This is a genomic window from Auritidibacter sp. NML120636, from assembly GCF_003185945.1.
GTDB classification, from domain to species: Bacteria; Actinomycetota; Actinomycetes; order Actinomycetales; family Micrococcaceae; genus Auritidibacter; species Auritidibacter ignavus.
Window position 1 is genome coordinate 1 of sequence record NZ_QHLO01000007.1, and the last position, 57671, is coordinate 57671.

45 protein-coding genes, 5 tRNA genes and 1 pseudogene are annotated in these 57671 nt (G+C 60.5%); 17 read left to right on the plus strand and 34 right to left on the minus strand.

Translation table 11 applies throughout. From position 1 onward, the window contains the following. Positions 1-180 (plus strand): hypothetical protein (locus DCC25_RS11610; protein ID WP_221040951.1); only part of this gene is annotated, 180 nt, incomplete at its 5' end. A gap of 241 nt (positions 181-421) precedes the next feature. On the opposite strand, the gene glgB is transcribed toward DCC25_RS11610, so the two are convergent. The 8 genes from glgB to cysS all read right to left on the minus strand — a co-directional run bounded on the left by glgB (position 422) and on the right by cysS (position 12294). Further along, complete coding sequence (gene glgB, locus DCC25_RS07255; RefSeq protein ID WP_110101184.1) at positions 422-2668, minus strand: 1,4-alpha-glucan branching protein GlgB; 2247 nt, start codon at positions 2666-2668, stop codon at positions 422-424. After that, complete coding sequence (locus DCC25_RS07260) at positions 2665-4773, minus strand: alpha-1,4-glucan--maltose-1-phosphate maltosyltransferase (protein ID WP_110099903.1); 2109 nt, start codon at positions 4771-4773, stop codon at positions 2665-2667. Before DCC25_RS07260 ends, glgB begins: the two co-directional genes overlap by 4 nt. Positions 4774-4852: 79 nt before the next feature. Beyond that, positions 4853-5644, minus strand: a complete 792-nt coding sequence (locus DCC25_RS07265; RefSeq protein WP_110099902.1) for an ABC transporter ATP-binding protein — start codon at positions 5642-5644, stop codon at positions 4853-4855. Then, positions 5637-6614, minus strand: a complete 978-nt coding sequence (locus tag DCC25_RS07270) for an ABC transporter permease (RefSeq protein WP_110099901.1) — start codon at positions 6612-6614, stop codon at positions 5637-5639. Before DCC25_RS07270 ends, DCC25_RS07265 begins: the two co-directional genes overlap by 8 nt. 99 nt (positions 6615-6713) lie before the next feature. Beyond that, on the minus strand, positions 6714-7715 hold the full coding sequence (locus tag DCC25_RS07275; RefSeq protein WP_110099900.1) for an ABC transporter substrate-binding protein: 1002 nt from the start codon (positions 7713-7715) through the stop codon (positions 6714-6716). Positions 7716-7796: 81 nt separating this feature from the next. Next, on the minus strand, positions 7797-9917 hold the full coding sequence (gene glgX, locus DCC25_RS07280) for a glycogen debranching protein GlgX (protein ID WP_233242881.1): 2121 nt from the start codon (positions 9915-9917) through the stop codon (positions 7797-7799). A gap of 8 nt (positions 9918-9925) precedes the next feature. After that, positions 9926-10849: a 23S rRNA (guanosine(2251)-2'-O)-methyltransferase RlmB gene (gene rlmB / locus DCC25_RS07285; RefSeq protein WP_110099898.1), complete on the minus strand. Its 924-nt coding sequence runs from the start codon at positions 10847-10849 to the stop codon at positions 9926-9928. Continuing rightward, positions 10846-12294 carry a cysteine--tRNA ligase gene (gene cysS, locus DCC25_RS07290; protein WP_110099897.1) on the minus strand — a complete coding sequence of 483 codons (1449 nt, stop codon included), beginning with the start codon at positions 12292-12294 and terminating at the stop codon, positions 10846-10848. The genes rlmB and cysS overlap by 4 nt, the downstream gene beginning before the upstream one ends. Before the next feature lie 183 nt (positions 12295-12477). On the opposite strand from cysS, the gene DCC25_RS07295 reads away from it, so the two are divergent. Continuing rightward, positions 12478-13020 carry a hypothetical protein gene (locus tag DCC25_RS07295; RefSeq protein ID WP_110099896.1) on the plus strand — a complete coding sequence of 181 codons (543 nt, stop codon included), beginning with the start codon at positions 12478-12480 and terminating at the stop codon, positions 13018-13020. A gap of 126 nt (positions 13021-13146) precedes the next feature. On the opposite strand, the gene DCC25_RS07300 is transcribed toward DCC25_RS07295, so the two are convergent. After that, on the minus strand, positions 13147-13827 hold the full coding sequence (locus DCC25_RS07300; RefSeq protein ID WP_110099895.1) for a response regulator transcription factor: 681 nt from the start codon (positions 13825-13827) through the stop codon (positions 13147-13149). After that, positions 13824-14957: a cell wall metabolism sensor histidine kinase WalK gene (locus DCC25_RS07305; protein ID WP_110099909.1), complete on the minus strand. Its 1134-nt coding sequence runs from the start codon at positions 14955-14957 to the stop codon at positions 13824-13826. Before DCC25_RS07305 ends, DCC25_RS07300 begins: the two co-directional genes overlap by 4 nt. A gap of 321 nt (positions 14958-15278) precedes the next feature. Between DCC25_RS07305 and phoU the strand changes: the two genes are divergently transcribed. Both phoU and DCC25_RS07315 read left to right on the plus strand, forming a co-directional pair. Further along, the gene (gene phoU, locus DCC25_RS07310) at positions 15279-15941 is read left to right on the plus strand and encodes a phosphate signaling complex protein PhoU (RefSeq protein ID WP_110099894.1); all 663 of its coding nucleotides are present in this window, start codon (positions 15279-15281) and stop codon (positions 15939-15941) included. Between the two features lie 165 nt (positions 15942-16106). After that, positions 16107-17318, plus strand: coding sequence for a DUF4921 family protein (locus tag DCC25_RS07315; protein WP_233487957.1), 1212 nt, complete (start codon positions 16107-16109; stop codon positions 17316-17318). A 41-nt stretch (positions 17319-17359) separates the two neighbouring features. On the opposite strand, the gene DCC25_RS07320 is transcribed toward DCC25_RS07315, so the two are convergent. From DCC25_RS07320 to DCC25_RS07335, 4 genes are read right to left on the minus strand one after another with little or no spacing between them, the layout of a single operon-like run. Then, positions 17360-18361, minus strand: a complete 1002-nt coding sequence (locus DCC25_RS07320; protein ID WP_110101185.1) for a hypothetical protein — start codon at positions 18359-18361, stop codon at positions 17360-17362. Continuing rightward, positions 18358-20664, minus strand: coding sequence for a chorismate-binding protein (locus tag DCC25_RS07325; RefSeq protein WP_110099892.1), 2307 nt, complete (start codon positions 20662-20664; stop codon positions 18358-18360). Before DCC25_RS07325 ends, DCC25_RS07320 begins: the two co-directional genes overlap by 4 nt. 21 nt (positions 20665-20685) lie before the next feature. Then, entirely contained in the window at positions 20686-21432 is a 747-nt protein-coding gene (locus DCC25_RS07330) for a phosphoglyceromutase (protein ID WP_110101186.1), read from the minus strand. Between the two features lie 42 nt (positions 21433-21474). Beyond that, on the minus strand, positions 21475-21819 hold the full coding sequence (locus tag DCC25_RS07335) for a DUF2516 family protein (protein ID WP_110099890.1): 345 nt from the start codon (positions 21817-21819) through the stop codon (positions 21475-21477). 84 nt (positions 21820-21903) lie between these two features. Between DCC25_RS07335 and tmk the strand changes: the two genes are divergently transcribed. From tmk to DCC25_RS07355, 4 genes are all read left to right on the plus strand, one after another. Further along, on the plus strand, positions 21904-22668 hold the full coding sequence (gene tmk, locus DCC25_RS07340; RefSeq protein WP_110101187.1) for a dTMP kinase: 765 nt from the start codon (positions 21904-21906) through the stop codon (positions 22666-22668). Beyond that, positions 22665-23897, plus strand: a complete 1233-nt coding sequence (locus DCC25_RS07345) for a DNA polymerase III subunit delta' (protein ID WP_110101188.1) — start codon at positions 22665-22667, stop codon at positions 23895-23897. Before tmk ends, DCC25_RS07345 begins: the two co-directional genes overlap by 4 nt. A 17-nt stretch (positions 23898-23914) precedes the next feature. Continuing rightward, the gene (locus tag DCC25_RS07350) at positions 23915-25558 is read left to right on the plus strand and encodes an alpha/beta hydrolase (protein WP_110101189.1); all 1644 of its coding nucleotides are present in this window, start codon (positions 23915-23917) and stop codon (positions 25556-25558) included. 114 nt (positions 25559-25672) lie between these two features. Beyond that, positions 25673-25749, plus strand: a tRNA-Thr gene (locus DCC25_RS07355). A gap of 57 nt (positions 25750-25806) precedes the next feature. Here the strand turns inward: DCC25_RS07355 and DCC25_RS07360 are convergent. The 3 genes and pseudogenes from DCC25_RS07360 to DCC25_RS11920 all read right to left on the minus strand — a co-directional run. After that, positions 25807-26871: a tartrate dehydrogenase gene (locus DCC25_RS07360; protein WP_110099886.1), complete on the minus strand. Its 1065-nt coding sequence runs from the start codon at positions 26869-26871 to the stop codon at positions 25807-25809. Between the two features lie 99 nt (positions 26872-26970). After that, on the minus strand, positions 26971-30276 hold the full coding sequence (locus tag DCC25_RS07365) for a carboxyl transferase domain-containing protein (RefSeq protein ID WP_110101190.1): 3306 nt from the start codon (positions 30274-30276) through the stop codon (positions 26971-26973). A gap of 99 nt (positions 30277-30375) precedes the next feature. After that, positions 30376-30977: pseudogene (locus DCC25_RS11920) on the minus strand (gamma-glutamyltransferase); the annotation flags it as partial. A 62-nt stretch (positions 30978-31039) separates the two neighbouring features. Between DCC25_RS11920 and DCC25_RS07380 the strand changes: the two are divergent. Next, positions 31040-31486, plus strand: a complete 447-nt coding sequence (locus DCC25_RS07380) for a DUF418 domain-containing protein (protein ID WP_110101191.1) — start codon at positions 31040-31042, stop codon at positions 31484-31486. A 16-nt stretch (positions 31487-31502) separates the two neighbouring features. On the opposite strand, the gene DCC25_RS07385 is transcribed toward DCC25_RS07380, so the two are convergent. Further along, on the minus strand, positions 31503-31979 hold the full coding sequence (locus DCC25_RS07385) for a hypothetical protein (protein WP_183145620.1): 477 nt from the start codon (positions 31977-31979) through the stop codon (positions 31503-31505). Between the two features lie 58 nt (positions 31980-32037). Next, positions 32038-33045, minus strand: coding sequence for an NAD(P)H-quinone oxidoreductase (locus DCC25_RS07390; RefSeq protein ID WP_110101192.1), 1008 nt, complete (start codon positions 33043-33045; stop codon positions 32038-32040). Between the two features lie 148 nt (positions 33046-33193). Here DCC25_RS07390 and DCC25_RS07395 point away from each other — a divergent pair. Beyond that, positions 33194-33281: transfer RNA gene (locus tag DCC25_RS07395), tRNA-Ser, on the plus strand. Positions 33282-33415: 134 nt separating this feature from the next. Here DCC25_RS07395 and DCC25_RS07400 read toward each other — a convergent pair. Next, positions 33416-35329, minus strand: a complete 1914-nt coding sequence (locus DCC25_RS07400; RefSeq protein ID WP_110101193.1) for an AMP-binding protein — start codon at positions 35327-35329, stop codon at positions 33416-33418. A 191-nt stretch (positions 35330-35520) separates the two neighbouring features. On the opposite strand from DCC25_RS07400, the gene DCC25_RS07405 reads away from it, so the two are divergent. Further along, positions 35521-35609: transfer RNA gene (locus DCC25_RS07405), tRNA-Ser, on the plus strand. Positions 35610-35827: 218 nt separating this feature from the next. Further along, complete coding sequence (locus DCC25_RS07410) at positions 35828-36142, plus strand: XRE family transcriptional regulator (RefSeq protein WP_110101194.1); 315 nt, start codon at positions 35828-35830, stop codon at positions 36140-36142. A gap of 4 nt (positions 36143-36146) precedes the next feature. On the opposite strand, the gene DCC25_RS07415 is transcribed toward DCC25_RS07410, so the two are convergent. Continuing rightward, positions 36147-37010: a hypothetical protein gene (locus tag DCC25_RS07415; RefSeq protein ID WP_110101195.1), complete on the minus strand. Its 864-nt coding sequence runs from the start codon at positions 37008-37010 to the stop codon at positions 36147-36149. A 56-nt stretch (positions 37011-37066) separates the two neighbouring features. After that, on the minus strand, positions 37067-38296 hold the full coding sequence (locus tag DCC25_RS07420; RefSeq protein WP_233242777.1) for an MFS transporter: 1230 nt from the start codon (positions 38294-38296) through the stop codon (positions 37067-37069). Between the two features lie 198 nt (positions 38297-38494). On the opposite strand from DCC25_RS07420, the gene DCC25_RS07425 reads away from it, so the two are divergent. Next, positions 38495-39928, plus strand: coding sequence for a phosphomannomutase/phosphoglucomutase (locus DCC25_RS07425; RefSeq protein ID WP_110099877.1), 1434 nt, complete (start codon positions 38495-38497; stop codon positions 39926-39928). Positions 39929-39942: 14 nt separating this feature from the next. Here the strand turns inward: DCC25_RS07425 and DCC25_RS07430 are convergent, their stop codons facing one another. The 3 genes from DCC25_RS07430 to DCC25_RS07440 form a co-directional block, all read right to left on the minus strand. Further along, on the minus strand, positions 39943-40125 hold the full coding sequence (locus DCC25_RS07430) for a hypothetical protein (RefSeq protein ID WP_110099876.1): 183 nt from the start codon (positions 40123-40125) through the stop codon (positions 39943-39945). Between the two features lie 63 nt (positions 40126-40188). Further along, complete coding sequence (locus tag DCC25_RS07435) at positions 40189-40464, minus strand: hypothetical protein (RefSeq protein WP_110101196.1); 276 nt, start codon at positions 40462-40464, stop codon at positions 40189-40191. 178 nt (positions 40465-40642) lie between these two features. After that, entirely contained in the window at positions 40643-42484 is a 1842-nt protein-coding gene (locus DCC25_RS07440; RefSeq protein WP_110101197.1) for a phosphoenolpyruvate carboxykinase (GTP), read from the minus strand. Positions 42485-42813: 329 nt separating this feature from the next. Between DCC25_RS07440 and DCC25_RS07445 the strand changes: the two genes are divergently transcribed. After that, a tRNA-Arg gene (locus DCC25_RS07445) sits at positions 42814-42887 on the plus strand. Between the two features lie 120 nt (positions 42888-43007). Here DCC25_RS07445 and DCC25_RS07450 read toward each other — a convergent pair. The 3 genes from DCC25_RS07450 to upp all read right to left on the minus strand — a co-directional run bounded on the left by DCC25_RS07450 (position 43008) and on the right by upp (position 45291). Further along, positions 43008-43541 (minus strand): histidine phosphatase family protein, encoded by a 534-nt coding sequence (locus DCC25_RS07450; RefSeq protein WP_110101198.1) that lies wholly within the window; start codon positions 43539-43541, stop codon positions 43008-43010. A 36-nt stretch (positions 43542-43577) separates the two neighbouring features. After that, entirely contained in the window at positions 43578-44396 is an 819-nt protein-coding gene (locus tag DCC25_RS07455) for a winged helix-turn-helix domain-containing protein (RefSeq protein ID WP_110099872.1), read from the minus strand. 259 nt (positions 44397-44655) lie between these two features. Further along, the gene (gene upp, locus DCC25_RS07460; protein WP_110101199.1) at positions 44656-45291 is read right to left on the minus strand and encodes a uracil phosphoribosyltransferase; all 636 of its coding nucleotides are present in this window, start codon (positions 45289-45291) and stop codon (positions 44656-44658) included. A gap of 109 nt (positions 45292-45400) precedes the next feature. On the opposite strand from upp, the gene tadA reads away from it, so the two are divergent. The 3 genes from tadA to DCC25_RS07475 all read left to right on the plus strand — a co-directional run bounded on the left by tadA (position 45401) and on the right by DCC25_RS07475 (position 47752). Next, positions 45401-45856, plus strand: a complete 456-nt coding sequence (tadA, locus tag DCC25_RS07465; RefSeq protein ID WP_255410768.1) for a tRNA adenosine(34) deaminase TadA — start codon at positions 45401-45403, stop codon at positions 45854-45856. Between the two features lie 75 nt (positions 45857-45931). Continuing rightward, a tRNA-Ser gene (locus tag DCC25_RS07470) sits at positions 45932-46019 on the plus strand. A gap of 236 nt (positions 46020-46255) precedes the next feature. Next, entirely contained in the window at positions 46256-47752 is a 1497-nt protein-coding gene (locus DCC25_RS07475; protein WP_110101200.1) for a cytosine permease, read from the plus strand. A 60-nt stretch (positions 47753-47812) separates the two neighbouring features. On the opposite strand, the gene DCC25_RS07480 is transcribed toward DCC25_RS07475, so the two are convergent. The 6 genes from DCC25_RS07480 to DCC25_RS11330 form a co-directional block, all read right to left on the minus strand. Beyond that, positions 47813-50440, minus strand: coding sequence for a putative Ig domain-containing protein (locus DCC25_RS07480; protein ID WP_110101201.1), 2628 nt, complete (start codon positions 50438-50440; stop codon positions 47813-47815). Between the two features lie 259 nt (positions 50441-50699). Beyond that, positions 50700-51842 (minus strand): bifunctional 2-methylcitrate synthase/citrate synthase, encoded by a 1143-nt coding sequence (locus DCC25_RS07485; RefSeq protein WP_110101202.1) that lies wholly within the window; start codon positions 51840-51842, stop codon positions 50700-50702. A gap of 47 nt (positions 51843-51889) precedes the next feature. Further along, entirely contained in the window at positions 51890-52819 is a 930-nt protein-coding gene (prpB, locus tag DCC25_RS07490) for a methylisocitrate lyase (RefSeq protein ID WP_110101203.1), read from the minus strand. Between the two features lie 49 nt (positions 52820-52868). Further along, on the minus strand, positions 52869-54386 hold the full coding sequence (locus DCC25_RS07495) for an MmgE/PrpD family protein (protein ID WP_110101204.1): 1518 nt from the start codon (positions 54384-54386) through the stop codon (positions 52869-52871). Further along, positions 54383-55075 carry a GntR family transcriptional regulator gene (locus tag DCC25_RS07500; RefSeq protein WP_110101205.1) on the minus strand — a complete coding sequence of 231 codons (693 nt, stop codon included), beginning with the start codon at positions 55073-55075 and terminating at the stop codon, positions 54383-54385. Before DCC25_RS07500 ends, DCC25_RS07495 begins: the two co-directional genes overlap by 4 nt. Positions 55076-55312: 237 nt before the next feature. Continuing rightward, the gene (locus tag DCC25_RS11330; protein ID WP_158524756.1) at positions 55313-55450 is read right to left on the minus strand and encodes a hypothetical protein; all 138 of its coding nucleotides are present in this window, start codon (positions 55448-55450) and stop codon (positions 55313-55315) included. Positions 55451-57671 lie beyond the last annotated feature (2221 nt).

The window sequence follows — 57671 nt, forward strand, 5'->3', positions numbered from 1 at the left end:
AAAAACCCACCACTGGCCAAACCACAACCCCAAAACCAACGAGGCAAAAAAGAGGCCATGGCAACCAAACAAAAAAAATTTGGCATCAACAAACTTGGCACACTATCGAGTTATCAAACAACCGTTCACTTTCGAACTTTAGCGAATTTTTATCGTTTCCGTCCGAAGCAACTTTACTAATATATGCTCATCACTCTCAGCTTGTCAACTTGATACGTCGTGATCTACATCACAAGCGCTCTGGTGCGAGCTAATATTAGGTTTTTTGTGGATGATGATCCGGTTCGTATCCCGTTCTCATCTGTGCCGACCGATCTTCGTTTCCGAACATCTCCCGGGCACGAGTGACAACATTACACGCTTTTTGCGTGAGTGCAAAATCGGGGTGAACTCCTTGTACTTCCCCGCGATGTCAAGGGTTTTAGCGCGGTGAGAGGTACAGGGTCGTCAATGTGGGAATAGTGATCTGCGCTTCATTCTTAGAGGGGTTTTCTGCGTTTGGGTGCGTGGTGACCTGTCCCAGGTTCCCTCCTCCGTATCCACCGTATTCAACGGCGTTGGAGTTGAAGATTTCGTGCCAGACTCCGGGTACCGGCAACTCGACGGTGTGGTCTCGGTGCTCAATGCCGGAGAAGTTGGTCAAGCACAATACCGGTTGCTGGTTACGGTCCCAGCGCAGGAACGCCACCAGGTTTTTCTCTGCGGCGTGCGCGTCGATCCACCAGAACCCTTCCGGATCATCGTCGAGTTCCCACAGTGCCGGGGTCTTACGGTAGAGCTGATTGAGGTCGGCGATTTCGTTCATGACGCCACGGTGGCTGAGATTTTCGATCAGCCTCCAGTTCAACCCGGCATGTTCGGACCATTCACGGTCGGTGGCAAATTCTCCACCCATGAACAATAGCTTCTTGCCGGGGTGGGCCCACATGAAGCCGTAGTAGGCGCGCAGTGTGGCCAGTTGTTGTTGTCGGGTTCCAGGGAACTTGTTGACCAGGGCGCCTTTGCCATGCACGACTTCGTCATGGGAAAGTGGCAAGATGTATTTCTCCGAGTAGGCATAAACCATCGAGAAGGTGATCTCGTTGTGGTGCCAGCTACGGTTAACCGGGTCTTCGGCAAGGTAGTTGAGGGTATCGTGCATCCACCCCATATTCCATTTCTTACCGAAACCGAGTCCGTCCCAGGAGGTCGGGGCTGTCACTCCGGTGAAGGCGGTCGACTCTTCGGCGACCATGACAATGCCGGGATTGCGCTGGTAAGCCAACTCGTTGGCCCGCTGTAGTAACGAAATCGCTTCGAGGTTGTAGTTACCACCGTAAACATTGGGGACCCATTCACCATCATTGCGCGAATAGTCGCGGTAGAGCATGGAGGCAACGGCGTCGACGCGCAGACCGTCAACGTGGAATTCTTCGAGCCAGTACAAGGCGTTAGAAATCAGGAAGTTGCGGACTTCTTGACGTCCGAAATCAAAAACCTTGGTCCCCCAATCGGGGTGCTCACCTAACCGCGGGTCCTCGTATTCGTACAGTGGTGCCCCGTCAAATTGGGCCAGTGCCCACTGATCTTTGGGGAAATGGGCTGGTACCCAGTCGACCAGGACTCCGATTCCGGCTCCGTGGAGTCGATCGACCAGGTATTTGAAGTCATCGGGAGTGCCGTAGCGTGACGTGGGGGCATAGTATCCGGAGACCTGATATCCCCAGGACCCACCGAAGGGGTGCTCGGCCAGGGGCATGAATTCCACATGGGTGAAGCCGTGGATGGTCACGTAGTCAACGAGTTGATCCGCCAGGGTGCGGTAGCTGACTTTGGTCTGCTCGTGCATGACTTCTGGGGACCAGGACCCGGCGTGAACCTCGTAGATCGAGATGGGACCGTTGTGGACATTATGGGTTGCCCGGTGAGTTATCCAGTCCTGGTCGGTAAAGGTGTAGGCCTTCGGGTGATTCGGATCGAACACCCGCGATGCGGTGGCCGGGGGGACTTCCGTCCAGCGGGCCATCGGGTCGGCTTTGTCGACCCACTGACCATGAGCGCCCAGGATCTGGAACTTGTAGTGGGCGCCGTGACCGACTTCGGGCATCAGTAATTCCCAGATCCCGGATTCTCCGAGGCTGCGCATGGCGTGGAGTCGGCCGTCCCAGTGGTTGAAGTCGCCGATCAACCGCACCGCGCGGGCGTTGGGGGCCCACACGGTGAAGGAGGTGCCACCGGTTTCGGGGTGAATCCTGGCTCCGAGAATCCGCCAGAGATCTTCCACCCCGTGCTCGGAGTGGAAAGCTGCGAGATCCTCGTTCGACACGGTCGGCCAGTGGCGGTAGGGATCGTCGATCTCGAACTGGTCATGTTCGTCATCGGTGTAGCTAATCACCAGACGATAGCCGGGAATATCTTTGGGGTCCTCATGAGCGATGGCTCCGACCCAAATCCCGTCGAACTCATGCACCAGATCAATGCGGTCCCCCTCCTCGGTGACCGCGGTGACCGAGCGAGCAAAGGGGCGCAACACGCGGATGGTGAGTACCCCGGGTACCGCGTGGGCGCCCAGCACTTGGTGTGGCTGGTGGTAGCGGGCTTCCGAGACCAGTTGCAGGATCTCAGCCGGCACCTCGAGTGGGGCCGGGCCGGTACGACGTTCGGAGGGGTTGAGTGGTTGGTGGGTCACGACTGTTCTTCCTCAGGGGGCAACACGGTGAGAATGTGCGCCACGTGAATTCCGGGGTCCAGCCGGATGTAGTTCTGATCGGACCAGGTCCAGACCGCGTCGGTGATCAGGTCCTTGACCTGAAACTCCCCGGTTGCGGGCAACTGCAGGGCCGCACGGTCCAGAGTGATGGTGGCTTCTTGAACATGTTCCGGGTCGGTGGTCAGCACGACAATCACCCGGTCGATGCTGTCGCTGTGTTCCGGCCCGAGACTGTCGGTGACCAGGTCTCGATCGCGGTGGATGCCTGCCGGGGTAGCGTTGCGCACCTTGGAGTAGACCAAAATGTTCGGGGTATCAGCGGAGTGCAACTGCAGGTTCTGCAGCTGCCCTAGTGCTGGGTGGGTGGCGCGAATGGCGTTAAGGTGTCGCAGATAGGGTGCCAGCGAGTTTCCGGCGGCTTCGGCACCGCGAAAATCCCGGGGACGGTACTGATATTTTTCGTTGTCGATGTATTCTTCCGCGCCCGGACGCGGGACGTGTTCGAAGAGTTCAAACCCGGAGTACACGCCCCACAACGGACTGGCAGTAGCGGCCAGGGTGGCCCGGATAGCAAAGGCCGAGCGTAGCCCGGACTGCAAGAACTCGGTCAGGATATCCGGGGTGTTGACGAAGAAGTTGGGGCGGTAGAACGCCGGGGTGTCGTGGGAGATTTCGTGCAGGTACCCGGCAATCTCGTCGCGGGAATTACGCCAGGTGAAGTACCCATAGGACTGCTGGAATCCGATCTTTCCTAGCGCGTGCATCATGGCCGGACGGGTGAAGGCTTCGGCCAGGAAAACCGTCTCGGGGTGGTCCTCCCGGACCGTGGCGATCAGCCACTCCCAGAACCACAACGGCTTGGTGTGGGGGTTATCGACGCGGAAAATCTTCACCCCGAGCTTGATCCAGTGCAACACCACCCGGTGGATCTCTTCAGCAAGGCCCTGCGGGTCGTGATCGAAGTTCAGCGGGTAGATGTCCTGATATTTTTTCGGCGGATTCTCCGCGTAGGCGATCGTGCCATCCAGCCGGGTGGTAAACCATTCGGGGTGTTCTTCCACCCACGGGTGGTCAGGAGAACATTGCAGGGCCAGATCCAACGCGATTTCCAGCTGGTGTTTACGGGCGGTTTTGACGAACCGTTTGAAGTCTTTCTTCTTCCCCAAATCAGGGTGGATTGCATCGTGGCCGCCCTGCGGGCTTCCGATGGCCCACGGGGAACCGGGGTCATGTTCACCGGCGGTGAGGGTATTATTGGGACCTTTGCGATGGGTGGTGCCAATCGGGTGAATCGGTGGCAAATACACCACTGTGAACCCCATCTCGGCTACCTCGGCCAACCGCTTTTCGGCGGTGGCGAAACTTCCGGATACCCAATGTCCAGTGTCTTCGTCGATATAGGCCCCCTCCGAGCGGGGGAAGAATTCGTACCAGCTCCCCTGACCGGCGGCCAGGCGTTGCACCTCTAGCGGATACCCGCCGGTGGTTCCCACGAACGAACGCAGCGGCTGATCTTCCAACACCTGCTGAAGTTCGGCCGTGTTGATCTGTTCCAGTCGTTGTTGTGGGCTCAGCGAAGAATCCCGCAACACGGTGACAGCGTCGGCGAACAGCTCGCAAGCCTGCGGAGTAAACTTCTGGCGTTCGGGGCGGGACCGTTGGACGCGTTCAAACAGGTGCACGCCCTCGTCCAACATCAGTTGCACGTCAACCCCGGCATCAACCTTGATCACCGCGGCCCGGTACCAGGTCAAAAAGTCATCGGCGTAGGACTCGATCGCGAAGGTGTGCCGTCCGAGTGCGGAGGGCCGGATCCTGGCGTGCCACCGGTCAGTTCCCGGGGCGCCGGGATGCATTCTGACCCGCTGGACTTCGTTCCCCTCCGGATCCAGCAACACCACGGTGACGCCCAAGGAGTCGTGGCCTTCCCGGAAAACGGTGGCGCTGACTGGGATATCTTCTCCCAGCACGGCAGTTGCCGGGTAACGCCCCTGATCGACCACCGGGCTGACATCGATGACGGGGATCCGGGTTACGCTCGGGATCACGCTCTCGGCGGTGGGATTGACCTGGTGGGGAATCATCACGGTCTCTACGCTACCGTGGGTCTGCACCACGGGGCCAGAGTTGCCGGATGAATCGTTGCCAATCAGGCCTGGATGCCTAATCCAGCAGGGTTTTATCGTCCAGGACGGCACCTTTGATGCTGGCGAATTTCTCCAGTAAGTCAGCAACGCTCAACTGGGATTTCTCCTCACCAGAAACATCAAAGATGATCTCTCCGTCATGCATCATGATGAGCCGGTTGCCGACCTGTAGCGCCTGGGACATATTGTGGGTGACCATCAACGTGGTGAGTTGCTGTTCTTCGACGACCTTGGCGGTCAGCTCGGTGATCAGCTGGGCCCGTTGCGGGTCCAAGGCTGCGGTGTGCTCATCGAGGAGCATCACCTGCGGATGTGAGAAGGTCGCCATCAACAGGCTCAAGGCCTGACGTTGGCCTCCTGACAACAACCCGACCTTAGTTTTCAACCGGTGTTCTAGTCCCAGTTCCAGCACCGTCAGCTCACGGGCGAATAACTCGCGCTGCTCGCGACGGACCGCCATTGCCAACCCGCGGGTGCGCCCGCGCTTGGCTGCTACGGCCATATTTTGTTCAATGGTCAGATCCGGCGCGGTTCCGGCCAGCGGGTCCTGGAACACCCGCCCGACCAGGGCAGCACGCCGGTGATCTTTAGTACGGGTCAAGTCCTGACCGTCGATCAACACCGAACCGGTGTCGGGCATCAGCTTGCCGGCGATCACGTTTAACAGGGTGGATTTACCGGCACCGTTCGACCCGATCACGGTGGCAAAATCGCCGTCGTTCAGGGTCAGGTTAATGCTCTTCAGCGCCCGGCGCTCGTTAAGCGTGCCGGGGAAGAAGGTTTTGGAGATATTGGTGAGCTCAAGCACGATGACCCTCCTGGGATGTGGCCCGCGGTGCGGTCCCCGCAGTATGTTCGCTGGGCAGGTATTCAGGCATGGGTTGGACCGGACCCAAGGGATCTGCGTTAATCTCGCGCTTGCGTCGTAGTCTCCGCACGATCTTGAGCTTGGGCAACAGCAGCGCTGCGATGACGATCAGTGCCGAAATCAGGCGCATGTCGTTGGGGTTCAGCCCCAGCTCGAGAGCCCCTTGGATCGCCAGGCGATAAAGGATCGACCCGACGACCACCGCGGTGGTGGCGATGAACACGTTGCGTTGACCAAACAGCGCCTGTCCGAGGATCACCGAGGCCAGCCCCACCAGGATCAGCCCGATACCCATCGAGATATCAGCCGATCCCTGTGACTGGGCGACCACGGCGCCACACAGGCCCACCAGGCCGTTGGAGACAGCCAGACCGATGATCTTCATGGTGTCGGTAGAGACCCCGAAACTACGCACCATCGATTCATTATTACCAGTGGCTTGCAACGCCAGACCGAGGTCCGTGGACAAGAACCAGTCCAGAATCAGCTTGATCGCCAACACCACGACCAGCAGGATCAATATCGACACCCAAGTACGGGCGTAGGGGCCCATCCAGGTGAAGATCGTCTCGGTACCCAACAGTGGCACGTTGGCCTGGTTACCCATGATGCGCAGGTTGATTGAATACAACCCGAGCATGGTTAAAATTCCCGCCAAGAGCGGGTTGATGCCACCTTTGGTGTGCAACAGACCGGTGATGATCCCGGCCAGCGCCCCCACCACGAAGGCCGCCAACATGGCCAGCAACGGGTTGCTGCCCCCATGGACCATCATCATCGCTGCCGTGGCGGCACCGGTGGTAAAGGATTGGTCCACCGTCAGATCTGGGAAATCCAGGATCCTAAAGGTCAGATACACACCCAACGCGAGCAGCGCGTAGATCAGCCCGAGTTCAATACCCACCAGCATCTCGGTATCGGTTCCTTTTCGACTTGTCTTTGTCTTGTCCGTTATGTTGTTCTGTGTTTCGTTGATTCTCGAGCGGGCCTGTTGTCTGGCCGCGTTACCTTATTCGGTGTCGTCGCCGACGGTGACGGCCTCGTCGAGGGTCTCTTGCGGGAATTCCAGGCCCATCCGCTCGGCCGCGCCGGGGTTGACAGTCATTTCCATGGTGTCCGGCTCGGCACGGATGACGGCCATCTCTGCCGGGTCGGCACCGTTTTCCAGAATCTCGACGGCCATCTCACCGAGCTGTTGCCCCTGCGCATGGTAGTCGATACCAAAGGTGCCCACCGCACCGCGCTCGACCGAATCAGGTTCGCCGGCAAAGACTGGGATCTGGTGGTCTTCTCCGTAACCGATCACGGTTTCTAGGGTGGAGACAATCACGTTATCGGTCGGGACCCAGATGGCGTCCACATCCGAGAAGGTGTTCACCGCTTGCTGGACCTCGGAGGAGTTCGTCACGGTGGACTCTTCGATCTCGAAGTCGAGTTCTTCGGCGGCCTGACGAGCCAAGCGCACCTGGACCTCGGAGTTACTCTCCGCTGAGGAGTAGGGGATACCGATGGTGGTGGCATCGGGCATTACGTCACGGATCATCTGGAACTGGTCTTCGACCGGGTTCAGATCGGAGACTCCGGTGACGTTTCCACCGGGGGCTTCCCAGTCTTCCACCAGGTTGGCATCCACCGGGTCGGTGACAGCACCGAAGAGGATCGGACGATCGGTGATCGCCGACGCTACACCAATAGCCGAGGGGGTTGCCACGGCCACGATCAGATCCAGGTCGCTATTATTGGCGAAGTTCCCGGAGATGGAGTTCACCGTGGACTGGTCTCCGGCGGCATTTTGCTCATCGTAGTCAACCTCGAGTCCGGCTTCCTCCAGGGCCTCTTTGAAGCCTTCCCTGGTAGCATCCAGAGAAGGGTGAGCCACGTACTGGGAGATCCCGACCTGGTAGGACCCGCCGTCGCCTCCCCCGGAACCGTTATCGCCGCATCCAGATAGTGCCAGGCTGGCCATCACCGCGGTCGCGGATACTGCCAGTAGGTCTCGAGTGTGTTTCATGAGCTCTCCAGTGATCGGTGAGTTGAGTGATACAGTCACCGCTGCACGTGCAGTGACCCAGATTACTTTACACCTCAGAAGCTAGGACTCGTGCCGTTGGACGGAATACATCGACACAGAAAACGGGGCGATGGTGTCGGTCTCACCGGGATAGATTAGTCCACCTTGCCGCGGACGGTCCGGCACGTTGGTGGTCAGCTCACGGACAAAAGGCAGACCCGAGGCGACCGGGATAACGTGTTCCTCGTCTCCGTCGGCAACCTCTGTAGCCAACTCGGCCAGATCGGGGATTCGGAACTGTTCGGATTCCAGCCCCCCATTGAAGACCACGAGACCGTCGACACTACCTTCGGGGGCGGAGAGCAACATTTGCAAGAAACGCTCTTGCGGGGATTCCCACTCGACCGCGCTCATTGGCCGGCCTTCGCCGTTGAACCACAGCATGTTCGACTGCGAGGGGTAAGTGTAGGGCTGGCCGGCCATGAAGTTGCGCCGAATGGTCAGCAACAGGCGCACCGTATCGTGAAGATCTTTACCTTCGGGTGTGTCCAACAGCGACCAGTCGGTCCAGGAGATCTCATTATCTTGACAGTAGGCGTTGTTATTTCCGCCTTGGCTACGTCCGATTTCGTCCCCAGCAGTAATCATCGGGACCCCCAGCGACAAGGCCAGGGTCGCCAACACGTTGCGCTGGGTTTGCATCCGGGCTTGGGAAACCGACGGCAAATCGCTGGGACCTTCCACCCCGTGGTTATAGGACCGGTTGTTATCGGTTCCATCTCGGTTATCTTCGCCGTTGGCCTCATTGTGTTTGTGGTCGTAGCTGACCACATCGGCCAGCGTGAATCCATCGTGGGCGGTGACGAAATTGACCGAGGCCAGCGGCGAGCGCCCGGATTCGGCAAAGATGTTCTGCGAGCCGGCCAGTACATCGGCGAACCGTCCCAGGGTACTGGGTTGTTCCCCGCGCACCAGTGCGCGCCGGCCGAGCACCCAGAATTCACGGACGATATCGCGATAGTGGTCATTCCAGTCGCAAAATCCGGGCGGGAATTGCCCGGTCCGCCATCCTCCCATGCCGACATCCCACGGCTCGGTGATCATCTTGACTTTGGACAGCACCGGATCCTGGGTGATGGCCACCAACAGCGGGTGGGTTGGCGAGAAGGTGTTTTCCTCGTCACGAGCCAGGGTGGTCGCCAGATCAAAACGGAAGCCGTCGACCCCGAAATCACTAGCCCAGGTGCGTAGCGAGTCCAGCGTCATCCGCACCACGGCGGGATTGGAAAAGTCCAGCGCATTACCACAACCGGTGGTGTCGTCGTAGTGCTCACCGGTGGGGTCCCACCGGTAGTACGCACGATCGCCCAACCCGCGCCAGCACAGCACCGGGCCACCTTGGCCTTCTTCAGCGGTGTGGTTATAGACCACGTCCAGGATGACCTCCAGCCCGGCCTGGTGCAACAGCTTGACCATGCCCTTGAACTCGGTGGCCACCGCCGCTGGGCCTTGAGCCTGGGATTCTGCTGTGGCGTAGCGGGGGTGCGGGGAGAAGTAGTTGATGGTGTTGTAGCCCCAGTAGTTATCCAGCCCCTTATCGACCAGGTGATTCTCGGAGACACAGTGGTGGACGGGCAACAGCTCGATCGTGGTGATGCCCAGATCTTTTAGGTAGTCAATCATCACCGGGTGAGCCATGCCGGCATAGGTGCCACGCAGGTGCTCGGGGATGTGCGGGTGTAGCTTGGTCTGACCCGCCACATGGGCCTCATAGATGACGGTGTCACGCATTGGTACCTGGGGGCGGGTCACTCCGTCCCAGTCAAAGGAACTGTGCATGGCCACCGACCACCAATAGCCTTCCCGCTCGGTCACCGCAGCAGCGTAGGGGTCAAGCAGGATGGCCTCGAGGATGTCTTCATCGGCGGTGGCGCGATCGATGATGGCATACATCGCCCCGTCATGCAGATCCGGGATCACCCCGTGGTGCACGCCACCGCTCAATCCCGGCAACTGGACGCGAGTGAGATCCTCCAGGCCGGGAGTGTGGTCCAGCGGTAGCCCGGCGGAGGTGAAGACCACATCAGCGGCCTGCAACCCGGGCGCGTAGACGGCAAAGTTCTGCAACCAGCGGTCGGGAACTTGTTCTAAGGACTCGGACAGCCCCCACGGGTTGGGCCGTGAGGGATAGGTGGATGTCATCGTTTCAGTCATGCACGACCGTTTCGTTGGCGGGAAATTTCATACAGGCTCACGCCCACAGCCACCGAGGCATTAAGTGACTCGGTGGACTCAACAATCGGAATCGAGACAATTTGATCACAAGTATCTGCAACCAGTCGAGACAGTCCTTTTCCTTCGGAACCGACGACCACGCACAGAGGTTCCGTGGCGAGAGGAAGCCCCGGCAGGGTTTGGTTACCGTGGCCATCCAGCCCGATCACAAACATGCCGGCCTTCTGATATTCAACGAGCATGGTCGGCAAATTCACGACCTGGGAGACCGGGAGCCGAGCAGCGGCACCGGCAGACGTCTTCCAGGCGGTGGCGGTCATGCCCACCGAGCGACGGGCGGGCACCACCACGGTGTCGACCCCAAATGCAGCAGCAGAGCGGACCATCGCACCCAGGTTGCGGGGGTCGGTGATGGAGTCCAGAGCCACGATCAATGGCGGCTCGTGCCGGTAGCCACGGTTCCAATCCGCCATCAGCTGCAGGCCCAATTCCGTGGCGTCCTGGTACTTATAGGGCGGAATGTGCAGAGCAATCCCTTGGTGTTTGGCGTCCCGGGTCATCCGGTCCAGCTCGGGCATGGTGGCTTCTAGCACCGGAAGACCTCGATCGGCGGCGAGTTTCAAGGCCTCACGGATCCGTTCGTCCATGGTCACGCCGGTGGCCACATACAATCCAGTGGCTGGAATCTCGGTGCGCAGGGCTTCCACGACCGGGTTGCGTCCGGCCACCGCATCGTGTTTGGTTTTCGGCGCCTTCGTGGGTCGTTTTTTCTTGGGTTTATAGTTTTTGTGCCAGGTGCGATCCTCGGCTTTGGGAGTGGGACCTTTCCCTTCTAGACGGCGCCGTCCTTGACCACCACTACCCTTCGTGGGGCCTTTTTTCTTGCGGGGGTTGCTCATGGTCTCGATGTCCTTTCTGCCAGGTGCCACTCGGCGCCCGAAGGCGTGTCCTCGATGGTAATCCCGGCAGCGGCTAGCGTGTCGCGAATGGTATCGGCGGTAGCCCAATCTTTATCCGCGCGCGCCTGGGCCCGAGCGTCAAGCTGCGCCTGAATTACCGCATCCAGCACCTGGTTGTTTCCGGCCACGTCATCGTTTTCTGGGACATCATCCAGCCCGAGGACGCTAACCATCGTATTGACCTGATCCAGCGCTTGGGCCGCAGCGACAGAATCTCCGGTATCCAGAGCAATATTACCGGCACGCACGGTGGCGTGCAGAGCAGCCAACGCCTGCGGGACATTCAAGTCATCTTCCATAGCCGCCCGGAATTCCGGGGCCACCTGGCGCTCGCCGGTGGCCTCCACGGTACGGGTTGCCCGTGCTTGGAAGGACTCAATGCGTTCCACGGCTGCCTGGGCCTCTTGTAATGAGGAGTCTTGATAATCCAGTTGCGACCGATAGTGGGCCTGACCCAAGAAGTAGCGCACCGCGGTTGGGCGGGCCGAGGCCAACATTTGTTCGGGGGTGACAATATTGCCGATCGATTTCGACATTTTCTCCCCGTTGATCGTCACCAGCCCGTTGTGCAACCAGTATCGAGCGAACCCATCTCCGGCAGCCGTTGATTGGGCCAGTTCGTTTTCATGGTGGGGGAACCGCAGATCGAGGCCACCACCGTGAATATCGAACTGGGCGCCCAGATACTTGGTCGACATCGCCGAGCATTCCAGATGCCACCCTGGCCGGCCCCGACCCCAGGGTGAGTTCCAACCGGCGGTCTCGGGGTCTTTCGGGTCGGCGGCTTTCCATAGCGCAAAATCGCGGGGGTCCTTTTTCCCGCGCGGATCGGCATCGGCTGCATCCTGCATTTGATCGATGGACTGGCGAGTCAACGATCCGTACTCGGCCCATGAGGCCACCTCGAAGTACACGTCAGCTGAGCCGTCCAGGGCCGGATAAGCGTGTCCAGCCTCAATCAGCCGCTCAATGAGCACGATCATTTCCGGAATATGACCGGTCGCGCGTGGTTCATAGCTGACCGGACGCACCCCAACGCTCGTGTAGGCCTCGTGGAAGGCCCGTTCGAAACGGTAGGCCAGCACATACCATGGATCTTCGGACGGATACAGCGAATCGGGCTGAAAGTCTTCCCCATAGGAAGCCGCTGAGCGGTCGAGAATCTTGTCATCGATGTCGGTCACGTTACGCACCGAGATGACGTCGAAACCGCTGTACTCCATCCAGCGAATCAGGATGTCGAAAACAATAGCGGAGCGGATATGACCGACGTGTGGTTTGCCCTGCACGGTGGCACCACAGTAGTACAGCGAGACTTTACCGGGAACCAGAGGTTCAAAGTCGCGGATCTGTGCGGTCTTGGAGTCATAAAATCGTTGTGCCACGCGTACAGAGTCTACCGGGTCGACTTGCTGAACCCTAAGCTGGCATCGGCTGAATGTCGTCGGGTGCTCGGCTAGGCCCCGATGAGGGGATGCCATACAGAAGCATTCGCTAGCTTTTTACGGTAACCTCGGGGTTGAGTTATTTTGACTTTTTCATCGCACCTTTATTGAGGAGAAACCACCGTGAAGGGTTCTATTATCCGTCGCGCGACCGGAGTGGGATTGGTTGTCGCGGCCGCTTTCGGTACCAGCGGTTGTATGTTTATCAACGACCAGGCCACCACCATGGATTATGCGCCGTCCGACGGCGTCCAAGTCGAAGTCTCCGATATGGCGATCCGCAACCTGGCTCTGGTTTCTGATGAGCCCAATGGGGCCGGTCGCTTCATTGGTAGCCTGGATAACCGGTCGGATGCAGAGGCCACGGTCACTATTAAGGTCGGGTCTGACTCGGCCACGTGGACTGTTCCCGCCGGCGAACGGATTGCTCTGGAAGACGATGAGAACGCTGTGGTCATCGACAACACCACGGGTGCGCCCGGCGAGATGGTGGACTCTGAGGTCGAGAGCATGGGCGATTCAGCAGACCTTCAGGTCAGCGTGCTGGATGGCACTCTGCAAGAGTACCGGCAGTTCGTGCCGCAAGAAGACTTTGATCCGGAAGAAAACGTGGAACACCTGCAGGATTACGAAGGCCCCTACTCCGAGGACTACGAAGGGCACTAGCCCGCCTACCCCAGCGCGATCCGGGCCGTCCTACCGGCACACCACAACGGCGGTGGAACTGATCTTCACGATGCAGTCCCACCGCCGTTGTGGTGAGGAAAAGAAAACGCGACGAGAAGACGAGAACTAGAGCTCGAATTTATAGCCCAGACCACGCACCGTGACTAGATAGCGCGGTTCGGCAGGATCTGGTTCGATCTTGGTACGCAACCGCTTGACATGCACATCCAAGGTCTTGGAGTCACCGGCATAATCGGGGCCCCATACCCTATCGATCAGTTGCCCGCGAGTCAGCACGCGCCCGGAGTTGCGCAACAGCATCTCGAGGAGTTCGAATTCCTTCAGCGGCATCGCAATATTTTCACCGTCGACCGATACCACGTGCCGTTCAACGTCCATGCGCACATTGCCCGCTTCGATAATCGAGGCTTCGGTGTCTTCTGGTTCAGACTGGCGACGCAGTACCGCACGTACCCGGGCGACAAGCTCACGCGATGAATACGGCTTGGTGACGTAATCATCGGCGCCAAGTTCCAGGCCCACGACCTTGTCAATCTCGGAGTCCTTCGCAGTGAGCATGATGACAGGAACCGTCGAGTTCTGCCGAATCTGACGGATGACTTCGGTACCTGACTGTCCCGGCAACATCAGATCCAGCAATACCAGGTCAGCACCGTGGCGTTCGAACTCCTCAACCGCCTCATTCCCATCCTCAACGACGGTGGTTTCAAACCCTTCTCGTTCTAAAAGGTAGGACAGTGGATCGCTAATGGAAGGTTCGTCTTCCACCACGAGAATACGGCTCATGGCCGCTCTCCTTTCCCACCGTGATCGGTGGTGGTTTTCGTGTCATCTTTGTCAATAATATCCACAGTGTCAGGGTCGACAAGCGGAAGTCGGATCGTAAATGTCGATCCATGCCCCACGCGCGACCATACCGAAACTTCACCACCGTGGTTAGCAATCACGTGTTTTACAATACTCAGGCCCAGACCCGTTCCGCCGGTTCCTCGAGAACGGGCGCTATCGACGCGATAAAAACGCTCAAAGATGCGTTCTTGTTCGTCGACATCGATGCCCGGTCCCTGGTCCGTCACCGAGATTTGGACCAGGCCCTTAGCGATCTTGACGCCGATGCCCACCGTAGTGTCATCGGGTGAGTAGCTCACCGCGTTATCGATCAGGTTACGGATCGCTGTCATGAGCTGGTCAGCATCGCCGAAGACCATCGCATCGGCCATCTGCGCTGTCTTGAGCGTAATATTTTTCCGTTCAGCTTCCGTACGCACCCGATCCATCGCTTCACGGACCAGTCCAGGAATACGCACAGGTTCGGCCGTATCGACGTGGTCTTTACCCTGCAGGCGCGAGAGTTCGATAATGTCTTGCACCAAGGCACCCAAGCGCATTGATTCCACCGACAAACGATCGGCAAACCGTCGCACCGCCAGCGGGTCATCGGCTGCGTCATCGATCGCTTCGGCCAGCAACCGGATCGCGCCCACCGGGGTTTTCAATTCGTGGGAGACGTTGGCAACGAAATCATGACGGATCGCTTCGGTCCGAGAAACCTGTGAACGATCTTCGGCCAAGAGCAAAATGTATTCGTCACTCAATGGCGCCACCCGCAACTGGACCATCCAGGCGCCTTCTCCCAGCGGTCCACGCGGCAGTTCAAAGCGCTGGTCGATAATTGCACCATCAGCACGGACACGTCTGGTCAATTCGATCAGCTTGTGTTGGGCCAGCCGGTGGCCCCGAACCAGACCGAATGCATAGGCCGATGGATTAGCTCGCACTACACCGTCAACAGCGTCCACGACCGCATAAGCGCGCCCCACCACAGCCAAAACTTCAGCTGCGCCGGTGGGGATCGAGGGCTCGTCGACCTCGTAGTGGATCGCGTGGCGCTGTTCGGATGCTCTCAACGCCCACATGGCCAAAACACCCAGCACAACACCAGCTAATCCGCAGATGATGCCAATAACTACCGGGTCGTTCACACCTCAACACAGTACCGAATTTTTGGGCTTGCGTACGGAGAAAAACGCCTCTGGTCCACCGGAAGTTTTAAAGCCACCTATCGTGCACACCAAGCTAGTTTGTGTTTAAATGACGTTAACTTCAGTACGAGATGGTGGGACGTGGCCGCGCGCCTGCGGCCGGCTACTGTGCTGTTCTCCGTGCTCTGACTGCTCGTTAAACGGCGCGCTGACTAGACTGACAGCAAAGACACCCTAGAAAAGAGGACAATTCACATGCGTGAACTATTCCAGGCCGATATGAAGGCATTGGGAGACCAGCTGGAAGAAATTGCCGGTTTGGTGCGCCGTGCCGTTGAGCAGGCTCGCACCGCGTTCGAAACCGCCGATGTCGAGCTGGCTGAGACCGTTATTTCCGAAGATGCTCGGATCGACTATCTGCAGAACACCCTGGACGAGAAAGCCATCGAGCTGTTGTTGCTACAGTCGCCGGTAGCCACTGACCTGCGCACCCTGGTCGCAGCCCTGCGTATGTCGTCGTCGCTGGAGCGCACCGGCGACCTGGCTCGCCACATCGCTCAGCTGACCCGCTTGCGTTACCCCGAGCACGTCGTTCCGGAATCCCGCCGTGAAGCCTTCAAGGCTCTGGCAGACAACACCGTCGAGGTCGCCGTCAAGCTTGATGAACTGTTGAAGACTCACGACCTGGATCTCACCCGTGAGATCGTCAAGCTCAACACCGAAATCGACGAGATTCACGAAGCGAACTTCGCTGCCATTGCCGACCCTAGCTGGGAAGGTACCCCGTACCAGACCGCTGACGTCACCCTGGCTTCTCGCTACTTCGAGCGGATCGCCGATCACAGCGTTTCCATCGCTCGCAAGGTGGCCTACCTGGTCACCGGTGAGTGGGAGCCGAACGTGGCCTCCGCCGAGTAAGACTGTCACCTCTACCCCGCGCACGGCCCCGGTTCTCCACCGGGGCCGTTTCGCATACTGTAGGACTTATGGTTCCCACCTGGTCTGACACGCTGTACCCACCCCCGCTCACCAAGATGACCGACGGCACCGTCAAACAGACCAACCCATTTTTCTGGCACCCAGGTGTGGACCGTCCCCGGCAGAGCCCATCGGCCCCTCAACGTAGCGAGCCCAGCAGTTAAGCCCCTCGACCCCGCCGGGGTCGACCACTTCTGTGCGTTTTGTCCCGGCAGACTGATGGACACGCCCCCGGAAAAATCCCGAATCACCGTGGGCTCAGCCATTCGGACCGGGCTAACTGCCAGCCAGGTGACCGAGGACCCGTGGAACTTCCGGCGGGTGCCCAACCTGTTCGAGATCCTCAGCTACGACTATTGGGCGAAAAACTACGGCTATCAGCTTTCTCATTCCGACCGTGATCGGATGCAACGGTATCTGGCAGATCCGGCAGGTCGGCAACACGTCGACGACATTGTCACCACCAAGCTCCAGGCCTCCGGTATCGAGTCGACCGCCACAGCCCGGGAAAACGCGACACTATCCTTCTTCGGTGGCGGCCACGAGCTGATCATCGGCCGCCACCATTTCCAGCCGGGAGCCACCCGGAGTGACCAGCTAGCCTCAGCCGGTACGTTGACACCCGATGAACATGCGGCGTTCTTTGAACTCAGCGCCGACGCGATGCACAGTATCTATGCCCACAACCGTTACGTGCGTTATGTCCAGGTCTTCCAGAACTGGCTCAAACCCGCCGGGGCAAGTTTCGATCACCTGCATAAACAACTGGTCGGCATTGACCAACCTCCCGTGTGGGCAGCACGTGAAGAAACTTTGCTACGCCAGAATCCCAACCTGTATAACGAAGCCGCCGTTGACTACGCTGGCTATCACAACCTCGTGCTGGCCGAAAACGAGCATGCGGTCATGCTCGCCGGGGTGGGGCACCGCTACCCCTGCTTGGAAGTGTGGTCCCGTTCCGAACACGCCCAGCCCTTCGACCACACCACCGACGAGCTACGGGGCGTCTCCGATCTCGTCCAGGCAATGCACGCCGCCACCGGTCCTCTCGTGCCGGCCAATGAAGAGTGGTACGCCCAGCCGATCGGTTCGGTTGTGAATATGCCGTGGCGGGTGCTGATGAAATGGCGGGTCTCCACGCTCGCTGGTTTTGAAGGTGGCACCAAGATCTATGTCAACACCATCGATCCCTGGACGCTACGCGATCGGGTCCTCCCGGAGCTCTTTCGACTCAGGGATGAGGGTCTCATTGCGGAAACGGTGGCAATCGGCGAGGAGTGCTCCTATCGGCTGAATTCACTCCGGTATCTAGATTGAGCAGTAGCGCACCGGGCAACCCAATACACTAGCCCCGCCAGCTAACCCGGCGCCACCTCGGTTAGCCCCTGTCGCCACTGTTGCTCCACGGGCCTGAAGCTGTCCAGCCACCGGAGGCGCAGGCGCTCGACCCATTCCAACAGATCCTGACTCACCGACGTCCGGCCTACGTTCGGAACAGTGTTCTCTGCCCCGGCCAAGATCACGGCGCTGGGGCCACGGTGCGCATTGAAATAGATGGCTCCCCCCGCTTGAGGATCGGTGACCCGGCGGAGGAAGTCATCGAGCAAGACCGTGCCTGCGGTGATGCGCATCGCCCCGAAGGTACCCCCGGTTTCTGCACACGCCTGTTGGAGCCAGGCCAGACTGGTGGACGGCAGTCTGGCCTCCCCGGAGAAGAACACCAGCTGATCGTCGTCAACCATCGCCAAGGCAGCGCTACCGGCTTCGCACACGGCTCGTCCGTCGTGGAGCACCACATCGTCGATGTCCACGTCCGCCTCTCGGATCGCCGTGGCCCGAGAGTCTTGGGTAAAGGTAGCCAATCTCGCCAGATCGGGGCCTTTGACCATCGGATACCGTCGTGGATCAGGGGTTGCCGGAATCCACAGGCGGGTTATCTGCCGGAACGGGGCCGCAACTCGTAACGACAAGGTCACCTTCGGCGTCGGAGCATCCCGGGCAGACCGATCCGGGATTTCGACCGCAATCCGGGGGAACAGATCCGGGCGCTCGGTGGTCGGGTTTGGCCGGTCGGTGACGTGTTCTGACAACGTTTGAATGCCTCGCCACCAAATGTGTTCGATCGGTGCAGTGCCACCGCTGAGGCAGGGCACAAGGCCAGCGGTCTCCGGTTGCGCACTCAATCGATACCACCCGTCCAGGAAGCGGTCTCGGTGGCGCCGGAGATCCGGTGCGGCACCGTGCCGAACCCGAAAAGACTCGGCCAACACCACCTGGTCCGCGTTCACTCGCCCCTCGGCGCTGGCCTCCGCCGGAACCGGGTCGAACCGGTCGCGGTTCAGGTCATAGACCAGCATCATGGTCGTTCCCCTTTCGGCCTTGTTCGGGTACTGTCGCCGGTCGTCTCCTGGACGGCGCGGTTGAGCGCGGTGATCAGCACCTGGGCTTTGAGATTGCGTTCGGCCAGTTCCGCCTGAGGGTTCGAGTCGGCGACAATGGCCCCACCGGCGCCGATCGAGACCCGTGATCCATGCCGGACCAGCGTGCGAATCACGATATTTAGGTCGGCTTCCCCTTGAGTTCCCAGCCAACCGATGGTGCCCGAGTACACACCCCGGGCGCCAGCCTCCAGCGCATCGATGATCTCCAGGGACCGGACTTTCGGTGCACCGGTCATCGACCCGCCGGGAAAGCTGGCTTCCAGTACCTCGGCCACGCTGGTCTGGGGCGCAAGCCGACCGGTAATAGTCGACACCATTTGGTGCACAGTTGCGTAGGTTTCGATATTCATCAGTTGTGGCACGTGTACGGTGCCGGGTTCGGCCACTCGGCTGAGGTCGTGGCGTAGCAGGTCCACGATCATGAGATTTTCGGCCCGAGTTTTCTCGTCGGTGGCCAGCTCGGCGATGATCTGCCGGTCGCGCTCGGGATCCGCGCTACGCGCCACGGTGCCTTTGATGGGCTTGGATTCGACAATTCGTTCCCCCACAGCGTTTTTCGAAATCGTCAGGAATCGTTCGGGCGAGCTACACAGGATCTCCAAACGATGATCGGTCCGACCGAAGCGGTCGAGCTCGAGCCCTGCAAAACAGTCAAAACACAAGTAACCCGAGTATGGCGCCGGGTTGGCCTGACGTAGCCGGCAATACAGCGCGAAGGTGTCGAGCTGTTCGGGCACGGTTTGGGTGTAAGTATCGGTCAGACATACCTCGTAGGCATCCCCGGCCGCCAGGTGTTCCTGGATCCGGTCGATTGCCTGTAGGTACTGCTCGTCACCCAGTTGCCAAGACCCGGTGTCACCGGGTGGGGTCAGCGAGCTGTCTTTGCTGAGGAGTCGCTCGTCGATTGCCGGTGGCGGGTCAGTCTGGGGACCCAGTGGCACCAGATCCTGGTGGAGATCATCCAGCAGCCGCGGGTCACCGATAGCGTAGAGGTGGACGGTATCGGGCTCGATCACAGTGAAACACTGTGGGCGCAACCAGTACCCGTCGGGTACCTGGGACCGATGACGTGGTGCCGTGAGGAGACCGGGGGTGATGTGCTGCCAAGCTTCATATCCGAAATACCCCAACCACCCACCACGGAATCCAACCGGCCCCGGGGCGGTGTGGCTGAGGTCAGTGGCGTCGGTTAGCAGGTGGTGGTCCTGCAAATATTCCAATACGTTCCCGCGGAGTTGCTGGAAGTTCCCGGCATCCGCAGCCGAGCCGGTGAGCACCCACAACTGCTCATCGGTGGCCCGGTAGCTGACCACTTGGGACAGCGGGCCGATATGTGCAGCCAGGATGCTGCGGATCGGTCCGGTGGCACCGGCTGAGCTGGGCGCGGAGGTATCCAGCCAGATCGCCACATCGGTCTCGGGCGTGCGCGCACGTGCGCGCAGGCGCGCGAAGGTCGCTGCGGTATCGGCCCGATACCCGTTGAGCTGGCGGTGATAGATCCGGTATTCGGCCCGGGCCTGGGGTTCCGGCTGGGATTGGGCGTGCTGGATGCTGGCCGACCGACTGTCCACAGGACTCTGGCAGGTGCTCCCGGATCCAGTAGGCGCGGTGTCTCCGAGAGCCAGAAAGTTCCGGATCAGATCTGGACCGTGCCCGGTCAGCACCGATTCGGGGTGATATTGCACTGCCCAGTGGTTGGTGGGCCCGCCCTGCTCATCGAGAACATTCAGCGCCATGACCACGTCATCCTCGGTGCGGGCATGCACCCGCATCCGGCCCTGAGGCAGATCGGTAACCTGCAACGAATGGTAGCGCACCGCGGTGGTGGGTTGGCGGATCCCGCAAAAGATCCCTTCCCCAGAGTGCTGGATCGCACAGACCTGGCCGTGGGCGGGGTGAGGTAGGCGGTCGATGGTGGCTCCGTGTAGCATCGCCAAGCCTTGCAGACCCAGGCAGACCCCAAGTACCGGAATATCACCGGCTGCTCGGATGATGTCGGCGGTGGCTCCAAAGTTTTGGGTTCGGGTGGGGGTCCCCGGACCGGGTGAGACCACCACATGTGTGTAGGCTCCGGCGCGCACTGCGGCCACCAGCTCAGCAGTGATCTCACGGTGTTCGACCACCGTGGGGGTGGTTGCCGAGATGGTAGCCAGTAGGTCGACCAAGTTATAGGTGTAGGAGTCCTGGTGATCGATCACCAGCAGACGGTGAGCCGACACCATCGTGGCGGATGGCCGGGCCGACTACTTGCCCTGGGAGGCCACCGCGGCAGCACCAGCTTCAGCGGCCTCAGGGTCCAGGTAGCGTCCCGGGGCGATCGGGGCAAAGTCCGTATCCAGCTCGTAGACCAGCGGAATTCCGGTGGGGATGTTCAGCCCGGCAATATCGTCGTCGGAGATGTTCTCCAGGTGCTTAACCAGAGCGCGCAACGAATTACCGTGGGCGGCGATGAGCACGGTCTTGCCCTCGGCCAGATCCGGAATAATCGCGTCGTTCCAGTAGGGCAACAGACGCTCGAGCACGTTCTTCAAGCACTCGGTGCGCGGGGCGTTATCTCCCAGGTCCGCATAGCGGGGGTCACCGATCTGGGACCAGGTGGAGGAGTCTGCCAACTCCGGCGGAGGCGTATCGTAGGATCGACGCCAGATCATAAACTGTTCTTCGCCGTACTCATCGCGTACTTCGGTCTTATTCTTGCCTTGCAAGGCACCGTAGTGGCGCTCATTCAATCGCCAGGAACGCTTGACCGGAATCCACTGCCGATCAGCGGTGTCCAGAGCCAGATTCGCGGTGGTAATGGCCCGGCGCAACAGCGAGGTGTGCACCACATCGGGCAAAAAGCCACCCTCAGCCAGCAGGTCGCCGGCGCGGGTCGCTTCGGCGCGACCATTCTCGGTCAGCGGGACATCCACCCACCCGGTGAACAGGTTCTTTTCGTTCCAAACACTTTGGCCGTGACGCAAGAGCACGAGACGATAATTTTGAGTCATGGCTCCAGCATATCGGGTCTTGTCGGTCACCTCACCCGCGGACTAAAAGGCGTATCCGCCGGTATCTCCTTTGATCTCTCGGCGCGGACCGGCCAAGTACACCGCAGCCACACACAGCGCTACCAGAGTCAGCAGGCCGGTGGTTCCAACCTGGTAGAACAACAACGGCAGGGCGGTCATGATGGTACCGACGGCCGCCGAGATCCCGGTCAGCAACAGCCAGAAGTTTTTCGACTGACGTCCCACAGCCAGGAAGTCACGACTTTTGCGCCCCAGGCAATCGATGAACGCCCAGAGTTGGATGACCAGTGACACCACGGCAAAAATGATGCTGAGCCAGTGCTCAATGGTCAGCACAATCGCCCCGGGGGTAGATAATGTCAGCATGGTGCTATTCTACGCGCAGATCCTGGTTTCGATCTCGATCACACCCTGAGTGTTGCTCGTCGGGTTTTGGGTAGACTGATCCGCGTGAGTCACCCCGCACTTGATCCTGCTTCTGCCCGTCGCCCGGACGCGCTCGACGACCGCACCGGGTATTTTGTGGTGTTTGAGGGTGGCGACGGTACCGGCAAATCCACCCAAAAATCCCGGTTGCACAAGTTGTTGGCCGGTTTGCCGTGGGTGCATCCCGATCAGCGGATTATCCACACCCGGGAACCCGGCGGGACCCCGCTGGCCGAAAACGTCCGGACTTTACTGTTGGAGTCCCCACAGGAGCACATCACGCCGTTGACCGAGGCCTATCTGTTCGCCGCGGCACGCGCCTCCCACTGTGCTGAGGTGATTGACCCGGCACTACGGTCCGGACACGTGGTGGTCAGCGATCGTTTTCTGGCATCGTCAGTGGCCTACCAGGGGGCCGGCCGTCAGCTGGGCGAAGATCTGGTCTCACGGCTCAATGCCCCAGCGGTGGCGGGACTACGTCCTGATCTGACCATCGTGTTGGATCTCGACCCCGAGCTGGGCGCGCACCGACGCCGGGCACGACAACACAGTGTCGGTGAGGATCGGATCGAATCGGCCGGGTACGCCTTTCACACGCGGTTGCGGAACTCTTTCCTCGCCCAAGCGGCCGCCGATCCCGTACACCACCTCGTGTTGGATGCCACCGGTGAGGTCAGCGACATCGCCCGCACCATTGCCCAGCGCGTGCAGCAGGATCTGCTGACCCGGGCATTGATCAAGCCGACGGCGTCGACCGGACCCGCGGGGCCCCCGGAGTCGCGCCGATGAACCACACCGTCAACTCCAGTTTCGCCACTGACTCGCATCTCTCGCGCCAGTTTCCGCCGGTCTGGCACCATCTGGCCGGCCAGCGCCACGTGATTGCCCAACTAACTCGTCCCGAGACACTGCGCGCCCCAGCCCACGCCTGGCTGTTTACCGGGCCTCCGGGGTCGGGTCGCTCCACCGCTGCCCGAGCTTTCGCCCAGTCGCTAGTCTGTCAGCGCGAGGAGCTCGCCGAACGTGGTTGCGGGCAATGTCCGGCTTGTACCACGGTGGCGGCCGGCTCTCACCCGGATGTGAAGATCCTGGCCACCGAGAAGGTCAACTACACGATCGAGGAAGTCCGCTCCCTGGTCGCCGAGGCCCAGGACCGCCCGGCCACCGCGCGCTGGCGGATCTTCATCATGGAAGATGCCGACCGGATGACCGAACGGGCCACCAACGTGTTGCTGAAATCCATTGAGGAACCCCCCGAGCGCACGCTGTGGATCTTGTGTGCCCCCTCCCCGGCCGATGTGCTGATCACTATTCGATCCCGCACCCGATCGCTCAACTTGGCGATCCCCTCGCTGGAGGATGTCACGGATCTGCTGGTCTCCCGCGACGGCCTCGATCCGCAACGAGCGCGATGTGCTGCCCAGCTGGCTCAACACCATGTGGGAATGGCCCGCTGGTTAGCCAGTCACGACGAGGCGATGCGCCGCCGGGATGAGGTGGTGCGCCTGCCGCTGACCATTCGCACCGCCTCGGCAGCGGTGGCAGCCGCCGAAGAACTCGTCGCACTCACCAAGCAAGAAGCCGATGACTCGGCCACCGAACGCAATGCCGACGAACGCGCCAGCCTGTTGCGGTCCTTAGGGTTGAACGCGGATGAAACGATTCCGCCGAAACTGCGCCACCACGTCAAACGTCTCGAGGAGGAACAGACCGCCCGAACGAAACGTAGCGTGCACGATGCATTAGATCGGGCGATGATTGATCTGAGTGGATTGTACCGGGATGTGTTGATGATTCAGCACGTTCCGGATGCCACGACCCGTCACGATATCGAGCTGATCAATCCGCATTTGACCGATCAGCTACTCGACTACGCCCGTACCGTGACCCCGGCCCACCCTCTCAACGCGCTACAGGCCATCAACGAGGCCCGGCTACGCCTGCGGAGCAATGTCCCGCCCCAGCTGGCCCTGGAAGCCATGTTTCTGGCCTTGATCCCACGCCGACCCCGCCCCTGAGTGAGGAAGGATCACCGATGCCCCCATCCCCCACCGCCCCACGCTGGCTGTCTGACCGCACTACTACGACCGCTCTGGCGGTCATCACCGCGCTGAGTCTCGGGCTGTCTGCCTGCTCGTCTGAGCAAGACCAGAACAGCACCAACACCGGTCGCGATTCGCAACCTGTCACTGACGGCCAGGGCTCTGAGGAACCCACCGAGAACGGACAGCCCGAGGATGAGAACCCCGGTATCTCTCAGGAGGCTGGCAACCTGGAGTCCTACTACGATCAAGACCTGGCATGGTCCGAGTGCGAGCAGACGACGGACTTCGAGTGCTCGATGGTGCAAGTCCCCTTAGACTATGACCACCCCGAGGAGGCCTCGATCCAGATTGCGGTGACCCGTCCGGCCGGGACCGCCGCGGATCAGCCCAGCCTCCTCGTCAACCCCGGCGGACCGGGTGCCTCCGGTGTTGATTTCGTTCAGCAAGACCCCGAGACCCTGTTTTCCCAGGATCTGCTCGAGGCCTTCAGCATTACCGGTTTTGATCCCCGCGGGGTGGGTGATTCCTCTGCGGTGGAGTGTTTCGATGATGCCGGTACCGATGAGTTGCGCGCCGTTGATGAGGGCGATCTCTCCGGCGATGAGGGTTTAGCGCAGGTGCGCGAGCAGGCCGAAGAGTATGCCAGCGTCTGTGATGAGAATTCCGGTGAGCTACTCGATCATATCGATACCGACAGTGCTGCCCAGGATATGGACATTCTGCGGGCCGTGCTCGCAGATGAGAAGCTGAGTTACCTGGGTTATTCCTACGGCACCGCGTTGGGTGCCAGCTACGCGGAGCAGTTCCCGGATCGGGTTGGGGCCATGGTGCTTGACGGCGCGCTCGATCCGGCGGTGGGCACCGACGAGATCACCTTGGCTCAGGCCGAAGGATTTGAACAAGCCCTCCACGCCTGGGCCACCTGGTGCACCGAGACCCCGGATCAATGTCAGCTAGAGGGCTCCACCACGCAGATCGTGGAGACCGTCCGCGACCTGCTAGCCGATGTCGCCGAGACGACGCCCACCGCCGCCGATGGGCGGGATGTGCCGATCGGGACCTTCGTGTCAGGGCTGATCGTGCCCCTGTATTCCGAAGCGTCGTGGCCGTTGCTAGGGCAGGGCGTGACCGAGGCCATCGATGGTGACCCGTCGCTGGTGCAGTCCTGGGCTGATATCACGGCCGACCGGGCCCCGGATGGCACCTATACCACCAACAGTTTTGACGCCTTTAATGCCATCAACTGCGCCGACCACCCGGTCGATGCCGATCAACAGCACATGGATGCTCACGCCGAGCAACTCGCGCAGGTCTCCCCGACGTTTGGACCGCATATGTCTCATGGAGCGATCGCCTGTGACGTCTGGCCGATTGAGACCCCCGAGCCAGGCCGTGAAGTCTCTGCCACCGGGGCAGACCCCATTGTCGTGGTGGGCACCACCGGGGATCCGGCTACCCCCTACCAGTGGTCTGAGGCCCTGGCCAGTCAACTCGATTCCGGCGTGTTGGTCACCCATCAGGGTGAAGGCCACGGCGCCTACGTTCCCGGTAACGATTGCATCATCGAGGTGGTGGATGACTACTTGATCCACGGCACCGTACCGGAGGACGGCACCACCTGCCCGAACGCCTAGTCCTCGCCCTGGCGTGCCCCGAACGTCTGTGGTCAGCTGTCATGCTTGAGCACAACGTTTTGCTCAACGGCCACCGCAACCGCTATGATTTCTAGTCGTGGCTTGTTCAGCCTCGCCTCCTTAGCTCAGCTGGCCAGAGCAGCTCCCTCGTAAAGAGCAGGTCACCGGTTCGAATCCGGTAGGAGGCTCCAGACGTGCCCGGTCCGGGCGCCCGGGTGTTCAACGCCCCGACCCGCAACGCTGATTTCTCAGCGAGTGACCCGTTCAGCAATGGCGGTTCCCAGCTCTGCGCACCCCGCGGTCCCGCCGAGATCCGGGGTGAGCACCGCGCCGTCAGCCAGCACCTGCTCGAAGGCGGTGACGATCGCCTGCCCCGCCTCGCGGTACCCCAAGAAGTCCATCATCATCGCACCGGCCCAGATTTGGCCAATCGGATTGGCGATCCCCTGGCCGGCGATATCCGGGGCGGAGCCGTGCACCGGTTCGAACAGCGAGGGAAACCTACCGGTCGGATTGATGTTCCCGCTCGGGGCTATCCCGATGGTTCCGGTGCACGCCGGACCGAGATCGGAGAGAATATCACCGAACAGGTTTGAGGCCACCACCACGTCAAACCGGTCCGGGTGCAAGACGAAGTGGGCTGCCAAAATATCAATGTGGAATTTTTCAACCTCCACTTGGGGGAAGTGTCTGGCGTGCTCAGCCACCCGCTGATCCCAGTAAGGCATGGTGATCGAGATGCCATTGGATTTAGTTGCCGAGGTCAGTTTCCGCTGACGCTGTTCGGCCAGCTCGAAGGCGAATTTCACGATCCGGTCCACCCCGGTCCGGGTCATCAAGGTCTCTTGGACCACGATTTCTCGTTCAGTGCCCTCGAACATGGTGCCACCAATGCGGGAATACTCCCCCTCGGTGTTCTCCCGGACCACCACGAAGTCAATCTCTCCGGGCTGACGGTGGGCCAACGGTGAGGGAACCCCGGGCAGAAGTTTCACTGGACGGAGATTGACGTACTGGTCGAACTCCCGGCGGAATGTCAGTAGCGAGTCCCACAACGAGATATGGTCGGGCACCGTCTGTGGCCACCCCACCGCACCAAAATAGATCGCATCAAACCCGCTGAGAATCGCTTTCCAGTTCTCCGGTAGCATGTGCCCGGTTTGCGACCAATACTGTGCCGAAGCAAACTCAAAGTGCTCAAATTCTAGGGGCACCTGATACGCTTCGGCAACGGCCTGTAAGACCTTGAGGCCTTCGGGCACGACTTCGTGGCCGATACCGTCTCCGGCAATCACTGCAATCCGATGAACCATGGTTCCTGTTCCGCCTCTCTGTGTGGATCGGTTGTGCCGTGAGCTGTCTGAAACCACTCTACGGTGCACGCTGGTATGACTCTGAGCTACCAGCCGTACTTAGGGGCGCACACCGAAGCAGGGCGCCCCGAGAAGACGCGGTAGCACCCGGTAGGCGTCATGGATCCACTCGCACAGTCGCCGGCGGGTGGTTCGGGGATCAATGATGTCTTGGACGCTGAACGTTTCGGCGGTTCGAAACCGTGAGGAGTACCGTTGCAGTTGTTCGGTGATCTCTGCCAAGCGCTGTCCCGGATGGGGATGAGTCGCCAACTCAGAACGGAACGCCGCCTCGATTCCGCCTTGGGATGGTAGCGACCCCCAATCTCCCGAGGGCCAAGCCCAGCTACGCACCGCCCGGTGCCGGTTGACAATCCCAGCACCACCGACCCCGTACACCCGCCGCAGAATGATCTCGGCCTGCGGAATCGTGGCCTGATAGATCGCACTGATTGCCCGAGCACCGAGCCGGATCGTGGCATCTCGTTCCGCGCGGGAGCCGATCGTCATCCCGGCCTGATCGGTCAAACTCACCAACGGCACGTGGAAGGCCTCACACAGGTTCACCAGGCGCTCGACCGCCATCGCACCCTCGCGGGATAACGTCGCACCGTGGGCCGGATTAGCGGTGATGACGCCAACCGGGTGTCCGTCTAGTCGCGCCAGCGCCGTGTAGGTGCCGGCCCCGTATTCGGCAAAGCGGAACACCGAGCCCCGGTCAAAAATACCCTCCACGATCGGCTCGATGGCATAGATCTGTCGTTCGTTGCGAGGAATCGCCGAGACGAGGGCCTCATCGGCTCGATCCACCGGGTCATCGGTGGCAATGGCCTCGGGGATCTCATCGACCGAGGACGGAAGGTAGGACAGAAACTCCCGGACCAGCCGATAGGCGGCCTGTTCATCGGCCACGATTCGTTCCACGGTGCCGTTGCCTCGGTGCACGGTGGCCCCGCCGAGTTCTTCTTTACTCAAGTCTTCACCGGTGGCGGCTTTGACCACCGGTGGTCCGGCCGTGAACAGTTGCCCGATCCCCTCGATCATCACCCCGAAATGAGACATAACAAACCGAGCCGCGCCGAGCCCGACCGTAGGGCCAGCACACACCGAGACCACCGGAACCCGGGAAAGATTGTCGACCACGTGATTCCACGCCGGGTTGACCGGCAGATACATTGCCTGGGCATCCAGCACTTTGGTGACCGACCCGCCCCCACTGGCCCCGTCGAGCACCCGCACCATTGGGACCCGCATTTCCCCGGCCAGTTGCTCGGTGAAGATTTGTTTGTCATAGATCGCGGCATCTCCGGATCCACCACGGATCGTGAAATCATCAACCCCTAACAGCACCCGTCGCCCTGCGATCGAGGCGGTGCCGGACAGATAATTGGTGGGTTTGACCCGGATCAGACGACCCTGGTCATCGTACTCACCGAATCCGGTCAGCGCTCCGATCTCGGCAAAGGAACCTTCGTCAGCCAACTGTGCGATCCGTTCCCGTGCGGTAAGCTTACCCGCGGCGTGCTGGCGTTCGACTTTGGCTGTACCCCCGTGCTGGTGAGCGAACTCGCCTCGCCGGGCTAGCTCGTCCAACTCCGGTTGCCATTCCTCGAGGTTGGTCGAGCTGGTCCGGTCCGAACCCGCCGGGCGATCGGGGTCACTGGACTCGCTCGAGACGGCATTGTGGTCGGACATCGACTGACCATAGGCCAGTGGTTGCCCAGCTTCGACGGTGTCTCCGACCTCGACCAACACACCCTGCACCACGCACTCGGTGCGCGCCCGTACGGGATGTTCCATTTTCATCGCTTCCACCGTGGCCACCGTCGTCCCAGCCGGCACACGCTCGCCCGGTGTCGCCTCGACCGAGATCACGACCCCGGTGACCTGGGTGCTGATGGGTTGCGCCCCTTCAGGAACCGCGCGCCGGCTCTCTGCGGTGACCTGATGTGGAAGCGCTGCCCGCCTAGCTGATACGTCCTGCAACTGGTCGTCTAGTTGCCCGACTGGCGGGTGCTCTCGTAACTGCGGCAGTCGAGCCTGGAGATATCCGGTGGTGATAGCCCCGGACCGGAACTGCTCGTCTGTCAGGATCGCATGCAACAGGCCACGATTGGTGTCCACCGGCGCGGTCGAAAGGTCCTGTAGCGCCCGGGCGGTCACCTGAGCAGCCCCGGCAAAGGTCTCCGAGCGTCCGATCACCTTCGCGATCAGCGAGTCGAACCGGGGATTGATCACCGCGGGTGCCCGAAGCGCGGTATCAACCCGCACATAGCGCCCGGCCGGTAACGATAAATGCTCCACCGTGCCCGCGGTGGGGGTCACCGTTCCGTCGGCCTCCAATACCTCCGCGTTGACCCGGGCCTGAATCGCATACCCTCGCGATACCGGTGGCTGGTCCAGACCGAGTTCCGTCAGTGATGCCCCGGCCGCCAGGTGCACCTGAGCGGCCACCAGATCCACACCGGTGATCTCCTCGGTCACCGTGTGCTCGACCTGCAAGCGCGGATTGACCTCCATAAAGTAGAGGTCGTCGTCGGGTCCCTGACCGGTCACCAAAAACTCCACCGTCGCCAACGACCTCAACTGCACCGCCTCAGCGATCCGTCGCGCCACTGCAGTCAGACGTTCCCGTAGCTGCTCGCTCAGGTGCGGGCTCGGCGCGATTTCCACGATCTTTTGGTGGCGACGTTGCACCGAGCAGTCTCGTTCTCCCAGCTGTTGCACGTGGTGCCCGTCTCCGATCACCTGCACCTCCACGTGGCGCGGGTCGGCCACGAATTTTTCGATCAGCACATCTGCGGCCCCGAAGAACTGTTGCGCTTCCCGGGCGCACTCGCGCATCAGTGACTCCAACTGCGCCGGATCCGACACCCGGCGCAACCCTCGCCCGCCACCACCGGCGAGCGCCTTAATCATCACGGTGCCGTGCTCAGCCAAGAATTCTTGAGCCTGTGGCAAGTCCGGGTTCAACCCCGTGGCAGGAACGACCGGACCCCCCACCGAGACAGCCAACTGTCGCGACCGGGCCTTATCACCGAAAACCTCCAGCACGTGCGCATCAGGCCCGACGAACACGATCCCAGCCTGCTGGGCGGCCCGGGCTAGCTCCGGATTCTCTGAGAGAAATCCGTACCCAGGGTGAAGGTAACTGGCCTGCACCGACTGCGCGGCTGCGATCACCTGATCGATATCCAGATACGGCCCCACCCCGGTACCGTTGAGCTCCACCGCCACGTCGGCGTGCCGGATGTGTGCCTGATCGTCGGCGGTATAGACCACGGCGGCGCTCATCCCCACCGCGTGGATTGCCTCCACGATACGCACGGCAATCTCTCCACGGTTCGCGACCAGCACGGTGGGCATCGTGGTCCTCCTGATCAAGGGTCTGAGACCTACGTCACTGAATATCCCTGTGAAGTCAATCACCACCGGGGTGACGGTGTCAATGCAAGAGACGCCGCATCAGCCGGCCCCGGTCGAATCGCCGTCTATAATCTCCACGTCGCCATCGCGACGGGGATCTGGTGCCCCGGTGAGGGTCCTGGCCTCATAGTCGATCTCCAAGGCCTGAACGCTGCCGAATACCGCGTCGTTGCGGGTAGTGACCTGAATCTCCCAGCCCTGGTCCTCAGCCAGTTGCGTCACCTCGGCAGCAGGTTCCGTTTCCAAGGCCAAGGTTGAGCCCTGCAGACTGTGTCGCGGTCCGGTAACCGCCTGCTCAAGGCTGGCTCCGCTCAACGTCCACGGCAACACTGTGGAGGCCAAAATATTCGGGATCTGATGTCCCCCGGGGAACCAATGCCCAACACCGGCCGCCCTTGATCATCCAGGAGTAACACCGGTGCAGACCAACTGACCGACTTCCGTCCAGGCGCGGGCTGATTCTGCTCAGTGTCGAGTGCCGCGAACCGGTTAAGCTGATCGTTGAGAAAGAACCCGGCCACATACTCAGACTGATCCCCTCCCCAAAAACTGGTCAGGGTCTGCGTCATCGAAACCGTCATCCCACTGTCATCCACCACGGTGATGTGGGTGGTATTACCGGCTTGCACTGCTTCGGTCTGACGTTGATCGAGCTCAGCCTCGGCCGGCTGGAGCGAGGCCGCCCGTCGTTCAGCGCGAGCTGGTGTTCTTCGGCCTGGCCGCCACGGTCATCGGCCTGGGTACCGCGACCGCGTTGATGCACCTCTTCGGTCCTGTGGGCTCCGAGGCCGGTTGGGATCAGCTACGTACCGCGCAGGGGCACTCCGAAATGCCGTTATGGTTGCTCTCCAGCATCGGGATCGCAGCGGTTATTCTCGGTGTTTGTCTGCTAACCCAGCATTACCTGAAACGGTGGGTCCCGGCCCTGGTATCGGCCGGACGTCTCGCCTTTACCGTCTATTTGACCCACTTGATCATTCTGGCCCTGGTCATCCGTCCCGCCCCGGAGAACTTAGCCCAGGGATATCTGGTCACCATCGGCCTGTCAGCAACCCTCGTGCTAGCCGCCCACGGCTGGTGGGTGAGGTTCGGCACTGGTCCGGCCGAACGCCTGCTGTCCTGGCCACCCCGGCTACGGACCAACCCCTGATCGAGGTCCGCCCGCCCTATGACGTCAGATCGGGTAGTGCGGCCTCAGCGGCCTCAATGTCCTCGATGACTTTCTGGGCCCGACGACCGACGGTATACACATCGGTTTGCCCCCGTCGGAACATCGCAGCCGCCTGGGCCACCGCCGCCAAATCATTAGCAGCCCGTGAAATCCACCGGTGCAGATCCTGAAATTCTCCGGGCACATCAAGGCTCTGCTGATCGGGGCTGGCCCGGCGCGCGGCCACACACAATGCCCGCACCCTGGGCAACAGATCGGCCAAAATATTGCCGGCGTTAATCAACCCGTTGCGTTCTTCAGCCGAGACGAAACCCTGGACGTTGCGGGCGTATTCCTCATCCGGGTCCACGATCTGCCAATAGCGTTGCAGCGAGCGATGAAACCGGTCGTGGGCCTGACGCCACAAATGGTGACCCAACTCCCGGTCATCGCGACGTTGTTGGCGACGACGCGCAAAGGGACCCAGCTTCATCGCCTCAGCTACTTTCGGTCTCGGTGTTCTTCTGTACTGTTTCGTCTGAGCTGGTATCTTACGCCTCGGGCATCCGTAACACGATCTTGCCCTGTCGCTCAGCGTCACCAAACCGGTCGAAGGCCGCTGCGACATCCGTGAGATCAAACACCTCCGGTTCGGAGACACAGATCCGACCGTCTGCGATCAACGGCCAGAGGTGAGCCTGTACTCCTGCGAGCACCTCGGCTTTTTCCTCAGCGGTCCGTGAGCGCAACCGGGTTCCGGTAAACCAGGCCTGTTTGGCCATCAGTCGCATCACATTCAGTGTTCCTTTGGCTCCGCCCTGGGTGCCAATGGTAACAACCCGACCGCCACTAGCCACCGCTTTGACGTGGTCCTCCACATAGGCCCCGCCCACGGTATCCAGGATAACGTCGGCACCGTGGCCGTCGGTCAGCTCCATTACCCGATCGACAAAACTCTCGCTCCGGTAGTTAATGGCCTCGGCACCCATCTGTTGCACGGCCTGGCACTTGGACTCGCTTCCGGCGGTGGCGATCGGGCGCAACCCCAGGCCGAGCCCGGCACGGATCGCAAACTCACCGATCCCTCCGGTACCGCCGTGGATCAGCACAACGTCGCCTGGCTGAGCCCCACCCTGCATCCACACATTGGCCCACACCGTGGCCGCGACCTCAACGAGTCCGGCCGTCTGGGTCATGGACGTATTCTCGGGTAAGGGCAACAGCTGGCGGGCATCCACCGCCACGTATTCGGCGTAACCGCCCCCGGCCAGTAGGGCGCACACCGGCGTACCGAAGTCCCAGTGACCGGCCTGGGCACCAACGGCTTCAATGGTGCCGGCCACTTCCAGTCCGGGAATCTCGCTAGCACCTTCCGGAGGGGGGTAGTTACCGGCCCGCTGGTGGATATCGGCCTGGTTCATCCCGGCGGCAGCAACTTTGATTAATACCTCCCTCGCACCGTATTCCGGGACGGACTCCTCGACAACTTTCACCTCACAGGGGTGGTCGACCGAGGGCTGATCGTGTCCTGCGGGGGTGTAAAACCGTGCTGCAAACATACCTTCATTGTCTCAGACCTGTGCTGGATATAACACCGCAGATGCTCATCGCCCTACCCTTGCTGGGTGGTTCGTCTCGTCGCGAGGGTCATGGTCGCGTCATCTGAAGGTGCCGATCGGGATCAAGACCTGTATGATAGTGCGGTCAGGACGGTTGGCCGAGCGGCCGAAGGCGCTGGTCTTGAAAACCAGTAGGCGGTAACCCCGTCTCGTGGGTTCAAATCCCACACCGTCCGCTGTCAGTGGTCTGTTAACTCACGCGTGATGAGTCAGACAGACCGCAACGCACGGCCCCTCGACACATCAGGCTACGTCGCTTCGCAGTCTGGACGTCGAGGGGCCGCTTCTGTGAGCGGTTCTGTGGATCGAACTAGCCGTTCAGTCGGGTGGTTTCCTGCCCGAAGCTGTCCAGCACGCTGGCGTTTTCAATGGTTGATGGCGTGTTGTATTCCTTGCCCTCGACAATGTCACGCATTGTCCGGCGCAGGATCTTGCCCGAACGGGTTTTGGGCAACGCGGAGACGATCTCAACATCTCGGAATGCTGCCACCGCGCCAAAGTCTGACCGAACTTTGGCGATCAGCTCTTCGGCCAGTTGATCCTGAGAAATCTCGGCACCATCTGCCAAGACAACGTAGGCTACCGGTTTCTGACCTTTGAGCTCATCGGCCACCCCGATCACGGCACATTCGGCCACCGCGTCATGTTCTGCCACCAGACCTTCCAAAGTCCCGGTCGACAGCCGGTGTCCGGCCACGTTAATCACATCGTCCGACCGGCCCAGGACGAAAATGTAACCATCCTCATCGATAAACCCGGTGTCCCCGGTGAGATAGTATCCCGGAAACGTTTCCAGATACGAGCGCTTAAATCGATCTTCCTCGTTCCAAAGTCCGATCAACGCCCCGGGTGGCAACGGAAGCTTGATGACGATATTGCCTTCCATCCCCTCAGCCACGGGTTCTCCGGCTGCATCCACGATAGAGACTTGGAATCCGGGCATCGGCACCGTCGGGGAGCCGGGCTTGAATGGGAGCTTTTCCAGGCCACGGGGGTTGGCCGCCACCGGCCATCCGGTTTCGGTCTGCCACCAGTGATCGACCACCGGCTTGCCAGTGATCTCGACAATCCAGTGGTAGGTGGCCTCATCGAGTCGCTCCCCAACCGAGAACACGTTCTCCAGACGAGACAGATCGTATTTCTTCACTTCCTCACCGCGCGGATCTTCTTTCCGGATCGCGCGGAATGCTGTGGGAGCCGCGTAGAGCATCTTCGCTCCGTATTCTTCCGCGACCCGCCAGAAAGCTCCAGCGTCCGGGGTGCCCACCGGTTTCCCCTCGTAGAGCACGGTGGATGCCCCGGTGATCAGGGGTCCGTAAATAATATGCGAGTGCCCCACCACCCAGCCGATATCGGAGGCCACAAATGCCACCTCACCGGCATGCAGGTCGTAGATACGAGGCATCGACCACTCCAACGCGGTGGCGTATCCACCTTGGTCACGCATGACAGCTTTGGGCTTCGAGGTGGTACCCGAGGTGTGAAGCAGGTACAGCGGGTCACAGGAGGCCACCGGCACGGCCTCCGCGGCGCTAGCCGTGGCGACTGTCTCGTCCCAGTCCAACCATGATGGATCAAAGTCTCGGGCCTCTTCGTCGAACTGGGGCCGTTTTTTGACAATCACATACTCCGGTTGATGCTCTCCAGATTCGATGGCGGCCTTGATCGGTGGCAAGTACGGGATCTGTTTCGTGCGCTCGATCCCACCAGACGCCGTGAGCACCACCTTCGGTTGAGTATCGTCCATTCGTGTGGTGATCTCTTTGGCAGCAAAACCGCCGAAGGTCACCACATGGATCGCTCCCAAGCGGGCACAAGCCAGCATCGCCACCGCCGCCTCGGGAATCATTGGCATATAGATCAACACTCGGTCACCCCGGGTCACGCCGAGATCCTGCAGAGCTCCAGCGGTTTGGGCGACCTCCTCCAGCAACTCCTGGTAGGTCACGGCTCGCTTATCCCCGGTGACCGCCGAATCGTAGTAGATCGCGATTCGATCACCGTGACCGGCAGCAACGTGCCGGTCTAGGGCTTGAACCGTAATGTTGATTTCGCCATCAGGAAACCACCGCCAGTGGAACTCATCGGGTTGCTCGACTGCGACGCTGGGAGCCTTCTCCCACTGAAGCGACGCTGCGTTCTCCAACCAAAACTGCTCTGGATGGTCTGTGGCGTAGCGGTAGACATCCTGATAGGTCTGATTCGTCGTAACCTGCTGGTTCATCACATCATCTCCATGATTGTCGTTGTGATGGTGTCAATGCCTTCCTTGAGAGACAACATACAGCAGGAGTGATCTGAAGCACAATTGCTAGACTGGGGTCAGCCACGGACCGTCGCTTCATCTGGCTGTTTTGAAGATCGAGCCCCGGGTTAGCTATGCTAAGAGAGTTGTGCCTACCTCAGGGCGCATCTGGAGGCGTGCCAGAGCGGCCGAATGGACTTCACTGCTAATGAAGGGTCCGGGTTAAACCGGACCGGGGGTTCAAATCCCCCCGCCTCCGCGTATAACCCCGGGAACCGTCGAGTTTCCGGGGTTTTTCGTTGCAAATAAAGGGAAGTAGCGGAATTGGACCCAATCGTGTTGGTGTCATTTATGCCCCCAAAACGTCAGGTGATACGACAAAACTAGGATCACCGCGGTATCACAACCCACGCTTGACAGTGGCCGGTGGCACAGTAGGCCCTAGAATCCCCGCGTGGCACATGAGACTATGGTGATATGAGTCAACAACTTGAATTCAACGGTCATTTGGCTCGGGCTGCTCGGGCCATTGCAGGTGTCAACCCCATGTACGTCGCGCAGGAAGCGGGACTATCTCGCCAACAGCTCCGCGACTTCGAAAAGGGTGTGGGCGAACTTTCCGAGGCCGAATCCCACCAGCTCAAAACAACGTTGGAGAATCTCGGGGCCCGATTCATCACCGAGGATGCCCACGGTGGTCAGGGGGTGCGCGCCAAATTCCCCCGGAGCAAAGTGACCCAGGTGGAAAACTGGGAAGGTGAAGGCGGACCGGTCGGCGAGGACGACGCTTAGAGGCCTAGGCGTCGTCTTGGGGATTATTATCCTGTTGCGACAAGATCTGCATCAGGTCCATCGCTTCGGGCACCGTGAGCATGGTGTGCTCTGACAGGGTTTGGGCTGCCTCGTCAATGCGGTGATCACGCACCATCGCCCGTAACTGATCTCGTAGCCACGGTGGGAGGTCCTCACTCGAGAGTTGCACGGTGCCGTTATCGCGCATGACTTCGACCTGGAAACCACGAGGCTCCGGGGTGCTGAAATCTTCGTTTTCCCACTCGACGGGAACCGTGAGGTCGGTCAGTTCCTGTTCTCCGTCCTCCGTTGCCGGGGACTGCTCCGAGCCAGCCTGATCAGCCGATGTAGCACCATCGGAGTCATCCGGTACTGAGCGGTCTGTCGGGGTCAGATCGTCCTGGTCGCGCTGGTCGTCCCGATCGTTTAGAGGAGTATTCTCAACACTGTCACGTGCCATGTGGGGCGTGTCCGGTTCCGAGGACGACACGGCCTCGTCGATGCTGATCCATTCCTGTGGGTAGGACGCCAGGGCCTGCACATCCAGCATCGCATCCATCGAGGACACACCGGTCGCCTCACGGTACCGCATGGCGGCCTCCCGCATCTTACCGACGGCAATCAGCCGATAAACCTGGCGGTGGTCTTCTTCATCCAACCGCGTGGAGGCTTGCGCTGCGGTGATCGGTGAAATCCGTTCGGACAATCCACCACCGCGTCGCTGAGACCCGCCACCGGTCCCCGAGGAGGACCGAGACGGCTTGGAGGAGCCGTTATTTTTCTTCGCCACAGCGGCTACCCCGCGATACCCCAGGGCAACAAGAACAGCAACACCAAGGATGATGAGCACGGGGATCAGGTATTCCATGGGGACAATTCTACGGTCCCCTAGCGCATTCTGTCGCCCTGATGTGGTCACATGACCTACCCGCGACGATGGCGGATCCCCCGGGTGATGACAACGGCTACCACCAGCAACGCCGCGGTGAGGGTCAACACGATGGTCATCATCACGGTGCCCGGCCAACCGTGGGCATCCAACAACACTCCGCCGAGCCATCCGAAAAGACTCGATCCAGCGTAATAGCAGAGATTGTACAGCGCCGTGGATTGTGCCCGGCCGGCCACCGCGGCCGCACCCGCCCAGCCGGAGGCCACTGAGTGGGCGGCGAAAAACGCTCCGGTGAAAATGATCAGCCCCCACAAGATCGCCCACACATTGGGGACTAGTGTCAGCGCCACCGAGATCACCATGGCTGCCGAAACCGCTAGCAGCACCGTCGCTGGCCCGTAACGGGTGGCCAAACGCCCGGCCATCGGAGAGGTGACTATCCCCATCACGTAGGCCCAGAAGATCACGGAGACCACCGCAGCGGGCAAGAAAAAAGGTTCGGTCATCAGGTGGTATCCCAGGAAGTTGTAGATCGCAACGAACCCGCCCATCAGCAACATGCCCTGCAGATAGGTGACGATCAATTGCGGGGATTTCAGATTGCCGGTGATCGCCACCAACGCGTGTTTGATGCTGTGCCCGGAGGGTGTGAACCCTCTGGCATCGGGGCTGAGCAATAAGAATCCGATCCCTGAGATGCCGGCGATCACCACGACGATGAGCATCCCGACTCGCCACCCGGCCCAGTCGCCGATCGGCGTGGCGATCACCCGGCCGATAAGTCCGCCGATCACGGTGCCTGCGATGTAGGTTCCGGCAGCTTGGCCGGCATACTTGCGATCAACTTCCTCATTCAAATAGGCCATCGCCAGGGCCGGGACCCCGCCGAGACTGATGCCTTCCAGGAGCCGGAACACCAGCATGAGGTTGAACGACGGCGCAACCACCGAGGCAACGGCGAAGATCAAGGCCGCCATCAGCGCGATGGCCATGGCTTTTTTGCGTCCCAGACGATCACCAACGAAAGACCACGGGATCACCGCCAGCGCCAGCCCGGCGGTGGCCATCGAGATCAACAGTGCGGCTTGATCGGCGCTGATCTGCACATCCGCCGAGATCAGTGGTAGTAGCCCTTGGGGTGAGTACAATTGGGCGAACGTGGCGATCCCGGCTAACAAGAGGCCCGCCAATAACCGGCGGTATCCGGCGGTCTGAGGCACGTGCCCGTGCCACGCCCGGGTGGCTGTGTGCTGATCATCCACGATTCTCACCCACAGTCTGTCTCGCCTCCTGACCGGTCTGTTCGTCTCATTCGGTGGGTCCGGTACGCTGCCCAGCTGGTCGGTAACTGGAGTGCACCGTCATTCTCAGCCCGGCCTGTGGCCGAGCGCCCGGGGTTGGGAACTCCAGCGTCTGCCGAGGCTCGGCACAATCGGCACTGACTGACTAGAGTGTCTGATGTGAGTTCTCAAACACCAGATGTCGTTGACCTATCCGAATCGTTTAAAGCCTACGATGTGCGTGGCATTGTCGGGTCCACCATCACCGATGACTCCGTGCGGGCGGTGGGAGCCGCTTTCGTGGATGTGCTCGAGCTGGCCGGTGCCACTATGCTCGTCGGTGGCGATATGCGCGCCTCCTCACCGGAATTCATGCAGGCCTTCGCCGACGGCGCGCGATCCCGCGGAGCCAATGTCACCAGCCTGGGGCTGATTTCCACCGACATGCTCTACCACGCCACGGGAGTATTGAACGCTCCGGGCGTGATGTTCACCGCCAGTCACAATCCGTCCTCCTATAACGGGATGAAGATGGCGCGTGCCGGGGCCAGCCCGATCTCGGCCGACACCGGGCTGGCCGAGATTCAACAGCTGGCCCAGCGCTACCTGAACGAGGGCGGGATTCCTGCGGTGGAAAACCCCGGCGAGTACTCCGATACCGAGACGTTGACTGACTACGCCACGTTTTTGCGCTCCCTGGTGGATCTGTCTCACATTCGTCCGCTGAAGATCGTGGTGGATGCCGGTAATGGTATGGCTGGCAAGACCACCCCGGCGGTGCTGGGTGATGAGCTTCTCGAGGCGCTACCGATCGAGATCGATCCGCTGTACTTCACCCTGGATGGTACTTTCCCGAATCACCCGGCCAACCCGCTGGAGCCGGAGAACCTCAAGGATGTGCAGGCACGTGTGCGCGAAACCGGCGCCGATCTGGGGCTGGCCTTCGACGGTGACGCCGACCGGTGCTTCGTGGTCGATGAGAACGGTGACCCCGTCTCGCCCTCGGCAATCACCGCGATCGTGGCTCAGCGTGAAATTCAGCGTGCTCAGGCAGAGGGTGAACAGACCCCGGTGATTATTCACAACCTGATCACTTCCCAGGCGGTCCCGGAGCTGGTGACCGCCAGCGGTGGACGACCGGTGCGCACCCGAGTGGGGCACTCCTTCATCAAGGCGGTCATGGCCGAGGAAAATGCTGTCTTCGGTGGTGAGCACTCGGCCCACTACTACTTCCGGGACTTCTTCAACGCCGACACCGGCATGTTGGCGGCCATGCACGTGCTGGCCGTGCTGGGTAGCACCGAACGGGCCATGTCCGACGTGGCCGAAGAATTCAACCCCTACATCGCCTCCGGCGAGATCAACTCCGAGGTTGCCGATAAGGAGGCTGCCACCGCGCGGGTGCTGGAGGCCTTCCAGACCGACTCTGCCGATAACGACCTCACGGTTGACCGGCTCGACGGGGTGACGGTGGCCTCCCAGTCCGGTGGCTGGTGGTTCAACGTTCGGCCTTCGAACACCGAGCCCTTACTACGGTACAACGGTGAGGCCCAGGACGAATCCGTGATGGCTGAGGTTCGTGATCGGGCCTTGGCCGCCATTCGCGATCAGTAATCCGGTCGGGTTCTTTACCCCGCCAGCGCCAAGGGAAGCACTCCGTGGGTGGTCTCGGCAAGCGCGGTCACCAGGTGATCGGGCACCTGAAAGCGCTGGTGAACCTGTGCGCGACGAAACGCCGAGTTCCCGCCCCGGACCGACACCACCGCGATCGGGCGCTGGTCCCCATCCCATTCGGCCAGTAGTTGTACCACCGTAGTGAGGACCGCCGCGGGAATCTATCGGTCGCCAGGGTTTTCAGCAATAACTCCAAATGGCTACGTTTCAGGGCCACCGCGGTCTCTGGCTGGGTGATCGATGTGGGACCGTGTTCGGTGAGATAGTCCAACACTCGGGGCGCCCAGGCGGATCACGAATCCCCGATCGGGTTTATCGAATCCCATCCCCAGGGCCGAGGTGGCCACCAGGGCGGTCAGCTCGTTGTTGATGAGTTGCTCTTCCAGCAGCCGTCGCTGTGCCTGCTCGGCGAGGTTCCGGTCGAGCCCCGCCGATACGTGCTGGCCGTTGTGCGGATCCTCAGTGCCCTGGGTCATCGCACCGGCCTCATCATGCTGACATCATGCTGATAGAGCACCAGCCGGGCGATCAGGAAGAAAGCACCTCCCCGATACCCCGGAGCCACCACTGCCCCGTCATCGTGCTGAAATGTGCACGGTCACGGGGCAACGGTGACAGTCGGTGCTGACCGCCGTGTTCGAGGGTCAGGTGGAGTTATGCCTGCAGATCCGCCTTGAGCTGGTCGAGTCGCTCGCGCATGGCCTGTGGCAGGCTGTCGCCGAATTTGTCGAACCATTCCTCGATCAGTTCGACCTCGGCCTTCCATTCATCGCGGTCGACGTGCAACGCAGCATCAATTTGGCCCTGGGACACATCCAGGCCGGTCAGATCCAGCGAATCGCGGGTCGGGACGTGACCGATCGGTGTTTCGATCGCCTCGGCTTCGCCCTGCAGTCGCTGGACGATCCACTTCAGCACGCGAGAATTTTCGCCGAACCCGGGCCAGGCGAAATCGCCGTCGGCGGTGCGACGGAACCAGTTGACCAAGAAGATCTTGGGCAATTTCTCGGTGCCGATCTGATCTTCCATATCGAGCCAGTGCTGTACATAGTCACCGGCAGCGTATCCGATGAACGGCAACATCGCCATTGGGTCCCGACGTACCTCGCCGACCTGGCCTTCCGCCGCGGCGGTGCGCGCTGAGGACAGGGTGGCACCCTTGAAAACGCCGTCGGTCCAGCTGGTGGCTTCGGTGACCAGTGGTACCGTGGTCTTCCGGCGTCCACCAAACAGGATCGCGTCCAGCGGCACGCCATTGGGCTCGTTGTACTCCGGGGCCAGCATATCGGTCTGGGTGATCGGGGTGCAGAACCGCGAGTTGGGGTGGGCAGCTGGGGTATCGGAGTCCGGAGTCCAGTCCTGACCCCGCCAGTCGATCAAATGCTCCGGGGGGTCTTCGGTGAGACCTTCCCACCACACGCCCCCTTCATCGGTTAGGGCGACGTTGGTGAAGATACTGTTGCCCTTGGAGATTGCCCGCATCGCGTTGGGGTTGGTGGACCAACCGGTGCCGGGAGCGACACCGAAGAAGCCGAACTCGGGATTGACTACCCGCAGAGTGCCCTCCGCGTCCGGGCGGATCCAGGCAATGTCGTCACCCAGGGTCTCGGCCTTCCACCCTTTCACGGTCGGGTCGATCAGCGCGAGGTTGGTCTTACCGCACGCCGAGGGGAAGGCGCCGGTAATGTACCGGACATCGCCCTGCGGGCTGGTGAGCTTCAACACCAACATGTGCTCGGCCAGCCATCCCTCGTCGCGAGCCATGGCTGAGGCGATACGTAGCGAGTAGCACTTCTTGCCCAACAGAGCATTTCCGCCGTATCCGGAACCGTAGGAGACAATTTCGCGGCTCTCGGGGAAATGCACGATCCACTTCGTGTCATTACACGGCCAGGCGACATCCTCTTCGCCCTCTTCCAGCGGGGCACCCACCGAGTGCAGGGCAGGGACGAAGAAGGCTTCGGTCTCAGTCAGCCGGTCCAGCACATCCTGGCCAATCCGGGCCATGATCCGCATCGAGAGCACCACGTAGGGCGAGTCGGTGATCTCGACACCGAACTTGGGGTCATCGGCGTCCAAGTGCCCCATCACGAAGGGGATCACGTACATGGTGCGCCCACGCATTGAGCCGGCGAAGGCGTCGTTAAGGATGGCACGCATTTCCCGAGGATCCATCCAATTATTGGTGAATCCGGCGTCGGCTTTCTTTTCGGAGCAGATAAAGGTCCGCCCCTCCACTCGGGCCACGTCACTGGGGTCCGAGAATGCCGCATAGGAATTGGGGAACTGAGGATCGGTCAGCTTGGTCAACGTTCCGGCCTCAACCAGTTCCGCCGCGAGCCGATCATACTCCTCTTGCGATCCGTCCACCCAATAGATGGAGTCCGGCTGAGTACGCCCGGCGACCTCCTTGACCCAATCCAGCAGGTCACGGTAGGTCGTGGGCGCATTCTCCTCCAGTGCGGAGAGATCATTCGAGGCAACATGAGCAACCATGTGGGTCCTTAGAGTCTAGGGTCTCGGTTTAAACGGAGTCAGCACGCTCATCCACCCGATGCTGGGAGCTACCTCAGCCCACCAATCGGATCATCGCCACTAACACGCCGTTGTATCAGCACGTGATGAGTTCAGTGTTACTCCTGTGGCCAGTCTATCAGCGCCCCAGCGGAATTTCCCTCTTATTCATATCGGCCCCTTAGACGTCGCTGAGGTGTCGCTTGAGATCGTTGCGCGTCGAGACCTGAGGTGCGTGTTCACGCGGGTTTTGCCTCAATTTGGCATTCAGTTCTGATCCGCGTATAGTATTCAACGGTCATGATGACCCAGCGCCCTTAGCTCAGCTGGATAGAGCGTCTGTCTACGGAACAGAAGGTCAGGGGTTCGAATCCCTTAGGGCGCGCTTTTTTATGTCCGAGATCACATCCGCTCTGGTGTGGGTTTTCAGTTTTTGGAGCATTCCCCTTTGGGTATTCGGCCCGATCTGCGGACTTTACCAATTACCACCAATTACCGCGGTTGATCAGCCCCGCGGTGCGATGAAATCCACCATGCGCGCATCCCGCCCATCCAGCTCCGCCCAACGCGCTGAGATCTCAAAAACTTGGATGCCCAGCGTGGGGTAATGCTCGGCCATCCGGATCACCGATTGCTCGTCAGAAGCGACCGAGGCCAGTCGCATCCCGAGGTCTTGTACCCACGGCATATGTCCCACCACACACAGTGTGCGCACAGATTCTTCGGTTTCATTGATCACCGATAGCGCCTGGGCCGCGGTGGCCTCATAAAGCCGTGGATCCAACGCCGGAGTCACCGCCTGCTCGCCGAGCTCGGAGAGAACCCAGGTGGTGGTCTGTCGGGTGCGTACCGCATCCGAGGTGATGATCTGATCGGGGATCAGCCCCCGAGTCAGAAGCCACTTCCCCGCTTCCGGGGCGTCTTGAGCTCCGGTGGCTGATAAAGTGCGTTCATGGTCAGCCACCCCCAGACCGTGTTCGGCTTGAGCGTGCCGGATGATCACTAATGTTTTCTGCTGATCGTTACCTCGCACAGTCATCACGGCATACCCTCACTGCTATCGTGGCCACCCGATCTAAATGGAATATTCCGGAGCAGCCCAGACCACCACTTCGGGGTGCTCGTAGAAGCGGTACCCCTGACCGCGCACCGTACGTACCGTGCCGGAGAGACGTCCCAGCTTGGAGCGCAAGCGGCGGATATGCACATCAATGGTGCGTTCATTGGGGACCTCATCGCTTTCATCCCACAGCGCGTGCAACAGCTCGTCACGATTCACCGTGCGGGATCCGTTGTCGATCAGGTAATTCAACAACTCGAACTCTTTGAAAGTCAGATTCAACGGCTCACCGTCCAGCAACACTTCGCGGCGGGCCAGGTCGATCAAGACACCGGGCTGACGTGTCGAGACGGGAGCTGGTGGCTGGGCCAAGTCAGGACGAACCCCGGCATTCATCGTCGGATCGCCCAGCACCTGCCGGACCACCTCGAGGTCATCACCGGCAGCTCCGGCCGGGGCAACGGCCACAGCTGCGTGAGTATCCGCCCCGGGAACCAGCGATTCCACGTAGTGGCGCAATTCATTGGCCAGCCTGGTCAGCGAGGTACCAGCCGCCGAGGCCAGTCCTTCATCCATGCCAACGTAGATCACGAATCCACGCGCTTCAGTTTCCTGCGCCACCGGCTGTAGACCCGGGTGGGCCTCGTCACGAGCCATCATGGTCGAGGGCTCACGCACCTGCCCGTCCGCGCGGGCATGATCAGATTGCATCGCCTCAGACTCAGCACGCCGAGAAGTATGATGCGCTTGCTCCTGGACCATCCGAGCCCGTTCGGCTCGACGGCGAGCATTGCGGACGGAAATGTGAACGTATCCTTGGGCTGAGCTGGACATAGAATGCAATTCCTTACACAGACTCTGCGACACTACGCTGTCCCCGATCCATCGCACTCCCATCGTGCGATTCATCCGGCGAGACGAGCGTCGCCTCGACAATGTTCTATCCCCTTAGATTCCCCCGTAACATTCCCGTAACGCAAGTACACGGCCCACCCATATCCCACATACTGAAATTCTCAGCCCTGAATATGAGAAAAATCACTCGTAATATAGCGATGCATTCCTTTTGGACCCAAGAAATCCCTGTATAGGATTACTCCGCCGTACCGTAGAGCCGGTCGCCGGCATCACCGAGGCCTGGAGAAATATAGGCCTGTTCGGTCAACCTATCGTCGAGTGCTGCCACAAAAAGATCGATGTCCATCTGGTGGTATGCCTCGTCGACCTTCTTCAACCCTTCCGGAGCGGCCACCAAGCAAATGCAGGTCACCCGCCGAACTTTGCGTTCGTGCAGGAAACGGATAGCCTCCACCAGCGTTCCCCCGGTGGCCAGCATCGGGTCGAGAACGAAACAGTGGCGTCCGGCCAGATCCCCGGGGAGTCGTTCGGCATAGGTGATGATATCCAAAGTTTCGTCATTGCGTTGCATCCCCAAGAAACCGACCTCAGCGGTCGGAGTCATCGTCATCATGCCTTCCAACATGCCCAGACCGGCCCGCAAGATCGGGACCACCAACGGACGGGGTGCGGCCAGACGGGCGCCTGTGGTCGCGGCAACCGGCGTGTTGATCTCGACATCTTCCACGGGTAGGTCGCGGGTGGCTTCATATCCCAGCAACGTCACCAGTTCGCTGGTGAGCTGACGGAAAATATGTGACGGCGTATTCTCATCGCGCAGCGCGGTGAGTTTATGGGCAATCAAGGGATGATCAACAACGTGGAATCGCATGCTCCAAACTCTACTCAACCCGACTGGATTTCCTGAGAACGGGCCCACGGCTAAGCTGTGATACGTGACCGAAACAGGAGCCTGTGATCCTCCCTGCGGGCCCGGCCCATTGCCGGACCGCGCCCAGCTCGAAACATGGATGCAAACTGCCATGGCTCTCGCAGAAACAGCCACCCGCGCCGGCGACGTTCCCATCGGAGCCCTCCTCGTCAACCACACCGGCACTGTCATTGGCCAGGGCTACAACCGTCGCGAAGTCTCTGGCGACCCCACCGCTCACGCTGAGATGCTGGCCATCCGCCAGGCCGCCTCGGCTGATTGGCGTCTGGAAAACTCCACGTTGATCGTCACGCTCGAGCCGTGTGCAATGTGCGCTGGGGCAATTGTGGCCGCCCGGATCCCCCGCGTGATCTTTGGCGCCTGGGAACCCAAGACCGGTGCCTGTGGATCAATTTTGGATGTTCTGCGGGAGCCACGATTCAATCACCAGGTCGAAGTCATCGCAGGCATCATGGCCGAGGAATCCGCTACTCTATTGCGCACCTTCTTCCGCGCGCGCCGCTAAGCACATCGACTCAATTGGAGAGTGCGCGCAATGTCAGCTATGCTGTGTGGGTCAAGTTTCCTCCGAGAAACTTCAGGTAGCGTGTCCGAGCGGCCGAAGGTGCGACACTCGAAATGTCGTGTACGGTAACCCCGTACCGAGGGTTCAAATCCCTCCGCTACCGCCGAGTTACGGTCCCACGACATAGTTCTGGCTATGTTGTGGGACTCTTTTATGCACTTTTATGCACCTCGGGGTCCTGGTCGGCTACTGTGTCAGGTTATGACGCTGTTCACCGTGAGTTTTCCACTATTGAGACCACCTGTCTCCAATGCGTCACTATCATTATTCTGATCAATAATGTTCTGCATCACTGACAAACGCACTCACTCTTCACCACAACGACAAGGGGCCGAATTTATGAGCACCAAACCGCTGGTCGAAACCACGGGGATCGAGGTTATCGCCCCCGAGCAACGCACCGCTAAACCCGCCGACCTTTTTAAACCCTGGTTTGCCGCCAATATTTCGGTCTTCGGCATGAGCTACGGCGCCTGGGTTTTGGACTTCGGCATTTCGTTCTGGCAGGCCTTCGTTGTGTCGATCATCGGTATTGTCGTCTCGTTCTTACTCTGTGGCCTGATCGCGATCGCCGGGAAACGTGGCTCTGCCCCCACCATGGTGCTCTCACGGGCAGCCTTCGGCGTCCACGGCCAAAAAGTTCCCGGCCTGATATCCTGGCTGACCTCCATCGGGTGGGAAACGTTCTTGGCCATCTCTGCGGTGCTGGCCACCACTGCGGTGTTCAGCACCATGGGTTGGGGGGATGGCACCGGGATTCAAGTGATCGCGGCTCTTTTTGTCTCCGCTGTGATCGTGGCCGCCTCGGTGGCCGGTTACCACACGATCATGAAGCTCCAGGGATTTTTGACCTGGTTTACCGGCGTGGTCACCATCGTCTACCTCATCCTGGTGATCCCCCAGATCGACTTCGCTGCGGTGTTGTCCACCCCGCCGGGAAGCTTGCAACAGACTATCGGCGCCATGGTGATGGTCATGACCGGATTCGGCCTGGGGTGGATCAATATCGCCGCCGACTGGTCGCGCTATCAGCCCCGTTCCGCCTCTGACGCTGCGATTGTCTTCTGGAATACCCTCGGTGGTGCCGCGGCTCCGATCATCCTGGTCACCATCGGACTGTTACTGGCCGGCTCCGACCCTGTCCTGGTCGATGGAGTCGCCGAAGACCCGGTGGGCACGCTGACACTGCTACTGCCTACCTGGGCGATCATCCCGTTTTGGCTGACTGCACTGCTGGCACTAGTCTCCGGGGCGGTGCTGGGCATCTACTCCTCCGGGCTGACCCTGCTCAGCCTAGGTATTCGAATCCCCCGCCCGGCGGCAGCCGGCATCGATGGGCTGATCCTGACCGTGGGGACCATCTGGGTGGTGTTCTTCGCCGAAGACTTCCTCGGCCCATTCCAGTCCTTCCTGATCACCCTCGGTGTACCCCTGGCTGCCTGGGCCGGCATCCTCATCGCAGATATCCTCACCCGGCGCGTGGACTATCACGAGCCCTCCCTATTCAACCCCCGCGGTCTTTATGGTTCCTGGGACCTGATTTCCCTGGTGACGTTCGTCATCAGCTCGATCATCGGCTGGGGACTGGTGATCAACCAATTCGCCGCCGAGGCGCCGTGGAACAACTGGCAAGGCTATTTCCTGGGGCCTCTGGGCGGAAAAGACGGCGACTGGGCCTACTCCAACCTTGGTGTGATTGTTGCACTGGTGCTCAGCTTCGTCGTCACCTTCCTCGCACGTCGTCCGATCGTTCGCGCCCAAGAAGCTCGCGCTCGTACACTCCAGCAACAAGCCGACCAACACGACGGGGAGCCCCACCCCGATCTCTCGGCGTAGCACTCCCCGAAGGTCGTGAGACTGCACGAGACCCCCCTCACGAGGCCACGCTGGTCTCAATTAGGCCTGGCGACGGTGGCGCATCAGCACCCACCCCAGTCCGATCGACAGCGCTGCCAAACCGAGCGCTCCCAACGTGATTGTCGCACCGCTTGCCGCCAAGGTTCCCTCGCTGTCTTCAGTTGCCTGGGGGTCCTCAGCTGAGGTGTCGCCTTCGGTATCCTGAGCTTGGTCCTCACCGGCATCTTGGCCAGAATCCTCGCCAGATTCCTTGTCAGAGTCGGCCTGGTCGTCGGTGTCAGTGTCGTCACCGTCGGTGTCGTCACCATCGGTGTCGCGACCGGGCTCTTCACTCGGTTCTTCGGTCTGATCCTCGGTCGGTTCATCAGACGACTCACCGTCACCAGGCGCATCAGTCGGGTCCTCAGTTGGCCCCTCCTGAGCAGCTTCAACGGTCAGCGTGAAGGTGATCTCATCAGCGGAGTCACCAGACTCATTCTGAGCCCGGACCGAGACCTCGAAGCTTCCCTCTTCGGTCGGAGTTCCTTCAATCGCGCCGGTCTCAGCGTTGTAGGACACGCCCTCAGGCAAGCCATCAACGGTGATATCCAGTTCAGCATCGGCCGGCTCGACCGAAACGGCGATCGGGTCGATCTCTTCGTTGATGGTCACCGTCTGATCAGCGATCTCGGCGATACTCACCTGCAGGTTTTCTGGTTCCGGCTCAATGACGAACCGCACCGAATGGGTGTCTTCACCAGCTTCGCCGGTGGCCGTCACCGTGGCGGTGAAGGTTCCCGCCTCAGTCGGAGTTCCCGAAATGACGCCGGTTTCACCGTCATAGCTCAGACCACTCGGCAGACCGGAGATCGTGACCGTCTCCGCGTTGTGCGTTACGACCTGAACATCCTCAATGGGCTCGTTGACCGTACCGTGAACGTCGGAGATCGGGTCCACACGCACCGGTGCCTGTGGCTCAGACTCGTCAGCTTCACCCACGCACACCTCGTCGGTCCGTAGCATGGTGCTGCGCGCGCTCAGGGAGATAGGCACGGTGTACTGGTCCGACTCAGGAATGTAATTCCGTGGGATCGAGGTGTCGTAGCTGGGCGCGTCGAAGGAGTCCAAGGTCGGCGAGTAGGTGTTGATCGTGACCTCGCTGTCGTCCACATCGAACTGCAACAGGCGCATGAACCCGGTCCGGCGTTCTCCGTCAACCTCATAGTTCTGGTAGTCGGCCAGCATTTCGAAGCTGGGTGCACCAGGACCGTTGTGGTTCACGTTCCAGGCGGTACCGTGATAGTGACCCGACAGCACCATCACGACGTTCTCGTTGGGCTCGACGACCTCATCGCGAATGTAGAACCCCTCACCCCCCAGGAACCCGTGGAAGCCATACGGCGCGATCCCCGAGATGGAACCGTCATCGTTATTCGAAGCCTGCAGGTAGGCGTGGGTGAACAGTAACCCATCGCGATCGGGGAAGGACTGGAAGATCTCACTGGCCCACTGCCGCATCTCGCGACTGTGACCGTACGGCAGGTGCACGGCAACGAAATCCTGTCCCGCAGCCGAGAACAGGTCGTAGTGCGCCGCGTTGTCGCCTTCGGCCCAGGGGCCACCGTATTCGGCATTCTCCCAAGTCTCCGACAACGCCTCATAACGCTCCGGTCCGAAGAATTCGTTGTACAGCGAGTTATCTTCCCGGCCCCACTTATTATCGTGGTTACCCGGCAAAATACCGTTGGGGACCCCGCCATCATCCAGGATCTGCTGCATCTGCGAGGCAAACCCGAACTCCTTGCGAGCGTGCTCGGCAGAGTGGTTGAGGTTCATGTAGTTTTCGATGATGTCACCGGTGTGACCGGTGTAGGCAATCTTGCGATCCTCGGCGTTGTCCACGATCCACTCGACCTGGTCGCGGTAGGCCTGACCGAAGCGCTGGGCTTCATCAGGATCATCGGAGACGGCCCCCTCAGCGAGGAACTGTGTGTCGGTGATGTGGGCAATGGAAAAATCATAGGTGCTGGGATCGCGGAAGCCGCCCAAAGCCGGTGAGTCGGTGGGGTTCCACTCGGTGGAACCGGTCATGTGTGGGTCCTCGCCGACCACGGCCACGTAGGCCTGTCCCTGGTCGTTGAAGGCCTGGGTGCCTAGCAACGCATTGAGCTCGGTGTTCTCGGGGGCCTGCCCCTGCTCATCGGCGGCCAGCTCCCACTCGCCTGCCTGATGATCCCAGACCATCAGCTGGACTTTCCGGCTGGGGTCCACCACGGCGGTGACGGTGATGATCTGGCCGGCCCGAGCATTGTCGACCTGGTAGATCTGGTACGGCTGTCGCCCCGGGCCCTCAGAGTTGGTATCCAGCGTCTGCTCGTCCAGCTGTGCCACCTCGCTGGGTGCCTGCTCGTAGGACTGTTCGGTGGGGTTGACCAGCTCTTCGTCAAAGGTGCCCGAGGTAACGCTGAACTGCACCTCTTCCTGCTCGTTCTGATCACTCTGCTGGCCTTCATCATTGGACTGCCCTTGGTTGCTCGCCGTAGCCGGTGTCACCGCAACGTTGGTGATAGTGGAGGTTGCCACCAGAGCGCCAGCCGCAGCGGCCGCGCACGTAGCGCGCAATGCCAGGCCGGCAAGTGACAGGGTTCGTGGTTGATCTGCGGGGTGTGGTGATGGTGAAAAGCGCATAGTCCCTAGGGTAAAACCGCCAGTGATACCGGAAGTTAACCCACACCTTAACGTTCTGAGAATTCCTGACCAGCCGAAGACGAACACCCTCTCGGTGACTCTCTCGACAGCTCCGTGCTGTGAGCAACGTCCGACGACACCAGGTTCACCGTCAGGGCACCCGTGTGGCTCGGCTTGCCCCAGCCTGGCCTGTCACAGCTCGGCCCCGGAACCCGCCACAACCGCAGATCCCGGGGCCGAACAGCGCTGTCACGACACATTAGGACAGGTGACGCTCCTGGGGACCGTTGTATTCCGACAGCGGACGGATCAACGAGTTATGGGCACGCTGTTCCATGACGTGGGCGGTCCAACCGGTCAACCGGGCAGCGATGAACAGCGGGGTGAACATCTCGATATCGAAGCCCATCAGGTAGTAGGTGGGGCCCGCCGGGTAGTCCAGGTTGGGTTTGATATCTTTGGCCTCCGACATGGCGGTTTCCAGCCCGTCGTACAGGCCCATCAGCTCTCCACGACCGTAATAGTCGACCATGGCATCCAGGGCCTGTTTCATAGTCGGCACGCGCGAGTCGCCGTTCTTGTACACCCGGTGGCCGAAGCCCATGACCTTCTTCTTGTCGGCCAGGGCCTGTTCCATCCAGCTCTTGGCCCGAGCAGCGGCCTCTTCGCGGGATTCCTCGGTACGGATGCCGATCTCCTCGAAGGTGTGCATCACGGCCTCGTTCGCCCCACCGTGGAGCGATCCCTTCAGAGCCCCGATGGCACCGGTGATCGCTGAGTGCATATCGGCCAAGGTGGAGGTGATCACCCGCGCGGTGAAGGTGGAGGCATTGAAGGAGTGCTCGGCGTAGAGGATCATCGACACTCGGAACGCATCCACGACCTCGGGGGTCGGCTCTTCGCCAAAGGTCATCCACAAGAAGTTCTCGGCATAGTTGAGATCATCGCGGGGCTCGATGATCTCCTGACCACGCCGGCGGCGCTGATCGTAGGCCACCACGGCCGGGAACGCCACGAAGATCTCTTGAGCCTTGGCCAACTCGGTCTCCGGGGAAGAATCCTCCGAACGGTCATCCCGGGCGCCCAAGACCGAGATGGCGGTCCTGCCCACATCCATCGGATGGCAGTCGGTGGGCAACAGGTCAATGGCTTCTTTGACCGCTGGGTCCAAGGCCCGATTGGCGCGTTCGAATTCGGTGAACGCAGCCAGTTCTTCCTCGGTGGGAAGCTCGCCCGTCCACAGCAACAGTGCTACTTCTTCAAAGGACTTCTCTGCGGCCAACTCCTGGACCGGGTACCCGCGGTAGAGCAGGGAATTAGTCTCAGCATTGACCTTGGAGATGGCGGTGTAATCTGCGACAACTCCGGCCAGTCCTTTCTTGATCTCGGTGTTCTCACTCATGGTTGAGAGTTTTCCTTCCACATCTAGTGCCCTCCGCGACCAGGGGTCTAGAGGTTCTCAGCGTTCTGTTCAATGTCCAACCCGGGCACCTGGAAGTTGAAAATTCCGGTGTCGAAGGTGTTGTAGGCCTCGTAGTCCACCAGCTCGTATAGCCTGGCGCGGGTGAGCATCTGGTCCACGGCGGCTTGCTGCGTCCCCGAGGAAGCAATCTCATCCAACACCCGTTCGGCGGCTCCCATGGCTGAGCGTAGCAGTGTGACCGGGTAGATCACCACTGCGATACCAGCATCAGCCAGCTGCTGGCGGGTGAATAGCTCGGACTTACCGAACTCGGTCATATTGGCCAGCACCGGGACATCCACGGCCTGGCAGACCTGCTCGAATTCGCTCAGGTCCTTCATCGCCTCCGGGAAGATCGCATCCGCTCCGGCATCGACCAGTGCCTTGGCCCGATCAATGGCGGTGTTCAGGCCTTCCACGGCCCGAATGTCGGTGCGGGCCATGATCAGGAAGTTCTCATCGATCCGGGCATCAGCCGCAGCAGCAATGCGTTTGATCATGGTCTCGGTGTCGACTACGTTCTTACCATCTAGGTGTCCGCACCGCTTCGGGTTGAACTGGTCCTCGATGTGGGCCCCGGCCAGGCCGTTCAGCTCCAACATTTGCACCGTGCGAGCCACGTTCATCGGCTCGCCAAATCCGGTGTCAGCATCCACGATGGTCGGCAGGTCAGTCATCCGGGCGATCTGCCCGGCGCGGGTAGCCACCTCAGATAGGGTCGTCAGCCCGATATCGGGTAGCCCCAGGTCATTGGCCAGCACCGCGCCGGAGACGTAGACGCCATCGAAATTCTTTTCGGCGATCAGCTTAGCGCTCAGCGGGTTGAAGGCCCCCGGGAATTGCACAGCAGCCCCGGGTTTGAGAATCTCCCGCAGGTGTTGACGTTTCGCTTCGGGGGCGACGGTGGAGTACAACATAGCGTGTCATCCTCTCCTTACGACATACATCGGTCAGGCACGACCAGATCTAGAACAATCCCCGAGGATCATCGGCCGGATTGATCACACCGGCTGTCGCGCGAATGTTGAGCTGTCCCAGCTCACCGGCCGGCAGGTTTTCCAGATCCTGGACCACCGACAGGAAGCGCTGGATCTCTTCGTCATCCACCACACCCTCAGCCAGTGCGCGGAACTTGTTGATGTACTGCTCGCGACCGAAGGGACGAGCACCCAGCGGGTGCGCATCGGCCACAGCGATCTCGTCGGTGATCACCGATCCGTCGGTCAGGGTGATGGTGACCGAACCGCCGAAGGCCTTCTCATCCAGATCAAGCGAGTGGTACCGACGGGTCCATTCCGGATCTTCTTCGGTGGTGACCTTGTGCCACAGGGCCACGGTATCCTCGCGACCTGCACGCTCGGGCGCGTAGGAATCGACGTGGTGCCAGGTACCATCCTGCAGAGCGACGGTGAAGATATAGGGCACCGAGTGGTCCAGGGTCTCCCGCGAGGCGGTGGGATCGTACTTCTGTGGATCGTTTGCCCCGGAACCAATCACATAGTGGGTGTGGTGCGAGGTAGCGATCTTGATCGACTCGACGTTGGCCGGATCGGCCACTTCAGGGTGCTCGTGGTGCAACTTGCGTGCCAGATCGATCCAGGCCTGGGCCTGGTACTCGGCGGAATGCTCCTTGGTGTAGGTATCCAAAATGGCCAGCTTGGCTTCGCCAGCCTCGGGCAACGGGACGGTGTATTCAGCGTCCGGGCCATCCAGCAACCAAGCGATCACGCCATCCTCGCCTTCGTAGATCGGCACCGGCGAGGTCTGCCCGCGCAGGGCACGGTCCATAGCTTCCACGGCCATCTTGCCGGCAAAGGCCGGTGCGTGCGCCTTCCACGTGGAGATCTCGCCCTTCCGCGACTGGCGGGTCGCGGTGGTGGTGTGCAACGCCTGCCCGATGGCCTGGAAAATGGTCTCCACCTCGGCCTTGAGCACGGTTCCGATACCGGCTGCCGCCGAGGGGCCCAGGTGGGCAACGTGATCGATCTTGTGAGCGTGCAGACTGATCCCCTTGACCAAATCGACCTGGATCTCGTACCCGGTGGCCAGACCGCGGATCAGATCGTGGCCGGAGGCCCCCACGTGTTCGGCGGCGGCCAGAATCGGCGGGATGTTGTCACCGGGATGCGAGTATTCGGCGGCCAGAAACGTGTCGTGGTAGTCCAGCTCGCGCACGGCCACGCCGTTGGCCCAGGCTGCCCATTCTGGGGAGGTTTTTGTGTCCACGCCATAGATCGAGGAACCGGACCCACCGTGGGAAGCCTGATGTGAGGTGGCCTGCGCGCGGGCCGAGACGATCGGAGCGCGGTTCAGTGAGGCAATGGCCACCGCGGCGTTGTCGATGATCCGGTTGATGATCATCTCGCGGACTTCCTCGGTGACCTCGACCTCATCGGCGGCAACGCGAGCGAGCTGATAAGCCAGTTGCTCTTCTCGGGGCAGGTTCTCTTCGGAGCGGTAAACCCGTACTGTGTGGTCTTTCATGATGTTCTGTCACATGTCCTTTCATGATCTGCCGCAATGGCGGCGTTGAATGCGGGGGTCAGGGCGTGGTCAAGAATGTGTTGGAGGGCGTGGTGCAGATGGAGGGTGGTCGCGGCTTGGGCAACATCGGGATCACCGTTGGCCACGGCCCGGGCGATCTCTGCGTGTTCGGAAGCTGAGGCGCGCAACCGGTCCGGATCATCTTGGGCCATCAGTCGCACCCGTTGCAGGTGGATCCGCAGATTTCTCACCGCGGCGGTGATATATGAGTTCTGCCCGGCCTGGTCGAGCCGGTCATCAAGCTGGGACACCAGCTGATAATAGGGTTCGGATTCCAGTGTGTGTCGCCGGGCAGCGTTCTCAAAAGCTTCGGCCAACTCCACGAACGGCTCACGGTGCATCTGATCAGCACTCGCGGCGGCTCGGGCGATCGCTGTTTCGAGCAACCGGCGCAACTCGAACATGTGACGCACTTCCGACAACGAAACATCGGAGACCGTGGTGGCTCGAGTCCCCTGCTGGGTGGCCAAGCCGTCAGCGACCAGCCGGGCAATGGCTTCTCGCACCGGTGTGCGGGATACACCGAGTCGCTCCGAGAGTTCTACTTCAGCCAGTACCTTTCCCGGGGCTAAGGTCCAATGGATGATGTCATCCCGAAGTGTTTCGTAAGCTAGGTCACTTGCTCTCACATCACCCCAGTGTATACACAGTCGTGCTCGAGATCGATACCTCATGGCACTTTTCCCAAACATCAGCCAGCGCCCCACGGTCGATGTATACATCGGGGATCGGGGTGGATGAGGATGTGGACGATGGCCAGATGGCCACTGGATAGTTGGACTGTCTCCCGGGGCATAGCAAACTGCCCAGATAAATGGTCGGCTTCCTGGTTTTCTCGTCCGCGGCAAGGGAGGGGGTGCTTTCCCTCATGGCTGAGTCTTCAAGGTCGTCATGGGTGCCTGGTCGTTATGCGTGAAGGACTCGCCGTCGGTCACCACGAAGGATTCCTGATCGGGCAGGTCCCACACATCCAGCGGCTCGATGGTGGTCTCGTCCTGCTCCATTCACCCTCATATTTGTCAGTGTTAACCCCATCGATTCGAGCTTCGATCCCAGCGACCACATCACCGATCAGCTCCCGGTATAGCCCTGGTCGAACTCCACGGATGCTACGGCCGAGGGATCGGGGATATCTACACTCACCGTGACGGTGACATCACCGCCCCACGAGGAGTCGTTTGTACCTTCAGACCCGTGAAACACAGAGATTCCAGGCAAGGCAGACATCACCACCGGTGGGGGCCCGTATCGAGTGCTCCAGGTCCTCGGCAGCGGTTTGGAGGTATGCTTCGGTTGTGGAAGTGCTCGTCCAGTCATCAAACACCACGCCCCGCTGACCAGCGGTGGCGAGTTCAAACGTGACCGTGTGCTCCCGTCCGCCCTGGGTCAAAACCGCCTCCACAGGAATGTGGTGCATCGTATTTGGGGGTGTGGGAGGGGCCTGAAGTTACCGGTTTCGTGATGGCTTCGCCCGGTCCGTTGGGCGTTGGTGGGCGGGTGAAGAATGCGAGTATGTTTTCTGTTCGGGGTTTGCGTGTTCGTCCGAGTCGTTTGAGCTCCTCCAGTCATCGGCGACTGGATCGTATGGGCCGGAGATGACTTTGTGTAACAGCGTTGTGCCGTCGCCTCTCTCGGGTGCTGTAGGCGGTGACGATGTCCTGGTAGAGCCCCCAGGTCACGTCGACAACGGTGAAGCCTGGGTTAGCCAACAGGTTCATGATTGCTTCCTGTCCGTTGTTGTGATGGGGGCTTGGGCAGAGGGTGCCTGTCAGCAGGGTCTTATCTGCCCGGTGCAGCGGGCCAGCGGGTTGTCGGGTTGCTGGGTTGTCGGGCGGGCCACGACGGACAGTCGTCTGGTGCTGAATCCCACACCGTGAGGGATCAACCGAGCAGAGGACATACTGGCATTTTTCACCCGCCCACTAACGCCCAACGGGCCGGCCTAAGCCCCCCACGAAACCGGAGGCTTCAGACGTCTCCCACACCCTCGAATACGATGAGCCCCTACATGCGATGAACCTGTTGTCGTCAGCAGGCGCAGTAATCGATTCGCGCGTTATTCCTGTGAACGGATACCTTCGGCCGACGTTTTCAGCAATAGTCACGACAGATTGCTGAATACGTTGCCGGGATCATTTCTGATCGTTCCCCCGATAGGTCGAACTACTATGTCTCATCCGGCCCATCCTCACCATTGGATGGCTCAGCGGGAGAATCATAGTTACTGTAGGTGTCACTCTTGACATTCGAGGGGTTCATCTCTCGCAAGGAAGAGTAATCAACACTCAAGGAATCACCATCCACCACAACTGAAAGCGCCTCATCCGTTACACTCAGTGGGGTGAATAGATTGAGGGTGGTGGAACTCTCTTCCCAGTCTTCGTCACCCTCATCACGGTATTCGTACTCGATCTCAAGCTCCGCGTCGACGGTGACAAACAAGTCGCCAGTAAGCTCCTCGGCAGGAACCTGATCATCGCCTAAGCTATACCCTGAGTCGTTATCGGAGTTCAACCGGATCGTGGGACCTTCGCTCCAGTTACGCGAGACAATGCGGGTGGCCTCGTAGATGGTTGACTCATAGGAAACTGCCTCACATTCAGGCACCACAATCACGTTCTCATTGGTCACGCAGGAAGCCAATCTGGATTCGACGTCAGCGACCACATCCTCGATCAGCTGATCGGTGTATTGCTGTTCAAAGTGTACGATTTCAGCGGCTGTCGGATCTGATGTCTCCGCAGTGACGGTGATGGAAATATCATCACCGTAGAAGACATAGGTGCTACCTTCAGGCGCCTGGAAAGTATAGGTACCGGGGAGGGCCGGCATCATACCTGGTTCATCTAGGCTGGGGACGTCGACATCACCATCCTGGGGTTCATCCGAAAAGTAGTCCGAGTCCTCCGGGCTGGGTCCCTCGGAAATCTCCGTTCCTTCTGTCGCAGGTGACAGCTCAGTCTCTACACCGTTAACTTCCAGCGTAGAGGGGCCCTGGCTCATGTAGACGTAACTCCACGGTGCAGAGGTTATCCTCCAGTCGTCGAAGAGGACTGCCTGGTTACCCTCGGCGGTCAGTTCCACAGTGATCGGATATTCCCGGCCGTCCTGAGTCAAAAACGCTTCGACCGTGACATTCCCAGCATCGTCTTGTTCACCAACCTCACCGATGCGGTATTCGGTAGGACGATTCTCGACTGCCGCATAAACTTCATCATTCAGCAG

Excerpts from the sequence above, each read along its gene's own strand:
- DCC25_RS07260 (WP_110099903.1), bottom strand. The coding sequence starts at position 4,773 with ATGATTCCCCACCAGGTCAATCCCACCGCCGAGAGCGTGATCCCGAGC.
- DCC25_RS07270 (WP_110099901.1), bottom strand. The coding sequence starts at position 6,614 with ATGCTGGTGGGTATTGAACTCGGGCTGATCTACGCGCTGCTCGCGTTG.
- DCC25_RS07275 (WP_110099900.1), bottom strand. The coding sequence starts at position 7,715 with ATGAAACACACTCGAGACCTACTGGCAGTATCCGCGACCGCGGTGATG.
- glgX (WP_233242881.1), bottom strand. The coding sequence starts at position 9,917 with ATGACATCCACCTATCCCTCACGGCCCAACCCGTGGGGGCTGTCCGAG.
- rlmB (WP_110099898.1), bottom strand. The coding sequence starts at position 10,849 with ATGAGCAACCCCCGCAAGAAAAAAGGCCCCACGAAGGGTAGTGGTGGT.
- DCC25_RS07300 (WP_110099895.1), bottom strand. The coding sequence starts at position 13,827 with ATGAGCCGTATTCTCGTGGTGGAAGACGAACCTTCCATTAGCGATCCA.
- DCC25_RS07305 (WP_110099909.1), bottom strand. The coding sequence starts at position 14,957 with ATGTGGGCGTTGAGAGCATCCGAACAGCGCCACGCGATCCACTACGAG.
- phoU (WP_110099894.1), top strand. The coding sequence starts at position 15,279 with ATGCGTGAACTATTCCAGGCCGATATGAAGGCATTGGGAGACCAGCTG.
- DCC25_RS07320 (WP_110101185.1), bottom strand. The coding sequence starts at position 18,361 with ATGATGCTGGTCTATGACCTGAACCGCGACCGGTTCGACCCGGTTCCG.
- DCC25_RS07325 (WP_110099892.1), bottom strand. The coding sequence starts at position 20,664 with ATGGTGTCGGCTCACCGTCTGCTGGTGATCGATCACCAGGACTCCTAC.
- DCC25_RS07330 (WP_110101186.1), bottom strand. The coding sequence starts at position 21,432 with ATGACTCAAAATTATCGTCTCGTGCTCTTGCGTCACGGCCAAAGTGTT.
- DCC25_RS07335 (WP_110099890.1), bottom strand. The coding sequence starts at position 21,819 with ATGCTGACATTATCTACCCCCGGGGCGATTGTGCTGACCATTGAGCAC.
- DCC25_RS07345 (WP_110101188.1), top strand. The coding sequence starts at position 22,665 with ATGAACCACACCGTCAACTCCAGTTTCGCCACTGACTCGCATCTCTCG.
- DCC25_RS07350 (WP_110101189.1), top strand. The coding sequence starts at position 23,915 with ATGCCCCCATCCCCCACCGCCCCACGCTGGCTGTCTGACCGCACTACT.
- DCC25_RS07360 (WP_110099886.1), bottom strand. The coding sequence starts at position 26,871 with ATGGTTCATCGGATTGCAGTGATTGCCGGAGACGGTATCGGCCACGAA.
- DCC25_RS07365 (WP_110101190.1), bottom strand. The coding sequence starts at position 30,276 with ATGCCCACCGTGCTGGTCGCGAACCGTGGAGAGATTGCCGTGCGTATC.
- DCC25_RS07385 (WP_183145620.1), bottom strand. The coding sequence starts at position 31,979 with ATGAAGCTGGGTCCCTTTGCGCGTCGTCGCCAACAACGTCGCGATGAC.
- DCC25_RS07390 (WP_110101192.1), bottom strand. The coding sequence starts at position 33,045 with ATGTTTGCAGCACGGTTTTACACCCCCGCAGGACACGATCAGCCCTCG.
- DCC25_RS07400 (WP_110101193.1), bottom strand. The coding sequence starts at position 35,329 with ATGAACCAGCAGGTTACGACGAATCAGACCTATCAGGATGTCTACCGC.
- DCC25_RS07410 (WP_110101194.1), top strand. The coding sequence starts at position 35,828 with ATGAGTCAACAACTTGAATTCAACGGTCATTTGGCTCGGGCTGCTCGG.
- DCC25_RS07415 (WP_110101195.1), bottom strand. The coding sequence starts at position 37,010 with ATGGAATACCTGATCCCCGTGCTCATCATCCTTGGTGTTGCTGTTCTT.
- DCC25_RS07435 (WP_110101196.1), bottom strand. The coding sequence starts at position 40,464 with ATGACCCAGGGCACTGAGGATCCGCACAACGGCCAGCACGTATCGGCG.
- DCC25_RS07440 (WP_110101197.1), bottom strand. The coding sequence starts at position 42,484 with ATGGTTGCTCATGTTGCCTCGAATGATCTCTCCGCACTGGAGGAGAAT.
- DCC25_RS07450 (WP_110101198.1), bottom strand. The coding sequence starts at position 43,541 with ATGACTGTGCGAGGTAACGATCAGCAGAAAACATTAGTGATCATCCGG.
- DCC25_RS07455 (WP_110099872.1), bottom strand. The coding sequence starts at position 44,396 with ATGTCCAGCTCAGCCCAAGGATACGTTCACATTTCCGTCCGCAATGCT.
- upp (WP_110101199.1), bottom strand. The coding sequence starts at position 45,291 with ATGCGATTCCACGTTGTTGATCATCCCTTGATTGCCCATAAACTCACC.
- DCC25_RS07475 (WP_110101200.1), top strand. The coding sequence starts at position 46,256 with ATGAGCACCAAACCGCTGGTCGAAACCACGGGGATCGAGGTTATCGCC.
- DCC25_RS07480 (WP_110101201.1), bottom strand. The coding sequence starts at position 50,440 with ATGCGCTTTTCACCATCACCACACCCCGCAGATCAACCACGAACCCTG.
- DCC25_RS07485 (WP_110101202.1), bottom strand. The coding sequence starts at position 51,842 with ATGAGTGAGAACACCGAGATCAAGAAAGGACTGGCCGGAGTTGTCGCA.
- prpB (WP_110101203.1), bottom strand. The coding sequence starts at position 52,819 with ATGTTGTACTCCACCGTCGCCCCCGAAGCGAAACGTCAACACCTGCGG.
- DCC25_RS07495 (WP_110101204.1), bottom strand. The coding sequence starts at position 54,386 with ATGAAAGACCACACAGTACGGGTTTACCGCTCCGAAGAGAACCTGCCC.
- DCC25_RS11330 (WP_158524756.1), bottom strand. The coding sequence starts at position 55,450 with ATGGAGCAGGACGAGACCACCATCGAGCCGCTGGATGTGTGGGACCTG.